Here is a 57,671-nt window from a genome sequence, read left to right on the forward strand (position 1 = left end):
ATGAAAGACTCTTACTTTGATTTAAATACTTTTTGGAAGGGAATCCAGGGCCGTTTCGCCGCTAATATGGGGGAAACTGCTTATGAAAACTGGATTAAGCCTGTTCGCGCCGTTAAAGTCGACTTGGCTAACAGAACCGTCGAACTGCAGGCACCAAACGATATCGTTATGCAGGCTTGGGATAATGGTAATTACACAGCAAAATTCATGGAGTATGCCTACGATGTTGCGCACGATTTTTTTAAGCCTGAACTAAAAGTCATAAAAGTCGTTGCCAATCCAGTTAATAATCAAAAATCAAATCAATCAAATAGCGATTTTGTCGCAACTGATTATCAGCTAAACCAAAATTTCACTTTCGACACTTGGGTCATCGGTGATGCCAACGAATTAGCTACCAGTGCAGCAATGGCCGTTTCCGAACAACCCGGTCGTCAATATAACCCCTTACTTATATATGGGTCTTCCGGTCTGGGAAAAACACATCTAATGGAGGCTATCGGAAATCGCTTGAAAGAACTGCAGCCCGATGCAATTGTCCGTTATATAACCACTGACGATTTTATGAATGATTGGGTTAATGCAATCAGCAAGAAAACAACTGCCGATTTTACCAGTACCTATGAAAACGTCGATCTTCTTTTAGTCGATGACATTCAGATGCTTCAGGGTAAAGATCGTTTCCAAGAAGAGTTTTTTAATATTTTCAACAAAATTACCAAATCCCAAAAACAAATCGTTATGACCTCCGATGTCCTGCCGAAAGATATTCCCGGACTGAATGCCCGACTTGTTTCCCGCTTTATGCAGGGTGTTGCTTACGATATCCAAAAACCGGATTTCCCGACAAGATTGGCAATTTTAAAAAATAAGTCGGAAGAAGTAGGTATCAGTATCGATAATCAAACATTAACTTTAATTGCCGAACAAATCGATACGAATGTCCGTGAACTGGAAGGTGCTTTCAATACACTAACCTTGATGGCACGCGCCGGCCGGCCGATCAACGTATCAAATGCCCAAAAGATTTTGGAACATTTAAACATTACGAGACAAAAAGTAATCACTCTACCCGACATCCAAAAGACAGTTGCCGATGATTACAATGTCAGCATTAATGATTTGATTGGAAAAAAGCGAAATTCGGATATTGTTTTGCCAAGACAAGTGGCTATGTATCTGATTAGAACCTTAACCGATACTTCTCTTCCTAAAATCGGTCAGGCTTTTGGCGGACGCGATCACACAACCGTCATGCATGGAACAGAAAAAATAGCCGATTTGATCGAGACTGATTATGCTTTAAAGCAAAGAATTGAAAATCTTTCAACAAAAATCAAAGAAAAGTCATAAAGACCAAACAAATTACGTATTATTAAGTTGTAGAGAAATATGGAGTTATACGTAAAGTTGTCCCAAGATTTTCCACCTCGCTATTAGCGAAAAATCGACTGATGAATTTGCTTATCCACAACTTCCACAGGCCTTATTATTATTACTAACCAAAAATATTATTTAGGACAAGCGATGAAATTTTCTGTTAAACGAAACGAACTAACAAATAAATTAAATATTGTAAGTAGGGCAATTTCTGGAAAGGTAATTATTCCAATCCTGACCGGTATTAAAATTTCTGTTTCCAATAACGAAATGACTTTGATCGGGTCTAATTCGGAAATATCAATCAAGACAGTTTTAACTGCAGATAAAGATAAAAAAAATTTGGTAATCGAAGAGCCCGGAGAAATTATTGCCAATGCTAATTTCTTTAGTAATATCATCAAACATCTTTCCAGCGACAAAGTAGAAATATCGACTGAGGGATCGCAAATTGCAATTGTTGGTGGAAGCTCTGATTTTACAGTTGCAGGACAATCAGCTGATAATTATCCGCAACTACCCAGACTCGATGATGCAAATACGATTAATATTCCATCTTCTGAATTAATCGATATTATTGGCGAGACAATTAGAGCTGTTTCGATTCAAGATTCAAGACCCTTATTAACAGGAATTCACTTTACAATCGGCGACAATCAAATAAAGGCTGTTTCCACTGATTCACACCGCTTATCTCAAAGAATCACCAAAATAGGAAATGACAGTCAGGCAGATGTCGTCGTTCCCAGCAAGGCTTTAATAGAATTACGTGCTTTGCTTGAAAATATTGATAATTTGAATTTACAGTTTGATCGTTCCCAGTTACTGGTTGATTTGGGAGAAACAACTTTTTACTCCCGTTTGCTGGAAGGACAGTATCCAGCAACGGATCGATTGATTCCGTCTGATTCGACAACTAGTTTCACGATTGATGCTGCTCAGCTTGCTCCTTCTTTGGACAGAGCCAGTTTGGTTGCCCACCAATCAGGCAATATTGTCGCTGAATTCTCGATCAGTCAGGATAAGTTAGTATTATCGACGGCTCAAAGCGAGGTTGGCAAAGTCCTGGAAGAATTGTCGATCGATAATTTTAAAGGCGAAGATTTAAAGATTAGTTTTAATCCCGATTTTGTTCGCGATGCATTGAGTTCAATCGGTGAAAGCAAATTGGATTTTTCATTTACAACAAATTTGCGTCCTTTCGTTATTAGACCCAATGGCGCCTCTGATAATAATAAGGTTCAATTAATTACACCGGTGCGCACGTTCTAAAATTATTGCGATTTAAGCAAAAATTATTAAATATAACAAAAGTTACCAAAACGCCAAAAAATTGCTTATATAGTAAAATTTGGCGTTTTTTGTTACAATGGGAAGAGTAATCTTGGGGGTGAATATTTGCAAAAAGTCCAAATCAACACCGAATTTATTACGCTTGGTCAACTTTTGAAGATTGAAGATATTGTCAGTTCCGGCGGCAGTGCAAAATTTTTTCTTAAAGAGAACGCAAACTCTTTTTTTGTAAATGGTGAATCGGAAAATCGTCGAGGACGGAAACTCTATCCAGGAGACTTAGTGAAGATTCTTAAAATCGGAGAGTACGAAATTGTTTCTCAATAGTCTCAAGCTCAAAGACTTTCGTAATTATAAAAGTTTACAAGTTGATTTTTCTAATTCGATTAATGTCCTAATTGGAGACAACGCGCAAGGGAAGACAAACTTATTAGAAGCGATTTATATTTTATCGATGGCACGTTCCCATCGTGATAATAATGATCGCGATTTGATTAATTGGTCATCTGATTTTTCGGATATTACCGGTGAAGTTCAAAGTAAGATGGGCAAATTTCCTTTAGAAGTCCGAATTACAAGAACCGGCAAAAAAGTTTTTGTTAATCATCTGACCGAAAATCGTTTATCAGATTATATTGGTAACCTACATACAGTTCTTTTCGCGCCGGAAGACCTTGATTTGGTTAAGGGGTCTCCGGGAGTCCGCCGAAAATTTATCGACAGCGAATTCGGCCAAATGTCGGCAAATTATTTGTTTAATCTTTTACAATATCGAAGCGTTCTTAAAAATCGCAATGCTTATTTAAAAAATATTAAATGGATTGGCAATAATCCGAAAATAGATGAAGATTATCTAAAAGTTTTAAATGATCAATTGATTGATTTTGGAAGTGAGATTATTTTTCAAAGATTTGTTTTGGTTAAAGAACTCGAAAAATACTCTTATCAAATTCATAAGGCAATTTCCAGGAACGAAAAACTGACGATTAAATATGCAAGTTTTTCTGGAATTGACGACCAGTCGACGAAAGAAGAAATTTCTAAAATTTTTAATAATCAACTGCTCAAAAATAAGACACGCGAATTATTTTTAAAATCGACAAGTGTTGGACCACATCATGATGATTTGAAATTTTCTATTAATGGAAAAGAGGTTGGTTCCTTCGCTTCTCAAGGACAGCAAAGGACGACTGCGCTGTCAGTCAGATTGGCAGAGATTGAAATGATGAAATACGAGACCGGTGAATATCCGATCTTATTGCTGGATGATGTTCTCTCTGAGTTAGATGGCGATCGCCAAACACAGTTATTGAATTTTATTCAGGATAAAGTACAAACGTTTTTAACAACTACGAGTCTTTCTGACGTGGAAAGAGATTTAATAAAAGACCCGAAAATTTATCAAGTGAAAGGCGGAACGCTCGTTAATGGTTGATTTAAAAAAAAATAATCAAGTAGCTCCTAGTGACAACAACTCTTATGGTGGGTCTTCCATCCAAATTTTGGAGGGACTTGAAGCGGTTCGCAAACGACCGGGAATGTATATTGGTTCAACTGCAAGTTCCGGTTTGCATCATTTGGTTTGGGAAATTATCGATAATGGAATCGATGAAGCACTGGCTGGTTTTGCCCATCATGTTACTTTGACGATTGAAAAAGATAATTCGATTACGATTACCGATGATGGCCGTGGTGTTCCGGTCGAAATTCAGCCTAAAACCGGGCGTCCGGCTATGGAAGCTGTTTTTACGATTCTGCATGCCGGTGGTAAATTCGATTCGAAAAGTTATAAAGTTTCCGGTGGGCTTCATGGTGTTGGCGCTTCGGTTGTTAATGCTTTGTCAAAGGAAATGGACGTCAGAGTCTATCGGGACAACAAAATCTATTACATGGATTTTGAACGCGGCCACATTAAGACAGAAATGAAATTGCTCGATGAACCAATGCGCCTTAAACGCGGCACAATTGTTCACTTTGCTCCGGACCCGGATATTTTCCGGGAAACAATCGTGTTCGATTATCGAACCCTTGCAAGCCGAATTCGCGAATTGGCTTTTTTGAATAAAGGGCTGCGTCTTTCTATAACCGATAAAAGAGTTGATCCTGTAAAAAATGAATCATTTATGTATGAGGGTGGAATTGCCGAGTACGTCAAATTTTTAAATAAAAACAAGCAACCGCTTTTTCCTGAACCAGTTTATGTCGAAGGGGAAGAAAACGGTATTCAAGTTGAGGTCGCTTTGCAGTATACCGATGCCGTCGCCGAAACCCTGATGAGTTTTGCTAATAATATCCATACTCATGAAGGTGGTACGCACGAGACCGGTTTTAAAATGGCTTTGACAAGAATTATTAATGATTATGCCAAGAAAAAAGGTATTTTGAAAGATTCCGATGATCCGCTGAGTGGTGAGGATGTCCGAGAAGGAATTACGGCAATTGTTTCAATCAAACATCCCGATCCGCAATTTGAAGGGCAGACAAAAACCAAGTTGGGCAATACAGATGCCCAGCAGGTTGTAAATCATCAGTTCTCAACGATTTTTAATCGTTTTATGATGGAGAACCCGGAAACTGCCAGAGCGATCGCTAACAAAGGATTAATCGCTTCTAAAGCACGTGCCGCTGCCAAGAAAGCACGTGATTTGACGCGTAAAAAGTCCGGACTGGAAATTAGTGCTTTAGCTGGAAAATTAGCAGATAATACTTCCCGCGACCCAGAGATTTCCGAATTGTTTATCGTCGAGGGGGATTCAGCCGGCGGTTCCGCCAAGCAAGGCCGTTCTCGTTTGACACAGGCTATTTTACCGATTCGTGGAAAAATTTTGAATGTTGAAAAAGCTACTTTGGATAAGGTCCTGGCTAACGAAGAAATCAGGTCTTTATTTACGGCGATGGGAACCGGTTTTGGCGAAGAATTCGATATTAGCAAGGCTCATTATCACAAGGTAATTATTATGACTGATGCCGATGTCGATGGAGCGCATATCAGAACCCTGCTTTTAACTTTGTTCTTTAGATATATGCGTCCTTTGATTGACGCCGGCTATATTTATATTGCTCAACCACCTTTGTATGGAGTCGCGATCGGAAATTCGGATCAGCGTGTGTACCTTGATTCCGATGAGGAACTTGATCAATATACTGCTACACTGCCGGCAAGTCCTAAACCACGGATTCAGCGATACAAGGGTCTTGGTGAAATGGATGCCGTTCAGCTTTGGGATACAACTATGGATCCAAAACATCGTCGTCTCTTGCGTGTCGATCCGGAATATCAACCGGAAGTCGATACAACTTTCGACATGCTGATGGGTGACCGGGTTGAACCAAGACGTGAATTTATCGAAGATAATGCTCAATTTGTTGAAGATTTGGATGTGTGAGGTAATTTATGGCTGATGAAGAAAACAACAATTTCACACCGGATTCCCGAATCAAGGATACTGATTTAAATAAAACAATGCGGACAAGCTTTTTGTCCTATGCGATGTCGGTTATCGTTGCCCGAGCTCTACCGGATGTCCGCGATGGTTTGAAACCTGTCCACCGTCGGATTTTATTTGGTATGAACGAATTAGGTGTTACGCCCGACAAACCGCATAAAAAGTCAGCTCGTATCGTCGGTGATGTCATGGGTAAATTTCATCCCCACGGGGATTCGGCAATCTATGAGTCCTTGGTTCGAATGGCCCAGCCTTTTAGCTATCGCTATCCATTAGTTGATGGACATGGAAACTTTGGTTCGGTCGATGGCGATCCAGCCGCGGCAATGCGTTATACCGAAGCCCGTTTATCAAAAATAGCCTTGGAAATGCTTCGCGATATCAACAAGGGAACCGTTGATTTTCAACCGAGTTATGATGGCGATAATCGCGAACCAGTTGTTTTGCCTTCACGTTTTCCAAATCTTTTAGTTAACGGTGCACAGGGCATCGCCGTTGGAATGGCTACAAATATTCCAACTCATAATCTCCGTGAGGTAATTGCGGCAATCCATGTTTTGATGGCGAATCCGGATGCGACCGTTGCTGATTTAATGGAAGCTCTGCCTGGACCTGATTTTCCCACTGGAGCGATTGTTATGGGGAAGTCGGGAATTCGCCGGGCCTACGAAACTGGTCGTGGTTCAGTGACTGTCCGTTCCAAAGTCGATATTGAGACATCTTCGTCCGGTCATGAACGAATTTCCGTTTCCGAACTTCCTTATATGGTTAACAAAGCCAAATTAATTGAGCGGATTCGTGAATTGGTTCTTGAAAAGAAGCTTGAAGGTATCACGGCGATTCGTGATGAATCCGATCAAAATGGTTTGCGGATTGCAATTGATGTTGGTCGTGATGCCAACGCCAACGTGGTTTTAAATAATTTATATAAACAAACACTGCTTCAAACGAGTTTCTCCTTTAATATGATCGCTATTAATCATGGCAAGCCGGAGACGATGAGCTTAAAGCAAATTCTTGTAGCCTATTTGGAACACCAACGCGAAATTATTCGCCGACGGACAGAATTTGATTTAAAGAAAGCTCAAGATCGTGCTCATATTCTTGAAGGCCTGCGAATTGCTCTGGATCACATTGATGCAATTATTGAACTGATTCGTTCCAGTAATACCGCTGAAATTGCTAAAAATGAATTGATTAATCGTTATCAATTATCCGATAAGCAGGCTCAGGCAATTTTGGATATGCGTTTGGTTCGGCTAACCGGTTTGGAACGCGGAAAAATCGAAACCGAATATACCGATTTATTAAAATCGATTGAAGACTTCAAAGATATTTTGGCTAAACCCGAACGGATCGACCAAATTATTTATCAGGAACTTTTGGACATTGCAAATAAATTTGGCGATGAGCGTCGGACGGAATTACAGGTTGGCGATGTTTCTTCAATTGAAGACGAAGATCTTATTGATGAAGAAGAAGTTCTTATTTCTCTTACTCATAAGGGATATATAAAACGTCTTTCGACTAGCGAGTTTCATACACAGAATCGTGGTGGCCGTGGTGTTAAGGGAATGAATACCCATGATGATGATTTTGTCGAGCAACTTGTTTCTACAAGTACTCATGACACTTTGCTGTTCTTCTCCGACCAAGGAAAAGTCTACAAAATGAAGGGATATGAGGTACCGGAATATGGTCGGCAAGCCAAAGGAATCCCGGTTATTAACCTCCTTGGGCTTGATGCCGGCGAACGCGTTCAGGCCGTTATAAATGTTCGCGGTGATGCGGCAACTTCCAAAGATTCCCTTTTCTTTACAACGAAGTTGGGAACTGTCAAACGGACAGCTGTTTCCGAGTTTACAAATATTCGTCAATCAGGATTAAGAGCAATCAATCTTCGCGATGACGATTCCTTGATTAGTGTCTTATTAACTAATGGGAAACAGAACATTGTGATTGCATCACATTCCGGCTATGCCGTTTCTTTTGCCGAAAGCGATGTTCGAGCAATGGGCCGGACAGCATCCGGCGTCCGTGGAATGAATTTGCGTGATAAGGATTATGTTGTTGGAGCCGATTTGTTAATTCCTGGCGACAATGTTTTGATTATTACCGAAAAAGGTTATGGTAAGCAGACTGCCGTTGAAGAATATCCGATTCGTGGTCGTGGAGGAAAAGGTTACAAGACTTCCAATATTTCATCGAAAAACGGTCCTCTGGCCGGACTAGCGGTTGTTTCTGGAGACGAAGATATTATGATTACAACTGATTCCGGAGTTATGATTCGTTTTGCTGCTGCTGATGTTTCGATTACGGGCCGGGCAACGCTTGGTGTTCATGTAATTAAAATTGAAGAGGGTTCAAAAGTAGCTACTTTAGCCAAAGTCGAAAAAGAAGAAGACGAAGAAATTCCGGCAACTGATCAAGAAGAAAAAGTTTCTCTGCCAACAAATCAGAGTGATGATCAGATTGCAGAAAAAATTAAAAAACTGGCTGATAACCAATTAAAGAATTCAGATGATTCTGATTCAAAAACCAGTGAGTAATAAGAATATTTAAAAGGCTTGATTCTCAAGCCTTTTTATTTTGCTGTTTGTTATGTATGATTAACGTTAGTCAATTTAAATCGATTTTCCATATTAATTGGTCATGGTTTGAATTAATTTGTTGAGAAATTTAATTAGGAACTTTTATTTTTTGGGAGGAATTTTTATGATGTATTCAAAATTGATTACAGCAGTTTTTGTTGTTTTTTATGCTGTTTTGGTCTGGGCGGTTTTCTCGATGCACAATATGCTGGCAATGCAGATGATGGCTATCGGAATGTTTGCCGAAGCGGTAATTTCTTTGATTTTTCTTTATCGAAAAGATAAAAAGTAAGTCTATTACGAATCATTTGATAATAAAAAAGAGCGCTTAAGTGCTCTTTTTTAATACCACCAAGTATCGTAAATTGTTACCGGTAAATGCCGTTTGTGTTTCGTAGTAAGGTAAAGTTTTTCGATTTGTTTGGCAGCTTCTTCGGAAACTTCCCGTCCCTCAAGATATTTGTCTATGTCCTTATATTTAACGCCCAAGGCAACTTCATCAGGCAATTGTGGACGTTTATCTTCCAAATCAGCTGAAGGGACTTTATTGTAGAGTGATTCCGGAGCGTTCAAAGCTTTTAACATTTGCTGGCCTTGACTTTTATCTAGTCGCCAGAGCGGATCCAAATCGGTTCCTCCATCGCCGTATTTTGTAAAGAAACCGGCAAAGGCTTCGGCTGCGTGATCCGTTCCAAGAACAACGCCGTCATGTTCACGGGCAACCGCATACTGAGCAATCATTCGCATTTTTGGTTTGATTGAACCACGGCTCATATCATCGACTGCCAGTCCGGAAACCCTCAATGTTTTTGTTAAAGCATCAGTTGCTTCCTTTATATTGGTTGTTATTGTCTGGTCTGGTGCAACAAATTTCAAAGCTGTCTGGGCATCTTCTTCGTCTGCTTGCTCGCCGTAAGGCTGGCGGACAGCAATAAATTCATATTGATCATTTCCGGTTTCCTGTCGGAGCTGATTAATGGCAATTCTAGCCAACTTACCGGTCAGAGTAGAATCCTGACCACCTGAAATAGCCAAAACATAACTTTTGTATTGTGGGTTTGCAATTAGATAATTTTTCAAAAAAGCAATTGTTCGATCAATCTCGTCTTTGGCGTTAATGACCGGTTGAACATGTAAATCAGCAATTATTTTAGCTTGTAAAAGTCGCATTTGTCCTCCAATAATCCATTTAATTTTACCTCTAACTGATTTTTGCTAACGATTTTAATCTTGAAAAAATACTTTTTAAAGATTTTTTATAATGCTGCGTATGTTTTGCTTTAATCACTTTTAAGATCAAAAGAATCCCAGTTGGTGTAATCAGATTGGTTGCATGTTTTGAATACTAGTGATTTGCTTGATAGTGAAGACCTGTTAAATAACATTAGGGAGGCCTAATTATGGAATTAATCAAAAATTATTTTTTTGATGAAGGTGCATACGATTATCACGATGGAGCATACAAACACTTAATTCGTCCGAAAACAAAAACGCATAAGCTTACCATCCCCAAAGTTTTGAAAGCCGACAAAATAGAGGGCAATACGACTTATTACACGATTCACGCCCAAGAAGGGGAAACGAATATTCTGGATGGTAAAGCCACCCATACGTGGGGTTACAATGGTTCGCTGCTTGGACCCTTGATTCGTTACCAGTCTGGCAGACATTATCATTTAACCTTGGTTAATGATTTACCGGAGGTTACCACCTGGCATTGGCATGGACTTAATATTCCCGGTCCGATTGAAGACGGTGGTCCGCATGCCCCGGTCTTGCCGGGAAAGTCCCGAGAAATAGAATTTGATGTTAACCAGCCGACAATGACGGCTTGGCTGCATCCACATCCCTGCCCGCATACTGCCGAACAGGTTTGGAAGGGACTAGCAGCTCCGGTTGCTGTCGTTAATCCCCTGGATGATTTACCTCAGCTTCCACATACTTGGGGAGTCGATGATATTCCGCTTATTTTTCAGGACCGGACTTTTCACGATAGCCAATGGGATTATCAGGCTGATTATGACATGGACGGAACATTGGGAGATACAGCACTTGTTAACGGGACAGTCAATGCCGAATTTACTGTTACCCGTCCATGCTTGCGTTTACGAGTTTTAAACGGCGCCAATCGGCGGGAACTGCGGTTGAATTCCGATCAAAACATTGTTATGACGCAGATTGCTTCTGATGGAGGCTTTTTGCCGCATGCCGTTGAAATGACGAAAATCATGTTAACGAATGCCGAAAGAGCAGAAATATTATTGGATTTTTCCGATTATAAAAAAGGCGATCGGATTGTTTTGAAAGCCGATGATGTACCGATCCTGACTTTAAAAGTAGGCGAATTTACTGAAGACAATCGACGTCAGCTACCCAAGACCCTAAAGCAAATTGAACGCGATTTCACCGGCAGTCCCAGCCACCAAGTAATTATGGAGGGGATGGACGATTCAGTTAGAATCAACGGAAAACTTTACGATATGACGCGAATTGACGATCGTCAAGAGATTGGTAAAAACGAAATTTGGGATGTTTCCAATACGAATGATTCTATGCCGGGGATGGGAATGATTCATCCTTTTCATATGCATGGAACGGAATTCTTGGTCCTATCGAGAAATGGTAAAAAACCTTATCCAAACGAATTTGGTTTCAAAGATACAGTTGCTGTCAATCCCGGAGAACATGTCAAATTATTGGTTAAATTCAATGTTCCAGGAATTTTTATGTACCACTGTCATATTCTCGAACACGAAGATACCGGGATGATGGCTCAGATCGAGGCTGTCGATCCAAATAATCCGCAACACTGGAATTTAAAGGATCTTTGCGATAAAAACATGCCTGATTCGAATATGCAAATGTAATCCTAAATGTTATTTTGTTTTCTTGATTTTGACTTTGTTTCCCTGTATCATGATTATTCGTGATGAAATATCACTTTCCTTACCGCTTAGGCGGTCAGAGACCAAAAGGAGGTAAAAAATGGCTAATTATGAATTGACTTATATTGTTCGTCCGGACTTGGATAAAGATGCCAAAGCAGCTTTGGTAACACGTTTTGATTCTATTTTGAGCGACAACGGTGCCAAGATTGATAAATCCGAAGATTGGGATACTCGTAGATTTGCTTATGAAATCAACAATTATCGACAAGGAACTTATCATATCGTTACTTTTTCTTCTGAAGATGAAAAAGCAGTTAATGAGTTTGATCGTTTAGCGAAGATTTCAGGAGATATTTTACGGCATATGATTGTCGCCGTTGATCTTGAAAAGCTTGCTGATGCTCATGCTAAACAAGCCGCTGCTACTCAACGCGCAGCAGAACGCCGTGCACAACGCGAGGCTGAACGCAATGCCGCACAAGCACAATCTTCTGCTTCTAATCAAGCTAGAACTGCCGCGACTACATCTGGAAAATAAGGAGTTTTATGATCAATCGAGTTGTATTAGTTGGTAGATTAACCCGCGACGTTGAGTTGCGTTATACAGGAAATGGTGATGCAGTTGGATCATTTACAATCGCTGTCGAACGAAATTTCACGAATCGCGCTGGTGAGCGCGAGGCTGATTTTATCAGTTGCGTGATTTGGCGTAAACCTGCCGAAAACTTTGCCAATTTTACAGGTAAAGGAGCAATGGTTGGCGTCGAAGGCCGAATTCAGACCAGAACTTACGATAATAATCAGGGACAGAAGGTTTATGTGACCGAGGTTGTTGTTGATAATTTCCAATTATTGGAGACACGTGCTCAATCTGAAGCGCGTCGTTCGCAAAATGGCAGTGCTGGTAACACGGGGAATACCGCTCCGCAAAGTCAGAGTAATTTCAATATTCCTAATCAACAGTCAAATCCATTTGATTCGCAATTCAACAATAATGCGAGTTCCGCTTCAACTAATAGTCAAACGAGTTCTTCCAGCAGTCCTTTTAATACAGACACCGGGAATGATTCGCTTGATATCTCGGATGATGATCTTCCGTTTTAAAATTTAAGAAAGGATATCAAATATGGCCGAAGAACATTCAAATCAAAGAAGTCAGACCTTTAATGGCGAACGTACTAATCGTCCAAGCCGCAAACCTCGTGGCGACGGTGAAAGACGTGGACGTCGTCAAGGTGGACGTCGTCGTGTTGATTACTTAGCTGTTAATCATATCGATTATGTCGACTATAAGGACACTGAATTGCTTCAACGTTTCATCGCCGACAATGGCAAAATTTTACCGCGTCGGATTACTGGCACAAGCTCTAAAAATCAACGTAAAATTGCTACGGCAATCAAGCGTGCGCGTATTATGGCTTTGCTTCCATTCGTTGCAAACAACTGATTTTTACGCTACATCTTTTTTAGTACTTCTTAATTGAAGTACTTTTTGTTTTTCTTAAAAAAGGTATAAGAAGAGCTGATCGTGATAAAATTAAATCCTTAGATGAAGAAATATCATACTTTACCATCGTTTATTAAAAATTATCGCGTCATTTACTTGATCGCGGTTTTTAGCATACTAGCAATTTTCGGTTTTGTTTTTTCTTTGCATTTTGGTCCAATCGTTGCAGTTGCGTGGGTTATTGTTGTCGCTCTAGCATCGATTTTAATTTACAGTTTGATTAATTCCTTGGGTGTCGACTTTCAAACCTATATGACCAAGTTGAATGGTCGGGTTTCAATCTCTCAAGCCAGTGCGCTTGATCAGATGCCGATTGGCGTGATGCTTTTGAGTTCTCATGGAGAGATCGAATGGGTTAACGAGAATTTGTTGAATATAATTGGCGATCGAACAGTTCTTGGCAAAAAATTAAAAGATGTTGATGCTGATTTATACGAGCTGGTTCAATCAAATAAAGACAGCGGAGAAACGGAAATCGATTGGCGCGACGGTAAGTTTTCTCTTCAAATTCAACAAAATGGTCAAGTGATTTATTTATTGGATCTGACCGATGTTTCCAGATACGAATTACTTTATGAAAAAGGTCGTCTCTTTTATGGCTTAATCAGCGTTGATAATTATGAAGAAATTATTCAGGATGCTACCGATTCCGAATCGAGTCGTTTAATTGCATTCATTTCTGGACGCTTGGACAACTGGGCAAAAAAGTATCATTTATTTTTGCGGCGAATGTCGGCTGATCGCTATCTTTTCTTTGGCCGTCTGCCTGAATTAAAATCATTGGAAGATGATCGTTTTTCAATTTTGGATACTGTCCGTGAAGAATCTTTGAAACAAAATATGCCCCTGTCCCTATCGGTTGGAATTGCCTTTGGTGTTTCCGACTTAAATGATTTAGCCGAACTTGCTCATCGAAATCTTGATCTGGCTCTTGGACGCGGCGGCGATCAAGTTGTCATTCGCGATAATGATAATCCGGCGATCTACTTCGGAGGTACATCTAATCCAATGGCTAAAAGAACCCGTGTCCGTGCCCGGATGATCGACCAGGCTTTATCTGATTTGTTTAATAATGCCGATTCAGTCTTTATTTCCGGTCATAAAAATGCCGACATGGATTCGCTTGGAGCTGCTTTGGGCATTTGGCGTATGAGTCGACTTCATGATTTGACGGCTTATATTATTATCGATGATCAAAATCTGCAACGGGATGTAAAGTTGGTTATCGGAAAAATAAATGACGAAGTTGATGCAGCCAACGAAAAACTAAAGAATCAGGCCACTGATGGGAAAACACCGAAGTTAATCGAACAGCCTTTTATCACTGAAAAAAAAGCTTTGTCTCTGGCAACCGACCAAAGTCTCTTGGTTTTGGTAGACCATTCCCGTCCAAGCATTTCGGCCGCCGGTCAGTTGCTCGAAAAACTGAAATCGTCATTGATTGTAATTGATCACCATCGAATTGCTGACGAGAGTTTTTCTGAAAAGCCGATTCTTTTTTATGTCGAACAGTACGCTTCTTCTACTTGTGAACTTGTAACCGAATTACTTGGTTATGAAGATCGTCGTAAATCGCCATTAACCAAAGTTGAAGCAACAGCCTTGCTGGGTGGAATTCAATTGGATACAAAAGGGTTTACTTCTCACAGCGGGTCCAGAACCTTTGATGCGGCTAGTTTTTTGCGGGCAGCTGGAGCCGATGCGCAATTGCTCAGTAGTTTTGGCAAGGAATCCAAGGACGATTTATTGGTTAAATCCCATCTATTTGAATTAATGCAGTTGGACAGTAACATCGCAACGGTCGTTGGTGAAAATGATGTTTTTTATAATCCTGTTTTGGCTGCTCAGGTAGCTGATGAATTATTGAAAATTCAGGGTGTTTCGGCAAGTTTTGTTGTTAGCAGGCATCCTGATGAAAAAGTTGGTATATCAGCTCGGTCGGATGGATCGATAAATGTACAATTGATTATGGAAAAAATCGGTGGCGGCGGATCATTGTCGAACGCAGCCGTCCAAATGGAATCCGATGATATTCAAGAAGTTAAAAAAGTTCTTCAACAAGCTGTTTTGCAAATAACAGACAACAAAGAAAAAGAATAGGAGTATTCATTGTATGAAAGTCATTTTTCTACAAGACGTAAAAAATCAAGGCAAGCGTGGCCAAATTAAAGAAGTTCCCGATGGTTATGCAAATAATTTCCTGATTAAAAACAAAAAGGCAGTTTACGCATCTCCTGAAAATATTTCAAAACTAAATGGGCAGCAAAATCTTGAAGCAAAAAAAGCTGCTGAAATTCTAGAAGAGGCTAAACAACTGAAAAATAAACTTGCTTCTACGAAAACAATTGTCCAGTTTTCTGAGCACGTTGGACCGGATGGACGTTTAAACGGCTCGGTTACAGCCAAAGAAATCGCCGATCAGTTGGCAAAACAATTTAATCTAACAGTTGATAAGCGCAAACTTCAGTTGCCACAGCCAATTAAAACGATTGGGCTCCATGAAGTTCCTGCGAAATTACATACACAGGTTTCAGCCATGATTAAGGTAAATGTTTCCGAATTAAATTGAGCAAAATGGAAGATTCAATTATTAACAATCATATTCCTCAAGAAGTTCAAACAGAAAAAGCATTACTTTCTGCTTTTTTTTATACGAGCGGTTTAAGCGAACAGCAGGACGTTCTCGATCGAATGCTTGGAATTATTACGGCAGATGATTTTTATGATGTCAAAAATAAAAAATTCTTTCAGGCAATCAATGAACTTTTAAACGATGACAAAATCGTTGAACCTTTAACTGTCTCTGACCAAATGAAAGCCGATAAAAGCCTTGATTCGGTTGGTGGTGAAGGATATATTTCGGAAGTTCTGTCATCGGATGGAACGATTGCTAATGTGGAGAATTATGCAAAGGCTGTTCATGAAAAAGCAACCCAGCGCCGCTTGATCGACTTGTTCAATCAGGGAAATGGTTTGGCTCATGATCCCGCCTCGCAATCGCAGGATTTAATTGCCGATATTCGTAGCAAACTTGATTCAATTGAAGATCAATCGGAAAACACCGATTTTATTGAATTAAAAAAATCTCTGAGCAACACAATTGATAATTTAAATACTGCGGCCAGAAGTAATTCAATTTTACGTGAGGGAGCTTTGCCGAGTGATTATCCATATTTGGATAAATTAACCAAGGGATGGCAACAAAATAACCTGGTTATTTTGGCCGCTCGTCCTGCTGTTGGTAAAACTGCTTTTGCTCTGAATTTAGCAATTAATGCAGCGAAATCAAAAGAAATCGGTAAAAAAACCGTTGTTATTTTTAACATGGAAATGGATGATCAATCTCTGTCGACACGTATCCTGGCAGCTAATGCAAGAGTTCCAATGGACAAGTTGATGACAGGTCGAAACCTGACTCAATCCTCCAATGGACAAGTTGATCCAAATGCCGATTGGACGCGAATTATGTTGGCAAATGAGAGACTGAGTAGATTGAATATTCACCTTGATACAACACCTGGAATTAGAATCAACGAGATTCGGGCCAAACTTCGTAACCTGCAGTCGCAGTTACAGCGTGAAGATCCTGATGGCGGAATTGGTTTGGTTATCATTGATTATCTTCAATTGATCGAATCAGATGTAACGGAATCACGGCAGCAGGCTGTTGCTGCGATTTCTCGTTCCTTGAAAAAGTTGGCTGGTGAACTAAACGTCCCAATTATCGCCCTGTCGCAATTATCTCGTGGAGTTGAAGGCAGAACTACCAAACGGCCTATGCTGTCTGATTTACGTGATTCTGGAGCGATTGAGCAGGATGCCGATATTGTTATGTTCCTGTATCGTGATGATTATTATGATCAGGACGGACATTCCGAAGACGACGATGATTTCGATGAATCGGCAATTCCGGATCGGGGACCGGTTGAATTAATTATTGCCAAAAACCGTCAAGGAGCTAATAGTACTGTTAAATTAATGTTTGACAGAAGTATTCAATTTTACGGTAACTTAGATCCTCGGCAAGCATAGCCTTATTTTTTGCGAAGCATAAAAACACCGATTTTTCGGTGTTTTTTACTGTCGATTATTGAATAGATTTTCGAGAAAAGCATTACATTAACTATAATTGTTCAGTATTCTGTAGAGTCTTTATTATTGTTTTAAAATTAAAACATGACTACTTCAGTAAAATTTTTGAGTGATTTGAAAACACTTGGGAACAAGATTGTCAGTTTTTCAGATAATGAAACGAGAGTTTTGATATTTCTTGGTTTTTCATTAGATTCTAACAAAAATAAGACGAGCGATAAATCAATGGGTGAAAAGCTTCTTTCAAAAATTTCTGAACTAGTTAAAGAAAATCCAGAAACAATCTACAAGAAACAGGCGATTTTTATTTCCAATCTGCCGACCGATTGTGCTGAGGCTTTGGAATCTTTTAAGGCGGAAGTGGACATGCCGATCTATGTATCATTTCAATCGGGAGATTTATATAGTTCTTCGAATGAAACTGGAGAGAGAACCAATATTTCTAATTTAAGAAGAGTTGATTATGAAAAAGAAATCAAAATTGGTTCTTTTACAGTTAATTTTTTTCATTCTGATCAAAAGATAATTAATTCCAGTGTAATTAAAATTTCCGACAGCAATGGACATGTTTTTGTTTATTTCGGTGCTTTAGGTTATAGCGAATCTTCCCCGGAAAAAATTGATCATTGGATACAAAAACTAGCAAATCGCCGAGCTGATCTTTTGTTGCTCGAAGGAGCGGATTTTTCTTTTGACAACCCTAAAGAAAAAAAGTTGTCACAAAAGGAAAAAGATTTGATTGATAATTTTGCTGATAAACTTGGATCGAATCATTTGGTCGCAATTAATCCTGATCTTCAGCATATTTTAGTTTTGTCGGCTTTGGAAAAAGCCGCCAGAAATTTTGGTCGACCGATTGTTTGGGAAAAAAATTATTCAAATGCTTTAAAAAAATTCTTTTCCGACAGCAAACCGCTGACTTTGGGAAGGGATATTGATTTGCCGGAAATTATTGCTTATCCGGAAGACTATGTGCTACAGAACAGTTACGACAATCTTGATAACTTAAAAGATTTTTATAAACCGATTTATTTGCAAATTGATGGACAGCCGCTCGATGATCATGATTCAAGCTATAAAATCCGACGAAATAAATTGAATGATTTATCAGCCGAGTTTCTTGATCTTGGAATTTTTGGGCAGACAGGTAGAACGAAGCTTATTAAAATCGTCAAACAGATTAATGCGAAGCTCACAATTCCTTTTGATTCGCCTAATTTTGAAGATGAAGTGGCTTTATTGAAGGCCGAAGGATTAACTGCTAAATTGCCTGAAAAGAATCAGGATATTGAATTTCAATAAAACAAGGGATTCTTTAATGAATCTTTTTCAAAATGTATTTTGCAACTTTGATATCGTATCTTGTAATAAAGGATGTTGTCTGAATTGAAGAGTTCATCAGAGCATCACCGTTGATGTGCTTTAGTCCGATTACGTGACCTAATTCGTGTTCAAAAACCGGAACGATCAAACCTTGATTGTTACTTTTACTTAAAAAACCAGCATTCATATAGATTGCTCCACCGGTTGTGACGCCTAAAATATGTTCTCCATAATCTGCATCTTTTGAAAGTTTATTTATTTGTTCGTTCGATAGATCGGCAATTATGATTGTCGGATGTTGATTTTGAGTGATTATAAAAAGCTTTCTGTGAAGATCGCTGTTCCAGGAATTAATCGCTTCTTCAGCTTGTTCTTTAAATTCCGTTTGGGATAGATTGACGGTCACCTTCTTATTTTTCGGAATTTGCGATTTCATGACCGAATCCTTAATTGGCGGTCGATATAAATCAACAATAGAGGTAAAACTGCTCGCGATTAATAAGAGGACCACAAAAAGAGAAATAATTGGAAACAGCAATTTTTTGAGATTATTTTTTAGCATCAACCAAAAAATTCATGCAATATATCGGCAATTTGAGCAGCAGCCCACAAAACAAATAAAAAGTCTACCGATAAACTAACCCAGCTGAAATATTTGCTGAGTGGCAGATAGGAATAAGCCGGTAAATTATGATTACGTCTATACTGAATGATTCGTGGATTAGAAAAGATATTGATAATTATTGCAAAGAAAAATAAGTTACTAATGGTTTGCGTAAAAGAGTTTTGAAAGTTGTTTGGCAGCATAATTATGATTAGAGCGATCCATTGAAAGGATCCGGAACTTATCCATTGAATAAAACCGCGAAGAAAACTTGAATAAATAATTTTCTCGTACCATTTTCCACTAGTAACAACAGCTAATGAACGTTCGTAACTTTCATCCTTTAATCTAAAACGCGTTTTAAAATCATATACCTTGTCCGGATGGCTGAATGACCAAACATCTGCTAGATAAAGATAAAGGAAGAAAAATGCAATCACTATAAGACTGATAGAGATCCACAGCAGCAAGTTGGCAATTAGCTGTAATGACGGGAAGAGAGTTGGCAGGAAAAACAAAAAGATCACGAAAATGAGAATTGGCATGTATAAGCGTCTTTGAATCACGTTTTTAAAAATATTAAGTAATCTGGAAAAGCGCTGATTCACATCTGTCTGGTCATTGAGAGACTCGAATATCTTTCGATCTTCGATACCTTCGTTTGACTGGGGTAAACGAAGACCTTGATTAAGTATCCAGGACGATAGATTACGGTAGGACTCTTTAATTTTTTTTATTTTCTTGAACATTCATCTGTCATTGTATAATAACGGCATTAATTAAAAAGATCATAAACATTTTATTTTTTTAATTTGATTGAAAGAAGTTTTAATTATGCGTATAGTTTTACAAAAAGTCAGTTCAGCCCAGGTATCGGTAGGCGAAAAAATACTTGGGGAAATTGGAGTTGGATTCGTCCTTTTGGTAGGAATAGAGAACACCGACGGGAAAGAAGAGGTTGATTATTTGGCTCGGAAAATTTCTCATTTACGTGTTTTTGCCGATCAAAACGATAAGATGAATCTCTCAATTACTGATGTAAAAGGTTCTATTTTATCAATTTCGCAATTTACCTTGTATGCCGATACAAAGAAAGGTAACCGGCCAAGCTTTATCAATGCTGGGGATCCCGAACATGCAAAAACAGTTTATCAGGCATTTAATCAAGCTTTAATGAACCATAATTTAAAAGTTGCCACCGGTGAATTTGGAGCACATATGGAAGTTAAACTAGAAAACGATGGGCCGGTGACAATCATTTTCGATACTGATCATAAGTGATTTTGTTGATCTAGATTATTATTTTTCTTCCATAAGTGATAAATTCTTCCCACTTTTGGGATCAAAGTAAAACAATTTGTTGTTTGGAATTGAAATCTGAAAATTTTTATCAGTATTTCTCGAGAAGTTTTTTTCGGTTTGAATAATAATTGTTTGACCAAACATATCAAGCGACAGCAAGCTGTGTCCGCCAAGATATTCGATAAAATTCAATTTTCCTTGTAGATTTAAGTTGTTTGATATTTTTTTGTTTTTTGTTTCTTTCTCTACTTGGATATTTTTGATACTTTCTGGTCGAAAGCCAATTAAAATTGATCCCTGATAATTTTTTAATTTATCGGGTAAAATATGACTTAAATCCAAATCACTTTGATTGATAGAAAACTTTCCGGAATCTAATTTCCCCTTTAATATATTCATGCTGGGTGATCCAATAAATTGAGCGACAAATAAATTAACCGGTGCATTGTACAACTCAAAAGGTGTGCCAACTTGCTGAATGCCGCCGTCATTTAAAAGCAAAATTCGATCGGCCATCGTCATCGCTTCGGCCTGATCGTGTGTTACGTAAATTGTTGTTGTTTTTAGTTGATGATGCAGCTTGATGATCAAGCTCCGCATATCGACTCGTAATTTAGCATCAAGATTGGATAATGGTTCGTCCATTAAAAAGAAATCGGGATCGCGGACCATCGCTCTTCCCAAAGCAACGCGTTGCCTTTGCCCACCGGAAAGCTCAGCCGGTTTTCTATTTAATAAGTCATTAAGTCCCAAGGCGTTAGCGGCTTTTTTAATTTTTGTTTCAATCTCTTTCTTTGTTTTTTTCTTCATCTTGAGGTTAAAAGCCATATTTCCGTAGACATTCATGTGCGGATAGAGAGCGTAGTCTTGAAAAACCATTGCCATCTTGCGTTGCTGGGGTGGCAATTTGTTAATTACTTTATTATCAACAGAAATTGTTCCGCCACTAATAGGTTCCAAACCGGCAAGCATTCTTAAAAAAGTTGATTTACCGCATCCTGAAGGGCCGATAATTGCCCAAAACTCGCCATTAGCAATCGTAAAGTTTAAATCGCTCAAAGTTTCTTTAACAGCCTTTGGGTATTTTTTGGTTAGATGACTAACAACTATATTTGGCATAATCTCACTCTCTTCCTTTAGTTTGAAACTATTTACCAAGTTTCTAAGTTATAATGAATAAAATAAATGTAATCGCTTTCTTGGATAGTGTCAACCTAAAGGAGGTGAGTCTCAATGCGAGTTAGGAAGCTATTTATCTTATTTGCTGCTTTAGCCTGTGTTATTATTTTTGCTATTTATAAATTGAGGCAATCTTCGAGTAGTTCGCAAAGTGTGACAACGATTAATTTTTTCAACCAAAAGCCGGAAGTAGCTGCTGGTTATCAAAAATTAGCAAAACTTTATGAAAAGGAGCATCCAAACGTTAAAGTAAAAATTACCACGGTTGGGAATGGCAGTGGTGCTTCTTCTTTGCAGGCCAAATTTGTTTCTGGGGATGCTCCCGATGTTGTGATGCTGGGCGGATTACCAGATGTTGATCGTTATCGCAAACATTTGATTTCTTTAAATTCGATGTCGATTCAAAAAAAGATCGTTCCGTCATTAAAAACGGGAGCCGAAATTGGTTCGACTTTGTATGGTATTCCAGTTGATATTGAAGGATATGGTTGGTCCTATAATAAGCAGATATTTAAAAAAGCCGGTATCGACCCGAACAGCATTCATAATTATGCGACTTTTAAAAAGGCTGTTGAAAAACTGAATTCAGAAAAGAAAAAACTTGGTTTGACAGCTGTTTTTGGTTTTAACGGCGGTGATACAACGACTATTGCTTCTTATGCAGCTCAGTTTTTATCTCAACATTTTAAAAATAACCTGACCAAAGCTTATTACAGTGAACATTTGAACTGGAAATACAGTAAGCAAATGCGAGCATATACTAATTTGATTAAAAAGTATAATGTTCAGCCGATTCTTTCGGTCAAATACGACCCTTCGGTCCAGGATTTATTCTTTAATGAAAAGGTCGCAATGATTCCTCAAGGCAACTGGATTATCCCAACTTTAGACGAAGCAGATAGCAGTTTTGTAAAGGATAAATTAGGAATGTTGCCTTTCTATGTCGGCAATAATAAACAAATTATGACTGGATCGTCCTGGTATATCGGTATTACCGACCAACATCCGGCTAAAGAGAAGGCAGCAAAAAAATTCGTGACCTGGCTGTATACCTCTCCAGAAAGTCAAAATATTACTGTTAACGAAATGCGCTTGGTCCCAGCAACAATTAATTATCCGTTAAGCAAGCTGCCTGACCCAATCTCGAAACTTGTTTATGTTGATGGAACTTCCAAAAACGCCTTTGTTCCGGTCCATAAGGAGTTTCCAAACGGTTTTACCCAGGAAGCCATAGGACCGAATATGCAGCGCTATTTCGCCAATCGAATAACTTGGAAGGAGTTTCAAAAACTTACCAGTAGGCAATATTATCAGTTAAGGCAAGTCCAGGGAGGCAAATAAATGTTCACCAGAAAATACAATTATTGGTTATTTATCGCACCGACATTAATTCTATTAGCTGTTATTATTGTTATTCCTTTTATTATTGGAATTTTCTACTCCTTTACCAATTCGAATGGCCTAACTGCATCTTGGATTGGTTTGAAAAACTATCAACTTTTACTTTCTGATGATAATTTTTTGGAAAGTTGCTGGTTAACGATTCTCTTTTCTTTACTTTCGGTGGTTGGAATTAATGTAATTGGACTTGGTTTTGCTTTATTGGTAACAAGAAGTGACAATTATTTTAATCGTTTATTGAGAACGATTTTCTTTGTTCCAAATTTGATCGGTGGGATTCTTTTGGGTTTTATTTGGCAGTTTATTTTTATTCAAATCTTTCAAGCTTTTGGCGAAAGTCTTGACTGGTCTTGGCTGAAGGGTTGGCTCAGCACCCCGGCAACTGGTCTTTGGGGATTGGTAATTTTATTCTGGTGGCAGATGAGTGGATATATTATGTTGATTTATATATCCTTTTTAAACAATATTCCAAAAAATACAATCGAATCAGCCGAACTGGACGGTGCCAATAATCAACAAATTTTTTGGCACATTAAATTGCCTCAGTTGGCACCCGCTTTTACGATTAGCCTATTCCTGACACTGGCTAACTCTTTTAAAATTTATGAACAAAATCTGGCTTTAACTAATGGAGGACCTTACCGGTCCACCGAACTTATTTCAATGAATATTTATAATACGGCCTTTGTTAATTACCAGCAGGGTTATGCCCAGGCTGAAGGAATTGTTTTGTTTATCTTCGTGATGCTTGTTTCTTTTGCGCAACTATATTTCTCAAGAAAGCGTGAATCATAATGAAAATCAGACCTACAAAATTTTTAATTACTCTTTTCGCTCTTATAGCAGGAGTTGTATGGATTTATCCCTTTGTTATTATCGTTCTTAATTCTGTCAAAACAAAAAATGGTATTTTTGCGAACCCGATTGGTTTTAATAGTTTTACGACTAAAAATTACTACCAGGCTTTTCAACAACTCGACTTCATACATAGTTTTTGGAATTCTTTGATTATTACCGTTGGCAGTGTTTTTCTAATTACAATTTTCTCTTCAATGGCAGCCTATGCTTTAGCTCGGACGAACAGTCGATTGAATTCATCGATTTATTATTTATGTGCTGGAACAATGCTGATTCCCTTTCAATCGATTATGATTCCTTTGGTTTCAATTTTTGGTAAGATTGATTTCCTCGATCGTACAAGTCTGATATTAATGAATACAGGATTGGCCTTGAGTTTATCGGTGGTTTTGTTTTATGGGGCTTTCCTCGGCGTACCGAGGAGTATTGACGAAGCGGCTATTTTGGATGGGGCAAGTACAATTAAAGCCTTCTTCATGATTATCCTTCCTAATGTAAAATCAATGACCGGGACGGTAATCATCCTGAATGCGATGAAAATTTGGAACGATTATCTGTTGCCATCTCTCGTGATTAACAAAGATGGAATGTATACTTTGCCGCTGAAGATGTATTACTTCTTTGGAGAAACAAATAGTCAATGGCAATTGGCTTTAGCCGGTTTGGTTTTGGCTATTATCCCGGTCATAATTTTGTTTGTATTGTTGCAAAAACAAATTATGCAAAGTGCAATCGAAGGTGCTGTTAAATAGTGTCTTCTATAAAAAAATTGCCGGTTAAATATTTCTTTGGCAATTTTTTTCTTTTTATTATTGAGTTTTAATGAAGCGGATCCCAAACAGGTAATTCCTCTGCTGGTTGTTTTAATATTTCTTGGAGTTCTTTGCTTAAGTATTTTTTGTGGACAACAACTTCATAGACAAAATTTTCGAACCAATCTTGGCTCATAACAAAATACCCGTCTTTTCCTATTTTGTCACCCCAACTATTTTCAACCTTCCATTTTGTCGGCTGCTTATCGATTAAATCGACGCCGGTTAAAGTCATTGCATGAGACACTTGGCCTTCTCCGGTTAATAAACGCTCCGCTTTTGTCATTTTGGTATTTATCGAAAAGAGTTCTTCTGTCCGATACAAAATGCTGTCAAGAAAGCCGGCTTGGCGATCGAGCTGCTGTAAAACATCATTACCAAACCAAACCGTTTCGCCATCTTTTAATTGTTGGATTGAAAGATCGGCTAACAATTTCATGTCGACATTTAAAAATTCAATTGTTCTTCCTTTGATAATATTGTTTTCGCATGGCAAACTATAAAGTTTGTTTAACGGTTTATCCGGCGAGTTGGTGACAACTACATAATTGTCAAAATTTTTATTAAAATATTTCTTATAAAATTCTTTAGCCGTCAACTTTGCTTCACGGTGATATTTTTTGTTATCATCACGATATTCTAAATCGAATTTTTTTGGTGGTTCACCAAAAGAGTAAGCCGCGATTCGATAAACTTCGGCCAACATCTCATTTTCACTTGCTTCGATTTTTTCTTTTGTTGCTCCATTGGCAACCAATTTCCGTATTGCTAAAGCATCTTTGCGAAGTTTTTTATCCATTACTTCCGCAAATTCGTCAGTTTTGTTTGTATTATAGCTTTCCGGCATCGTACTGGCCGGCATTAGGCCATACTTTTCGATTAAGCCGGCTGCCATTGCCCATTGACCTCCGTCCTGGCCGGGAGTATCGAGGAAAAATTCGACTTCACGATCATTAATTGGTTTTTGAGCGGTTCTTTCGATATTTTGATAGAAAATGTTTGCTCTCTCGATTTTGTCCCAAAAAAATAAATAGTTTTGTGAGAGCTGGAAATCTTTAACATGATATTTTTTTGCAAATGTGTGTCGCAAGGTATTTAACATTGAAAATTCCCAACAACGTCCACTATGTTTTTGATTGGTGACTTTTCCAGTATCCAGTTCAATCGAAAAAGTGCGATTTAAACGAGTGGCAGCCGTATTATCGTAACTTGCAGCGTGAATACCATTTTTTGTGACCGTTCTCGTTAGAATTGATGCTTCTTTATTTTGCTTGAACTGATCTCTTAAAGATGATATTTTTTCTTTCGTTAATGCAGATGCCATAACCATTCCTCCAAAGTTAATTAACTTCTAATTTAAGGTTATGTTTTGTTGCTTGTCAACTTTGTTTTTGATTAAGATATGCGATAGGCTAGTTGGTTGTTTGAAACAACGAGTTTAAATTATGGCTGTGTATTAATTAACGATATATTTCGGTTTTTCACCATTTAACACTGATACCACATTTTTGGCGACGACTTCAGCCATTGCATTACGGGCTTCGATGGTTGCATTGCCGATATGGGGAGTCAGAATAACATTTTTCATCTGTTTAAATTGATCATCAACTTTTGGTTCATGTTCATAAACATCTAAAGCAGCTCCAGCAAGCTGCTTTTCTTTTAGGGACTGTAGCAATGCATTTTCGTCAATTAACGGTCCACGAGCAGCGTTAATTAGGAAAGAAGTTTTTTTCATAGTTGCAAATTCTTTAGCACCCAACAAGTGATGGGTATTTTTCGTTAGTGGCAAATGCAAGCTAATTACATCGCTTTGTTTAATTAATTCGTCTTTTTCCAAGAAAACAGCATGAAGTTCTTTTTCCTCATCTTCTTTTAAGTGATGCCTTTGTGTGTAAACAATTTTCATATCAAAGTCCTGCATACGTTTGGCCAAAGCCTTGCCAATCTGACCCATGCCGATGATCCCTAATGTTTTTTTAGATAGTTCATGGCCTAAAAAGAATAAGGGACTCCAGCCATTGAATCCTTGATCGTGCATTAAATTATCTCCTTCAACCAAACGATGCGATAGGGAAATAATTAGTCCTGCTGTGACCTCGGCTACTGAAGTAGTCGAGACAAAAGGAGTGTTTGTAACAGATATTTCTTTTGCTCGAGCACTATTTATGTCGATGTTATTGAATCCGGCTCCAAAGTTCGCAATTAATTTTAATTTTGGAGCTGCATTTATTACGTCTTCATCAACATCTGTTGATAGAGAGGTAATTAAAAAATCTTTATCTTTGACTTTATCAAGTAATTCCTTCTTTGTAATTAATTTATCACCCGTAAAAATTTCGACATTTAGGCCGGCTTGTTGAAGTATACTATTTGCAACTTGAGGAAGCTCCGCTGTGATGAGAACATTTTTCATAAGATTAATCCTCTTTAGTTGGATTTATAAAAATTGAATTATAAATCCGATAATTGATATTTCAGATGCGTTTTAAATTGGAAACGGTTTTTTCATCTTTGACGTTTCCGGTATTTAATGTTGTTGCCGGTTCGAATAACAAAACCTCCGCTACTCCATTTGCGACCGGCATATGTTCAACGCCTTTAGGAACAATAAAGAATTCGCCTTCTTTTAGTTCATATTGTTTTTCCTGATTGTTTTCCTTGAGATGGATTGTAACTGACCCTTTAATAATCAAGAAAAATTCATCTTCGTTATTGTGATGATACCAGACAAATTGATCGTGAAACTTTGCTAATTTGATTTGGTATTTTCCTAGATCGCCAACGATTTTGGGTGACCAATAATCGTTGAATTGTTTGAATTTATCTTCTAGATTAACTTTTTCCATAATCAAACCTTCTTAAATATATTTTTTTGTTGCCTGTCTAATATAATAGACAGTATGAAAGTTTCTTTCAATGAAATCCATTATCTTAAATGATTATCGTTTAAATAGTAAATATATTGTACGGAGGGAATATTTTGCAGGTTAATCATCTTGGAAAAACCTTATTAAACTATCGTCAACAAAATAAATTAACAATTCGAGAATTGGCCGTTTAGTCGGGAATAAGTGCCTCTTTGATTAGACAAATTGAACGCGGACGGGCAAATCCATCATTATCCGTTCTAACGATTATTGCCAATACCTTAAATGTACCTTTATATACACTTTTTATTAACGATGTCGATACTGACAGTTTGATATCACGAAAAAAAGATCGCAAGATAATTTATCGGCAGGATAGTGCCCATACCGTTCAGGATATTTTGACGCCTGATTTTATGAGGACTCATATCAAACTCTTGATGATGGATCTAAAACCTCATTCTGTGACTACCAAGTCTTATTATGTTCATGAAGATAAAGAGGAATTGGCAGTCGTTATGTCCGGCACCACGCAAGTCGAAATGAACGCTAAGGAATATTCTTTGCAAGAAGGCGATGTTGTGCGAATTCCTCCATATGTCAAACATCGATTCTTAAACCGATCGAATTTGATCGCGCATGTTTTGTTTGTTTTGACTCCAAAAATATAGTTTATTGAGTAAGCTGTTTTTTACTTAATAATAAAAAATGATTAGTTCAAAATTTTAGTTAGGAGAAATCTTTAAAAATGGATAACGAGAAATATCGAATCGAAAAAGATACTTTGGGAGAAGTTAAAATTCCTGCAAGTGCCCTGTGGGGACCTCAAACTGAACGAAGTCGACAAAATTTTAAAATCGGGCAAAGAATGCCTTTTGAAATAATTGAGTCTCTATTACAGATTAAAAAAGCAGCTGCAGTGGTTAACGAAAAAAATGGTGAAATTAGTAAAGAAAAATCTAATTTAATTGTTGAAGTAATTGATCAACTTTTGGTGGGAAAATATCAAGATGATTTTCCATTAGTTGTTTATCAAACAGGTAGTGGAACGCAAACGAATATGAATGTGAACGAAGTGATAGTTCACTTGGCGGCTGAAATTAATCCTAAGGTTTTGTTACAAGCAAATGATGATGTTAATCACTCGCAGAGTTCCAATGATACTTTTCCCACCGCGATGGCAATTGCTGCTTATGATGCTGTAAAAAAATTGTTATCTGTTTTGGAACATTTGGAAAATTCATTGAACGATAAAGCACTTGAGTTTAAAAATATTGTAAAAATTGGTCGTACCCATCTTCAAGATGCCACCCCAATTACTTTTGGACAGGAAATTAGTGGTTGGTCCAGCCAGATAAAACACAATTTTGATTATTTGCAAAATAATAAAAAGACTTTACTTGAATTGCCAATCGGAGGAACAGCGGTCGGTACCGGTTTGAATACCGTCAAAGATTTTGATCGACAAATGGTCGAACAACTATCGGTCCAAAAAGGAATAAGTTATCTTGTTGCTCCGAATAAGTTTCAAGGTCTGGCCGCACATAGCGCTATTAATTTCATTCATGGTATTTTTAAGACTCTTGCAGCTGACTTAGTTAAGATTGGCAACGATATTCGTTTTCTCGCCAGTGGTCCCAGATCAGGATATGGTGAGATCAATATTCCTGCTAACGAACCTGGCTCTTCAATCATGCCCGGTAAAATAAATCCAACTCAAATCGAAGCACTAACAATGGTAGCTGCCCGTGTAATGGGAAATGATACAACAATTGATTTTTCATCCAGTCAAGGAAATTTTGAAATGAATGTTTATAAGCCAATTATAATTCAGAGCTTTCTTGAAAGTGCAAAGTTATTGACTGAAGCAATTGGTTCTGTTGATAAGAATCTAATTCAAGGAATTACCGTTAATCAAAAAAGAATGAAAGATCTAGTCGATAATTCGTTGATGACTGTTACGGCTTTAAGCCCACATATCGGCTATGAAAAAAGTGCCAAAATTGCCCAAAAAGCATTGCGTGAAAACACCAAATTAATTGATGCCGCTTTAGCTAGTGGGTATGTAACTGAAAAAGAGTTTAGAGAGTGGGTCGATCCTTTTAAAATGACTTCACATAAATGATTTTGGCCAGTAATTTGAAGTTTAATGATTTAAAATATCCAAATTCAGTTCACTATAAATCCTTTATTTAAATAGTTCATAATTTTCGATTCATATAAAACTTAATCATGATCTTTATAGGATTCCAATACTATTTCTTCGCTATTAACATCTTTTGCATTGTAAGCAATAATTTTCTTTTCGGAAAATAAATAAATCATGTCGGCAATCTTTTCCGATAATGCCATATCGTGACTGGTTACGATAACTGTTTTGCCTAATTTTTTGTAATTTAAAATTTGTTTACGCAAAAAATCGACATGGTAAACATCAAGTCCTAAACTCGGTTCATCCAATAAAATTATTTCTGGAGCAATAATATCAAGAATTGCAAGATCGAGTCTTTTCTTCATGCCAGTCGAAAAAGTCACAGAAAAATCTGTCTCTTCAAACAGATTATAAGATTGTAAAATATCTTTTATCTTGCGATCAGAAAGTTTTAATTTAAACAGTTCGCTATAATAAAGCAGATTTTCTTTGGCTGTTAAATACTCTACTGATATATTTTCAACGGGTAAAGAGAAAATTTTTTTGCGAAGAGACTTGGAGTACGGAATACTGGCATCTTTGTTATCAATCTGAATGCTGCCGTGATTTATTTTGTTCAAGCCGGCCAATATATCCATCAACGTAGTTTTACCAGAACCGTTTTTCCCGACGAAAAAAGAAATTTTATTAGAAGGAATCTGTAAATTCACCTTATCGAGGACAAGCTTGTCCTTGTATTTTTTTGTTAAATTATTAATTTTAATCATTTTAATAGTGCTCCTGAAAATATTAAGGACGCAGAGGTTATGATTCCTAAACAAGCTGTTAAATACAGTTTGCATTTTTTAATTAAAGGTATACAAGCAATAAAGATTTTTCCCAAGAGCATGATTGCCAACAATAGGGTGTAATTATTAAGGCTTATCATAGGAAGTGCCTTGCCTAAAAAAATGGTTGTTATTGCCAGTACTGCAAATGTAATTAAAGTGACAAAAGCTAAATTATAGGCAAAATCGTTTATGATTTTAAAATCAACCTTGGTTTCTCTTCTAATTGAGGATTCTAAATTCGCAATTAGCCTCGTGGTTGTAATTACAATCCAGATATTGACAATCAGAGTCAAAACTTTAAAAGCAAACTGTAATATGACGTTGTTGTATGTAGCAAAAACGCTATTGAAAAATGTTTTTGTTATCTCTTCTTTGCTGCTCATTTCCTGAATTAGTTGTCCAAAAGGATTTGGAAAGTTAACATAGACTATTGAATATAGAATCAGAACCGCGATAGCAAAGATCCAAAAAGTTTTTTTGTTGACTATCATTTAAATTCCCTTCATTTTATTGATAAATTTGATTCTATGTAGGCAGACACAATGCTTAGCATTAAACAAACAAAAAATGTTTTTATTGCTAGTTTTAACAATTCATTGTCAAAAATAATTTTTTTATTTGTAATTTTTTGAATCAATAAATAAGAACCGAATGCGCTGGCAAGAAGAATCTCTGGAATTTCAAATACTCCATGCAACAGGACCTTATGGATCAACATTCCAAAGCCGTATTGTTCTAGTAATGCTCTAATTTTAATTCCGAAAATCAAGAAATTATATGCTAAAAGTATATTTGAAACCACACCTATCGTTAAGATTGATATCATTAAAATTACCATTATAAGCATATTGTGCATAAAAATTTCTTTTATCGATAAAACCTGAATTTTCAAGTTAATTTTTATGCCGGTGATGTTCAAACCTACCAAGGTGAAAATAGATACGATTGCAGTGGATAACATTATTGAAAGAACGAACGGTTTTGTAACAATTTTATCTAATAAAAAATCGATATTCGCCATAAAAATTTCTCCTAAGTAAAATAAACAATAATATATTTATAAAAAGTGTAAAGATAATATAAATTGACATAATCACAACAACTGTATTTATTGAAACTTTCAGAATTGTGTTCATAAGAATGGTCATTTCTTCAATCGTGACTTGAATAAACAATACGGATATTGTTACAGGAAAAGCCATTGAATTTTCAAACCTCTCTTGGCCTTTATATCGAATGCTGATATTTGAAAAAATCTGTACTGTTAACGCCAATGAGATTCCGTTTATGAATAAAAGAAAGGCACAGTAGGCAGCAATTTTTAAATCAATCAACGATAGAGAAAGCATTGTTACGACAGATATGAGAATATTTGCAATCGAGAGCAAAATTGATACAAAGGCTTTCCTCAGCAAATATTTTCTTAAGTCGTAGCCAGTTTGTATAATTCCCTTAATTATTTTTCGATCTGACGATAAGTTTAAAAAAATGAAATTTGCAAATAAAATTGCTTGTGATAACGTCAAAATTATGAAAGTACTCTGTAAATTTAACGATTCCATAGATATGATTGACAATAAAAGCAAAAGTTTAATCATTAACCAGGCAAGAGGAAAAATCAACAAATTAGATACGAAATGAAATTCTCCCGAGTTAATCATTTCTCTTAAAAATTTTTTATAAAAAATATTTGAAGGGTTAACCCCTTTTTTTAAAAAAACTTCATCATTTTTAGTGTTGTATCTTATGGATACTATTACCAAAGTTTTATATAAAAGTAAATACAATAAAATACCTGCAACACTGTAAATCAAAAGTTCTAGATTACTTATTTTGAATAATTTCCAATTAAATATTCTATTGATATTGATAGAAATTTTTACTCTAAAAATATTTAAGAAATAAAAAATTATAATTGTTTCGGAAATAATTTCTCCAATATTCTTTATTAGTTTTATCCATTTAGTGTAGAAAACAAAACTTAAAACTTGAGAGCTTTTATTCGTAATTAAAAACAGCACCCATGCAGCAATTATAGATAAAATTATTCTCATATTTATTTTTGTTAGCAACAAAGGAAAACTAATAATTGTTAGCAAAGTTATAAATGATATGAAAGTGAAAACCTCGTATTTAACACTTTTTATAAATATTATTTGTTGGTATTTAATTGGAATACCCTTAAAACGGCAGGAAATGTTTTTAAGAAATTTTGTTAAGTCCTTATCGGAAGAACCAAATCCAATTAAACCAAAAAACAATAATATCAAACATATAGAGTCGTAATGATTTTCGATAAAACTATTGGCAAAAATAGAAATAGCATAACCAAGTAACAAATAAGTAAAAAGAACAATGGAAATCATTTTCGCAATTTTTTGTCATAGAATTTTTCTCGAATGAACGCCAATAACTCAAAATAAATAATTTTTTTCATTGAACAAAATAAGGCAGAATAATTCTGCCATAATTTAAACCTTTCTGAATTTTACCAAGCAGTACAGGCTCTTTTTCCGGCCCTTAATTTCTGCAAGATATAAACCCCGCCAAGCCCTACAATTGCTGAAACAATCAATGTAGTTCCTCCTGTAATTCCTGCTAGAGCAATTAAACGTCCAACGCTTAAGTTGGTACCACATCTAATTAACGCTGTATAAATTGCTGCGGCCGTTCCAGTTGAAATTCCAAATGTTCCAGTCAATAAAAAAAGACAAAAATTAATTTTTTTCATAATATCATCTTCAAATGATTAATAAGATTCATTTTCTAAATAAATGATTTAATTATTATAATCGAGAAATATATCATCATTAACGAATTTGCTAAATTAGCTATTTTTAACAGGTGTAACCGCTTAATATTTCCTATATTCATTTTTTAAAAAATTATTTCCAATTTTGGATAAAATTGGCTGAATCTAGGGCAATAAGAAAAGCTTTCGATTTTTGTCGGAAGCTTTTCAGAATTATTTATTTTCCTTTTAATTATTTGTATCTTTTATCAATTAAGAGCGCTACGATCCCCATCATTACGCCGGCAATCACAAGCAGGACACTGACGAATTTCGAATAAGGGACCTTAAATATATTTATTAAAGACAATATTAATAAAATCAAGATCAACAAAATTGAGATTGTTTGGACAAAGATAATTTTTTTCATGAATGCCTGTAACTACTCTTAATTTTAATGGAAATAAAAAACAGCAACAGTTCTTTAACTGTTTTATTTAATTATTTTCAGTGAAAGCCTTAATGATTTCGATAACTTGATCCGGGCCAGGCGATCCTCAAAATTCCTTAAAAGTATCATCGATCTGTTTGTATTCGCTGTCGCTTAATCTTACGTCAAGCGCCTTGGCGTTGCTTTCTACTTGAGAAGCTTTTTTCGCACCAGGAATAACAACGCTGATTTCTGGATTAGCAATGTACCAAGCAAGAATCGTTTGAGCAACTGTTGCGTCGTGGGAATCGGCGATTGATTTAATCGACGAGACCTTATCCACTATTTTGGCAAAGCGATCGCCCTTGAAGTCGGGGTTATCATGACGGATATCATCTTCAGGGAAGGTTACTGTCTTAGAATATTTTCCGGTTAAAAGGCCGGAGGCCAATGGGAAGAAGGGAACAAAGGAAATTTTGTGGTCATGCAGATAAGGGAATACATCTTTTTCTGCATCCCGATGCAGCAGGCTGTATTCGTTTTCAACGACATCAACATAGTTATCTTGGTTAGCTTCTTTTATTTGAGCTAACGAGAAGTTTGAAACACCGATTGCACGAATTTTTCCTGCTTTTTTAAGCTCGTTCAAAGTTGCTACAGCCTCGTTTTTTGGTGTTTTTTCATCTGGAAAATGAATGTAAAAAATATCAATATAATCGGTTTTTAAGCGCATCAAACTGTCGTCAACAGCCTTTTTTAAAAAGTCCGGGCTGTTATTAATGGTGACATCGCCAGTCGATGTGTCTTGAGCTGCCTTGCTGGCAATCACGATTTGATCGCGTTTATAATCTTTGATTGCTTGACCGATTAATTCTTCCGAGTGGCCCATGCCATAAGCAAAAGCCGTGTCAAGTAGTTTTATTCCATTATCAAGGCCTGTTTTGACAATTTCGACCCCGGTATTATCTTGTAAATTTGGAAATAAATTTGTTCCACCAACCGCATTGGTTCCAAGACCAAGTGGGGTTGAAACTACATCTGATTTTCCAATAACGACATTTTGCTTATCCATTTTTAGCTCCTTACTTTTTGTAATAACAATTACATTGTATTTCGAATCTAAGCAGAATACAAATTAAAAAAATTTACTTAATATTTTGTTTTTTGGATTAGTGGCGAAACAAATTAAATTTTTTTATTTGTTGCTGTTTTTGTTATTACTGGATTTTAATTTTTTCGATAATCTCTTTTTTGCCTTTTCGATTATTTCAACCGAGGCTGTTTTTATCTTTTTATTCTTCTTTTTCTTCATTTTTATTTCTCTTATCAATGTAAATTATACGAACTAATGTTCTAAACGATTGGAATAATTTATCAATTGGTAAAAATCGGTATATAAAACTTCACAAAAAATGTTTCTATGATAAAAAAGCAATTACTTTTTTAAGCCTATTGAGCAATATCTTTTATTTAAATAGAAATATAATTTAAAACGAAGCGATTTGATTATTAATGTTTTAGCTGCTTTTATTTTATAATTAAACTTGTGTTCTTAATTGAGCACAAGAATAAAATTAACTAATAACCGTCACTTCGCGCTACTTATTGGCGGTTTTTGTTTTGCTCGAAAGTTAAACAAAGCAATGATGGCTGTCTTCATATAAAAAATAATCTCAATTTATCCTTCACGGACTAAGGCAATACAAATGGATCTTTCAAAATTAACGACTGAAGCACGTAATAAAAGAACAATGAATTTAGACAGGATGACGATTCATGAATTCGCTACTATTATGAACCAGGAGGATCAAAGCGTTCCTTTGAGTGTTGCTAATTCATTGGCAACAATTGAAAATGCTATCGACAGTATTACCAAACATTTTAAACAAGGCGGACGTTTATTTTATATAGGAGCCGGAACCAGTGGACGTTTAGGCGTTTTGGATGCTGTTGAGTGCGTACCGACTTTTGGAATTGAAGCTGAGATGGTACAGGGATTAATTGCCGGTGGCCCTTCTGCAATGACGCTTGCTGTAGAGGGCGCTGAAGATGATGATAAACTCGCTTCTTCCGATCTTAAAAAACGTGCATTAACAGCCGCCGATGTGGTTGTCGGAATTGCTGCGAGTGGTCGCACTCCATATGTTATTGGCGGTTTAGATTATGCCGACAGTCTTGGAGCCGCAACCATCAGCCTGGCCTGTAATCAAAATTCCGAAATATCCAAACACGCGCAAATTGCTATCGAGGTCCCTGTTGGTCCGGAAATTTTAACTGGTTCAACCCGTCTAAAAGCAGGGACTGCTCAGAAACTGGTTTTAAACATGCTTTCAACCGGAGCCATGGTCGGCATCGGCAAAGTATATAAGAATCTTATGGTCGATGTGCGCCCCACTAATGAGAAGTTGCTGATTCGGAGTAAACGAATTATTTGTCAGGCAACTAATTGCGATGAAGCCACGGCTGCTGAAGTTTTTGAAAAAGCAGATCGAAATGTTAAATTAGCGATTGTTATGATTTTGACAAATCTTCCCAAAAAAGAGGCAAATGAGCAACTTAGAAAAGCTGATGGCTTTATTTCTAAAACAATTCCGGAATAAAAAAATTACGGAGATATCTTTTACCTTAATAAGCTTGAATGAAAAGACTGGCAGCTAATATAATTGCTCCCAAAGCTACAGCTGCTTTAATAATTTTTTCAGGAAACATTCTGACTATTTTTGGACCGATATATCCCCCTAAAAACAGGCCAGCACCCAAAGGAATTACCAGCAACCAATAAATGTGCGACCTAAAAGCGTATATTATCGTGGCAACTAAGTTAGAAAAACCTAGGGAAACATTTTTTAAAGCGTTATAAACAGGGAATCCTGATTTACTGGTAATTGAAAAAATTGCCAGCATAATGACTCCGGCGGCGGCTCCAAAATAACCACCATAAGCTCCAACCAGGAAAACAGCGATTACATAAGCTATTTTTTTCAAAATAACAGAATTTTTTCCATTTACTTTTTTTAATGTTTGATTCTCGATTTCTTTTCTTTCTTTATTGGCCGGAAACAACAATAATAAACCGGCAAATAAAATAAAGAAAGGCACAATATGAGTAAAAGACGATGCAGGCTCGATTAACAATATAAATGATCCGAAGATACTTCCGATTATCGTCAGCGGTAATATTTTTAAAAGTTCTTTTTTATGGTTTTTTAACTCCTTTTGGGAAGATGTACTGGAACCTAAACCAGTCAGGACTAAGGCGGCTGTATTAGTTACATTGGCAAAAACTGGCGGAACTCCAATTGCTAATAAGGCTGGATAAGATACCAGCGAGGCTAAGCCGGTTACCGAACTTAAAATTCCCGCCAGGATTCCAGCTGGAAACAGAATCAACCATGAATTTAAATTTTCTAACAAATTAACACTCTACTCTCCAAGATTTTTGAAAATGATAAAAAAGATTTAGGGGCTTGATTTTTTAATTCATAATTTAATCGAAGCTCGACAAAGATTTAAGTGGAAAATTTCGGTACCCTCAAAAAGAAGGACCTCAGTTAATTTTATTATAGATCAATAAAGTTAGTGTTTGGAATTGGAGTTTGGCAAGAATGATTTTGATATTATCCGAACAATAAAGCAGCCGAATAAAAAATGAGCTCGGACTGTTTTTTTAGTAGCGGAACTCATTAATCATCAAACAAAAATTACATGACCAGAATTTATAGCAAATTCAAGATCAGTAAATTTTGTTTATATTCTGTATCTGCTTCATTTAAATAGATAAGCTTTCGCCTCATACGGTCTTAACTCGTTTACTTTATCATCTTCATAATTATCTATAAGCAAACTTGAAGCGTTCGATTGACCGTAATCGCGACTTACGATTTTATCGGTAAAATTGCTTATAAGTAACAAAGTTTTTCCTTCGTAATGACGACGATATGCGTATACTTGATCGTCATCGGGGTCTATTTCCTCGAAGCTTCCATATTTGATTATTTCATTATTGTGACGAAGCTTAATTAATTTTTGATAATAATAGAATACGGAATTTTTGTCAGCCAATGAATCCTCAACGTTAATTGATTTGTAATTAGGGTTAAGGGCAAACCATGGTTTTGCACTTGAGAATCCGGCATTGTTTTTATCGTTCCATTGCATTGGCGTACGGGCATTATCACGTGAAATATTTGCCAGATATTTTAGCATTGTTGGCCCATCGACAATTTTTTCTTGTTCGACCAACTCATGATAAAAATTAATAGATTCGATATCCTCGTATTGATTTAATTTTGTGAAGTGAGCATTTGTCATTCCAAGCTCCTCACCCTGATATACATAAGGAGTGCCCTGCATCAAGTGAAGAGTTGTAGCCAGCATTTTGGCCGATAGAACACGATACTTAGGATCGTCATTTCCAAAACGGGATACTGCCCGAGGTTGATCGTGATTGTTCCAGTAAAGGCTGTTCCATCCTTTGCCGTCAAGACCAGTTTGCCATCTGTTCAACGAGGCTTTTAATTCAGTCAGTTTAACAGGCTGGTCATTCCACTTTCCCAATCTAACATCCGGATTGGGACTTAAACCGACATGCTCAAACTGAAATACCATATTCAGTTCATGGCTGTTAAGGCCCGTGTATTTAATAGCGTCTTCAGTAGTTGATCCAGGCATTTCACCAACCGTTATAGTGTCATATTTGGACAATACTTCGCTGTTCATTTGACTCAAAAACTCATTTAGGCGATGCCCATCCGCTACGAAATCCATCGTCTTTCCTGCGGTGGCAGGTTCCGGAACATCAGGCAGACCCTTTGGTTTTGAAATAAGATTAATAACGTCCATTCTAAAACCATCAACCCCTTTATCGAGCCAAAAACGTTCTATATCAAAGACTGCTTGGCGAACATCCGGATTCTCCCAATTGAGATCCGGTTGACCGGTTGCAAACAAATGCAAATAATATTGTTTGCGTTCCGGAACATAAGTCCATGCTGAACCACCAAATGCGGCCAACCAATTATTAGGTTCGTGACCATCTACCGGATCTCTCCAAATATAAAAATCGGAAAACGGATTGTCTTTGGTTTTTTTACTTTCCTGGAACCAATGATGTTGATCGGAAGTATGGTTAACGACTAGATCCATCATAATTTTAAGGTTTAATTGGTGAGCTTTGTTAAGTAAATCATCAAAATCATTCATCGATCCGTACTCCGGGTTGATAGCTCGATAATTGGCAATATCATATCCGTTGTCTTTGTTGGGTGACTCATAAATCGGGTTTAACCAAATGACATCGGCACCTAGTTTTTTGATATAGTCAAGTCGTTTTGTAATCCCCGGCAGGTCGCCAATTCCATCGTTATCGCTATCCTGGAAACTCATTGGGTATACTTGATAAACTACTGTATCTTTAAACCATTGTTTTTTTGACATTTTAAATACCTTTCTAGAAATTAATATTACTTATTTTAAAATCTTGAATGAACAAATCTTACGCTGATAGCGCCTAAGACGAGAGAAGTCCCACCTACTAGGAACATTGCCGGCATTGATTGACCCATTAACGGAAAAAGCCAGAAGCTGGCAACTGAAGCACAAATTTGAGGCAAACAGATACTACAATTAAACAGGCCTAAATATGAACCTTCATGTTGACCGTTCAGTACTTCAGTCAATAAAGAGAAGGGTTGGGTATTGATAACAAGGTAAGAAATTCCAATTAAGCAAAAAGGAATAATCATTAACCACTTATTGTGAATAAAATAAATCATAAAGTATCCGACGGCGCCGGCTAAGAGCCCAAATGAATACCAGAATTTTCGAGATGTTGGTTTGGTTCTGGCTTGGACTACAATTCCCCAAATCACGGCAGCGATAGACATTATACAAGTCAAAACTCCGTACCAGTTTCCGGCTGCTTGATACCCGGCAGAAGAAGCATTACTGGTGTGCCAAACATTAAGCGAAATAGCACCAGTCGCATATGTCCAGAGATACAGGATCGCAAACCAGGAAAAAAACTCGACAACCGAGGTTTCCCAAAAAGCTCTCGGAGCATCTTTTAATAATTTAACAAGACTTGGAGATTTCTTTTGAGCTTGTAAGTCGATTTCATGATACTGGGCATATGTTTTTGGATCATATTCGTGAACTTTTATAATTGTGAGTAAAGATGTGACCAGTAAAATTATGGCAGCGGAATAAAAAGCAATTTTGACTGTTAAGGGAACTTCACCCTTAGGCGCAGTATTGGAAATTCCAACCAACGTTAAAACAAAAGGAATTACAGCAGCCAAAACGCCACCTAAATTTGAAAATGATTGTTGCCAAGACCAGGCCAGATCTTTTTGATCTTCATTCACCATATCGCCAATAATCATTTTGAATGGCTGCATACAAATATTGGAAGTTAAATCCATAAATAATGTTGCTACAGCACCAAAACATAGTGCAGCTACGGATGCATATCCAAATCCAAATGATCCAGCGTTGGGCAACAAAATTAGAACAATTGCTGCGGCCGGAGCACCAATTAATAGATAAGGCATTCTTCGGCCAAATCGGTTCCAGGTTCTATCAGAATATTTTCCAATTAGAGGTTGAATCACCATGCCTGCAAGGGGCGGCAGAATAAAGAAAAAGCCTAAATTATTCGGATTGGCGCCAATTGTTTGAAATATTCTTCCTAATTGGGAAGATTGCAGAGAAAACGCCATGTTAATACCGAAGAAACCAAAGGTCATGGCAAAAATTGTTGATAATCGAAGTTTTGGAAGATGGTGTTTCTCTTCTTTGTCTGTATTTTTTATTAACGGTTTCTCTTTTTTATTTACTAAAGGGATGTCCGCAGAAATTTTTGAATCAGAAGCATGGCTCAAATTCATAAATTATTCTCCTTAAACTAAAATAATTTCTTTAAGTTTTTAAGTAAACGTTTACAAAAAAGAATATTAGCACATACAGTAAACGTTTACAATGGCTTTTTAACAAGATAGTAAACGTTTACTGTAAAAATAAAAAATACTCATAATGTTAGACTTTATTTATAAAGATATTCAAATGGGAGAGCTTAATGTCTGTGACAATTAAAGATGTCGCCAAAGCTGCCGGGGTCTCAACTGCAACGGTTTCACGAGTACTTTCTGGAAAAGATTTTTTTTATTCTGAAAAAACCGAAAAAAAAGTTAAAAAAGCTATTAGAGATTTAGGGTATAGAAAAAATACGGCTGCTGTTGAGTTAGTTACGATGAAAAGTAAAGTAATTGCCGTTATCCTTCCAGACACAAAAACAACTTTTTCAAATAGTATTATTGAAGGAATTCAAAATGAAGCCTTTAAAATTGATTTAAGCGTAATTATTTTATATATCGGAAATAATGATCGGGAGAAACAAAAAAGAGCCCTAACAACGGTGATTGAGAGATCAGTGAATGGTATCTTGTTGTTATCTTCTCAATTGGAAAAGGAAAATCAAGAATTATTAAACAGTTCTAATATTCCGTATGTATATGTTTCAATAGCAGTTCAAAGCGAGAATATTAGATTTATTGCTTCTGACGATTTTCAAATCGGCTATCAAGCGGCCAATTTTTTGATTAATAAAGGGCACAAAAAAATTGGTTTGGCGGCTTTGGAACCAAATACGTTTATTGGCCGCCAGCGAATAAACGGCTATCTTCGGGCTTTAAATGAACATTCTCTTCCTTCTAATGAAAATTGGATATTTTCCGGTAATTATTCATATGACGATGGTGTTCAGGCAATGAAATATTATGGTTCCGATACTGAATTAACAGCAATTATCGGAGCAAGCGATTTAGTTGCAATCGGGATTATTAATCAAGCGAAAAAGATCGGTTTCAAGGTACCGCAGCAGCTTTCTGTCATGAGCATTGATGGGACCGATGCTGTGAATATTGTTGACCCCAATTTAACGAGTGTTACTCAGTCTTTTTATACAATGGGAGTTGAGAGCATGAAGATGTTGTTGAACCCCGAATTAAAATCCAAATATACAGAAACAAAAATTGAAGAACGTCAAAGTACAGGGAATATTTGATCTTTAAGAAAGCTATTATTTATTTATCTTTTTCAGTCCTAAGAAGTGTTTAAGGCAAAAACTGGTGACGAAAGTTGAGACTCTAAAAATCGCTCCTGTAAATTAATACAGAAGCGACTTGCCGTATTCCTATCCTGATTTGTTTCTTCGCTTTCGTCAATAAACAAGTGGGCGGTCTGCGGTTAGCAGTGACTCTCTGGACGTTCCCGGAAAAACGCATGTTAGAAAAATCGTTTAAAAATGGATTAGTTGGGTAATATTCTAATCGATAAAATATGGTTATCGCTAATTTTAAATTCCATTGGTCCGGTGCCATTAAAACCGTTTCCGTTTACCTTTATTTGAACCATCCAATTATTAACAGCTGTTTCATGACTATCTAATATCTGGAAGCGGGATTTTTTACCAATATTTTCATTTTTGTTCCATTCTGAAATTGAATCACGACCTTTAAAAATACGTCCCCAATCATTTAAAATCGCTTCTTCGGCGAACAAATTGATAAAATCTTTTGAGTTTTCGGAATTAGTATATTCAACAAATTGATTAATTACTTGTGGCAAATCAGTATTATTCATTATAAAACCTCACTTTAATCCATCAGGAAAATACATTGGAATCATCATAGTTGCCATTTCTCTTTCGTTTTTATCAGGATCGGTTTGGCCCATCTTTCTCATCTCTTTTGCCATACCTGCATTAATGCGGATTGAATTTTCTTCAATTCCTTGAATGGCTTCATTTATTAAGTCAGATAGTTTTATATTAAGTGGTGTATTTTGTGAATTAACATCTTTTTCGAGATTTGTTTCAGCTACCAGCGGAGGTACTAATTCCACTATATGAATATGGTCTTCGCCGGCAAAGTGTAATTGTTCCCTCAAAGCGTCAGTAAACATATGTACGCCTGCTTTAGTAGCTGAATATATTGGATGTGCTGCCGAACTAAGATTGGCTAATCCGGAACTTATATTAACGATCATCGATTCTGCTTGTTTACGTAAAATCGGCAGAAATATTTTGTCAATATTTATTGTTCCAATCAAGTTTGTTTGGATCTCAGCTTGAAGTTTTTGAGAAGTTGTTTTTTCATCAAGCAAATTATAATGTCTCATAATACCAGCTGAATTAATAACAATATCGATGTTTTTAAATTCTGAAATTGTCTGCTTGTAAAATCGCTCTACGCTCTCCTGGTCGCTCACATCTACTTGGTAACCACTGATATTCTTATTATCTTTAACTACTTCAGTGATTTTTTCTTTTGAACGACTGCCAATAATTATCTGATTGTCGATAGCCGCCAATTTCTTGGCAAAAGCTAATCCAATCCCCGAAGTTCCGCCCGTCACAACAATTTTTTTATTTTTTAATTCCATTGTAAAGTGCTCCTTATTAGGTTACAATTTCTAATAAATGTAACTAAAAAGGAGTATAAACAAGTAGGTTACAAAAGTCAAATTATGTAACTTAAAGACAAAATGAATAAATTATCTAAAAAAAACATCCTGGATGAAGCAACACAATTAATAAAGCAAAAGGGCATCGATTCGGTTTCTTTGACCGATATTGCCAGAGTACTTGGTACAAGCCATGCAGCTTTATACAAATATTTTCCAAACAAAAATGCTCTTTTAAGTGCATTAGCTCAGGAATGGCTTGATGCGTTGTTAATCAAATTATTTCCTTTCAACAAAAGCCCTTATAACACTAAAGCAGACATTGTTCATGATTGGTTGTGGACTCTGTTTACTCAAAAAATATTGGCCTATCAGAAGGATCCAGAAATGTTTAAGCTATATACGGAGTACATTGATTCCAATCCTAAATTATTACAAGAACATATGAATGCATTAATAAATAGTTTATTGGCAGCAACAGGATGGGAAAATAGAGATAAAGCTCTTGCCGTTATTGAAGCCTTTATTCTCTTTTCAGCTCCTAAACTGGCTTTCTTATGGAACGAGCAATCCGAACAACAGTTTGAAAATATATGGGCATTAGTTGCTGAAAGTTTAAATGATTAAGACCTTATCGATAATATCTTGAACCTTTATAGAATTAATTTGTTTCAAAGCACGAGTTTGATTAGGCATATGCCTCAGTTTTCCAAAATAGCTATTTACTTTACTATTAAACAAAGTCATTTTATTTCGGTTCCATTATCAAAAAATCATTGGCATGAACGCTATTACGATAATAACTAATAAAATAATCCAGATTGCCAATCCGATCGGACTTTGCGGATTTATCGTCAAGCCAATCCCAAAACTTTTAGGAATCAGAATCGGTGCTTGTTTACTAATTGGCCCTGGATAGGCCAGATGATAATGCCACAAAGAAGCAATCATAATATACATAATCAGGATAGACATCAGGCCGCTCATAAGATGACCATTCAAAATGTTTCTATCACCAAAAAAGTTCAATAAGACCGGAACCAGGATTAAGATTACGATTACAGCGGCCAAAGAGATATCGAGCACTCTTAATTTCTTTTGTTTTCTAAGATCCTGCGAATCTTCCTGAACTTTTTTCATAACCTTTTTGTCTCCTTTAATCAATACATCTAAAGACAGGTCGTATATTTTGCTTAGTTCAACCAAGGTATCCAGATCCGGATAATTTTTACCTTTTTCCCAGTTCGATAAGGCTTGGCGGCTGACATACAAAAGTTCGGCTACTTGATCTTGAGTCATGCCCAATTCTCTTCTTTTACTGGAGATAATTTCACTGAATACCATAAACCCTTCTTTCAGCATCATTCTATCCAGTCAAACAGATGATTGCCAGCAAGGATTTATTGCGTTAAAAAACATCCAACTAGATACTCCTTTTTTGTATATTCGATTCAATTAATTACAAAAAAATGCGCAAAAATCCAGTTTATTCTTTTGATCCATTTTAATTAAAGCGTCCCCAAGTTGGAATATCACACAACCACTATCAAACAGCTAATTCTGGGATTTGATTTTTGATTTTCTCAATGATTAGCGCACAGTTGACCGAATCGCTGATTGGCATATTATTGCTTTCGGTCTTATTTTTGCCATAACACTGAATCACATGAGCGATTTCGCCATGAAAATCATCTTGTTCATAAGCTATATGATAATTTTTTGTCCCACTGGATGTCTTTACGATAAAGGATTCGGCTCGATGAAAATTTTTGATTTCTATTTGACCTTTTTCTCCTTTGATCGTAGCTTCGGTTTGTTTGTTCCGGTCAAAGGCACACTCAATGGTCGCCGAAAGGTTTGGGAACAGAAGCTTTGCCTTGGTATATGATTCAACACCGCTGATATCCATTTTGTTCTCCAGCACTTCGACCTTAGGCAGCGTTTTGGCAAAGTCTTCGGTCAGGGCAACATTATAAATTCCAATATCTAACAAACAGCCGCCTTGAATTGGCTGGAAATGATAAGTTGCTGTTTTTTTAGATATTTCCCGACAAAAGGAGCTGTCGATACTGATTATTTTGCCGATTTCATCTGCTCGGCGTTGAGCGTGGCAGGTTTTTCGCAGAGCACAGCTTTTCCTTTTTTAAGGGCCTTCGATATCCATAAATAGTGAAAACCATGAGGTACAGCGATATAAACAATATCGATATCTTTATTGGACAAGAGCTCATCATAATCATCGTAGATTAATTGGCAGGGATGCTTTCTTTGGAAGGCAGCTGCTTTTTCAATTCCACGACAAGCAACGGCATATAAATTAGCATCCTTAAAATGGCTCAAACTGTCTGCGAAGCGGTTGGCAATATTGCCAGCGCCGATAATTCCGAAATTTATCATAAATTGCCTCTTTGGTCGCTTTTATTTTTTGACAATTGATCTCCTTCCGAGATGGCTCTTTTTGCTCAGAATGGATCGAGTTCTTATAGTGACCTACCTGCCTCTAATTATATTTCTAATCCATTATCGATAGTGCAGCATAGAATGTCGAAATATATAAAGAACGATTATCGTAAAGTTGCTTTTTGAATATTTGAATTGAGGAAAAACTAAGAAAATATATCATTGAATGAAAACTAGGAATTATTTATGAAATTTTATATCATATTAAATTTATGGGTTGACAGTTTTCCGATTCGTTCGAGAATTAGTGTCAAAACCAGAGCAATTAGAACGTAAAGCGACCCAATAGGTGCGATTTTATTTAAACTGAAGTATTCAGTTACAATTCCACCGGTAGCCGATCCTAAAGCAATCCCGAAATTAGCAAAAATGGAATTAAGCGATGAGGCTAATATCAAAGATTGCGGGTAATCGGCTTCAGCAACCGTTAGAAAAAAGATTTGGATTGGTGAATTTAGCAGATACATACTAACTCCTAAAAGCATAACAACAATCATTCCAATAAAGGGAACGACTGCTAGAAAAGGAAACAGTACTAGTAACAGGAATTGACCTATGTATATTTCCGGCATTTTTTTCAGACCGGAACTACTTGAAATTTTTCCGCTTAGTTGATTACTAATTAATGCCATGAGGCCATACAAAAATAATGTTAATGTTAAAAAATTTTCTTTAACAAGTAAGATATGAGAAAGAATCGGTTGCAGGTAAGTATAGAAAACATAAATTCCCGCTAAATTGAACATTGGTAAAAACATGCCAATCTGAATTCTCCTGTCACCAAAAATTCGTAGTTGTTCTTTGAAGTTTTTGCTGGCCTGTTGATGAATATTTTTAGGAAGAAGCAGAATCGAAAAGAATAGAATAATAATGCTGACTAAGATAATTGCATAAAAAGAATATCGCCAACCATAATTTTTACTGATCCAGGTTCCAAAAGGGACTCCGAAAACCGAAGCGATGCTAAAACCGGAAAAGACCCACGAAACTAGCCAACCTCTCTTTTTAATTGGTGCAATAAAGTTGGCAAAAGCCAAAGCAACAGCGATACAGGCCCCGGAACTGGTTGCCGTTATAAGTCGAGAGACGGCCAGAATTATGTAGCTATTGGCAACGGCTGTCAGCAAGTTTCCGACGATAAAAATCGATAACAAAATCAAAAGAGCCTTATAAAGACTTTTTTTACCAATTGCCAGTGTGATTAAAGGCGTGCTAATGGCGTAGACTAAAGCGAAGCCTGTGACTAGATAACCCACCTGACTAATTCCAATTTGAAATTGCTTGGCCAAATTGTCCAGAATACCGACAATAATGTATTCGCTGCAGCCAAGAACAAAAGCAATGGCAATTAAAACCATACTTTGCAATTTAAAAAGTCTCATCCCGCTCTTATCTTAACGCAGCTTTATCATGGCACTCTCAAAAAATACTTAAAATATGTTTTAGGTTACTTTAGAAGTAACGTAAAACAGAAAAGGGGATATTTTAATCCTATAGACAATGATTTGAAATTAACGATAGAAGTTTGATAATTATTCTATATCGAGGAATGCCAAAGGCTTCAGTCGCAATTCTATAATGATAAAAATCAAAAGCAAAATTAACTTGTTAAAACTATTAAATAAATTAATTTCGAAATATCGAATAGAGGAGAATATTCAAAATTTATGAAAAAAATTAGAATTCAATGTGCATTATTAACAGCTCTTTCTTTTCTGATGGGATTAAGCCAATTTATCATAGTAGGAATTCTAAATAACTTATCTAACAGTTTCCATACATCAATCGATCACGTTGGTGTTTTAGTTACTTTATTTGCTATTGTATATGCTATTATGACACCAATAATTAATTTATCTGTTGGTCATGCTCCTTTATATAAGGTTCTAATTATTCTCTTTTCAATTTTTGCCATTGGAAATATGTTAACAGCCGTGGCCAATAATTTTAATATCTTGTTGCTAAGTAGGTTACTCACTGCTCTAGCTTCTGGGCCTTCGATGTCTATAGCGATTACCCTAGCCGCCGCTATTACACCGCCTCAAAAAAGATCTTGGATAGTCTCGTGGGTCTTTTCCGGTTTTAGTATCGCTTCAGTTTTTGGTGTTCCGATTGGAACTTGGATTAGCGATAATTTGAATTGGCGTTTCTTATTTTGGATTATATTTATTTTATCAATCATTTTGATAGCAATACTATATCGTTTATTACCACATAATTTAAGGCAAAAAAAAGGACATGGTTTTCTCAGGCAGTTAGCAATCTTTAAAAATACGCACATTATTTTAGGAATTTTAATTCCTATTTTTAATTTTTCGGCTGTTTATATTGTATATACATATTTAAAACCCTTACTCATTAATAAATTAGGTTTTTCGACAAATAACGTAATTACTATTTTATTTCTTTATGGTTTATGCGGATTAATTAGTAATCAGATTAGCGGTCACATAAACAATAGAAAATGGACAAAAACGTTAGTTAGTTTTTTATCTGTCCAAGCAGGTAGCCTATTTATACTATTCCTAACTAGTAATTTTAAATGGCTTTCTCTGATTGCAATATTATTTATGGCTCTTACTATGTCAGTGCAAAATTCTCCCGTTGAATTGTATTACATGGAAATTGCAGAACAAAAATATCCACAATCACTTGTTTTAGCTTCATCTTTTGATTCTATTTTTTCTAATGTTGGTGTGGCTATCGGTTCTGCAGCTGGTGGATACACAGTTAATACTCTTGGCTTGGGATATCTTGGTCTAATAGGCGGAATTTTTAGTGTTTTGGCTATCAGCGTTCTTCTAATTCTAAATAAGGTTTATTTTCAATGATTTATCTGTAGTTTCTAATAATGATACAGAATTTTGAAGCTCCTCATAAGTAATTTATAATTTAAGTGTGGTTCTAGATTGCAAGCGCTATTATAATCGAAGGAGGACAAAGATATGAGTACTATTAACAAAGTAGCAATAGTTACCGGCTCAGCCGGTGGATTAGGGAAAGCGATTGCCTTACGTTTGGCTCACAATGGTTTTAGCGTAATGATCCATGATATTAATAAAGACGCTTTGACAAAAACTCTCCAAGAATTCAAGGATAAAGGATATGATAGTGACGCTTTTGTTGGCGATGTTTCAAAGAAATCAGATCAAGAAAAACTAGTTCAAACAACTGTTGAAAAGTTTGGAAGGCTGGATGTTTTTGTTAATAATGCAGGAATTGAGGCAGTTACTCCATTCATTGACATAGAGGAAGACGAACTAAAAAAATGCTTTGATATTAATGTTTTTGGAACTGTCTTTGGAACTCAAGCAGCCGCAAAGCAATTCATTAAACAACATAGCAAAGGAAAAATAATCAATGCTTGTAGTATTGCTGGCCAGGAATCTTATACAATGCTTGGAACATATTCAGCGACCAAACATGCTGTACGCGCCTTCACGCAAGTGGCGGCTAAAGAACTGGCTAAGCATCAAATAACTGTCAATGCTTATTGTCCTGGTGTTGCCAAAACAAAAATGTGGGATCGAATTGATGAAGAAATGGTTAAGTCGGATCCTTCATTAAAACCGGGTGATGCCTTTAAAAAATACAGTTCAGAAATTGCTCTGGGACGTTATGAAAAGCCAGATGATGTTGCCAATTTGGTTGACTTTTTGGCATCAAGCAAATCTGATTATATTACCGGTCAAGCAATCCTAGTCGATGGTGGACTCGTTTATCGTTAATTGATAAATTTAAATTATATATTTTATGTATTCATTTTTATAGTTTGCCTATATATAATAATTGAAATATTGTGAGTGAACTTCTCTCCAAATTAAAAACCATCTCTTAATTTAGATGGTTTTTACTTTTTAAATGTTTCTGCTTGGGCAGTTCTGTTAGCACAGGATTTTTTTTATCTCACTTTAAGCAAGTTTTATCAAAACTGATTAACAATTAAAACTCAGGTAGTTAACGAGTTGTGTAGCCACCATTAGCAAAAATGGTTTGACCATTAATCCACCAACCATCAGTCGTCAAAAACTTAATGATTGGAGCAATGTCTTCAATCTTCGTCAATTGGTTGCCCATAGCCTGTGACTTGTGAAAGGCAGTTGATTCTTTGGTTTCCTGACCATAGAAGAATGAAGTATCCATTGGGCCTGGAGCAATTGCATTAACGGAGATTTGTTGTTTCATTAATTCTTTAGAAGCTGCTCTGGTGTAATGCTCAACGGGAGCCTTGTTACCAGCATAAGTTGAATAAAAGCCGGTATAGGCAGCTAATAATGACGTAGCAATGGTAATAATATGTCCATTAGGATTCATATGCTTGGCGGCCTGTTTGATAAAGAAATAAGCTACTTTATTATTAATTGTATCCATAGCATCAAACTCTGCTTCACTGGTTTCGACAATAGGTTTCTTCAAGACCTTTCCTACCGTATTAATGGCGATATCGACTTTACCAAATTCTTTTTCTGCAAAATCAAAAAGTTTGGCAACTTCTTCTTCATTAGATAAATCACTTTGATAAAGAGCTACTTTAGCACCTTGATCTTCCAGTTCATCCTTCAATTTATTGGCTGTATCTGAATCCTTTGCTTGATGATAGTGCAATACCAAGTTCACTGATTCTAGGGCAAATGTTTTGGCTGTTAAGGCACCAAGATTTTTAATGCCTCCAGCAATAACAATCACTTTATTTTTTAAATCATGGTATTTAGTCATTTGCTTTTGTCTCCTTTCAAAAGATGAATATAGCCTATACCTTCGAGCTGACTGTAATGCAAGCGTAAATTGTTTCCTTTTTATTTGACTTCGAGTTAACTGTAAGCTATATGCTAAAGTAATCCTGAAAGAAAATAGTTTATAACGTCTCAACATTCAAGGGACTATGTTATCTTTAAGGGCATCACACTACTTATAAAAAAGTAATCATCGTATAACTTAAATAAGACAAGTTCGTATATTCAGACAATAATGATCATTTAACCATTAGAAAGTAGGCTAAAGAGATGAAAACAATGCAAACCCCTACAAACTTTACTATTGGCCAAGTAGCACAAATAAAAACTATTAGTACCTATACATTAAGATACTATGATGACCAGGGACTTTTACCCAAAGTTTTTCGTGATAAAAACGGTAATCGTATATTTACTAATGAAGAACTAAAGTGGCTAGACATGATTAAATGTTTAAAAAATACAGGCATGTCTTTAGAAAAAATTAAAACATTTGTTGATGATACCTATCAGGGATCAAGAACCTTGCAGGCGAGAATTCTACTATTAAATACACAAGCCAAAAAAATCAAAGACAATATTGAAGAACAGCAAACCTATCTCAATAAAATTAATCAAAAAATCAAGACCCTAAAAAATTAGAATCCAACCAATTCGTGAAAAACCTGAAACCTTCAAATTTGTCCAAAGCATCCAATCTCATAGGCTGGATGTTTGAATCTCTCCTTTTATATAGATGATTTGTGTTGGTATTTTATTATAGTAGCGTATTATTTTGAACTCAAAAAAATCTTCTCAATAAATCTGAAAAGATTTTTTACTTGTAATTAGCATAATTATCCGCATTGAGTATGAGTTGAACCAATGCCAGAAACACTTTATTTATGAATTAACGATTTTCTTATGCTCGTTAATTGTCTAGGTGATGGTTGTAACGCTCAATAACCTCTTGTGAGGCCTGGATAAGTTGATCACGTTGAGGCATTGGATTGTGAAAAACCAAATCAAAATGAGGATCTCGAGCCTTAATTTTATTAACGCCATACGCTATACTATCGGATGGCACGTCCTTAGTAATAATCGCACCAGCACCAATGACACTATTAGCACCAATAATGATTGGTCCAAGAATTTTGGCCCCATCTGCAACGATTACATTTGGCCCTAAGACTGGGCTCCCTAAATTTTCCCACTGATTGGTTAGCCGGTTAAATTTTTGATTAGAACCAATTGTCACGTTTTGGGAAATAACCACTCCGCTGCAGATTTTTGCGGCAATAATGATACTGCCGCGTCCATGATGGGCGAATTGAACACTTGGGTCAATTTCAATACAATTAACTTCGCAGCTGTATTGATGTTCTAGTTCAATTGCAGCACGGTCTTTGGCTTCTTGGTCAGTGGAAAAGCAATTTTGTTGTATTAGTTCATTAAATGTTGTCATATGATTAAATCCTTTCGATAATTAATTTAAGTTCACCAGGACACGACCACGGCTGTGATGATCCTTGGCATAATGCTGAGCTTTTTTAGTTTCAGCAAAGGAAAATATTCGGCCAATAGGTAACCAAAGCTTGTGGCTGGCGACAGTTTTTATTAAATGGCAATAAATCTGATGGTTAAAGTCCTCATGAACAAAGGTGAACGGAACGTTCAAATTGCTGGTTTGTAGAGCAATTGATGCAATGCTGGCCCTTGGTACTGCAGCTATTAGTTGTTGTAATAGTGGTTCGGACCCTGCAATATCAATAATTAGTGTACGCCCATGGAATAATTGAAGGTGCTCTATTGAGTAAACAGGATAACCTGGTAGTGATTGGTTAAAGTACGCTTGACTATCAGGGCTGACTATTGGTGTTAACCCAGGATATGTCGAGCCTAGTAATTGACAAAGGATAAGACCAATGACTGAATTTGCGCCTGTAATGACCAGATGATCGCTAGGGTTTTGTTTAATAAATTCAGTTAATGCCAAGGCTACACCGGGTCCGGCTGTCAATGTGGCGGCTTCTGCATTGCTAACATTTATGGGCAAGGGGAATAGCCAGTCCGAATTCGTATTGAGAATAAATTCTTGGTAAGACCCTTTTGGGTGCATGACTAGCACCCGTTGGTGAAGTAGTTTTTGATCCCGATTATGACCAACTTCTATCACAGTTCCAACACCACCAATGCCAATAACGCGTGGCAATTGAAGGGCTTGTTCTGCAGTAGCGTTCGGATCAGTTTCTTTGTGCCAATCACTAGGAACTACGGGCAAAGTTTCCATGGCAATTAAAACACCATTGTCAGTTAATGCCGGTCGTGGTTCGTTGCGGATAATTAAGCCGTCAATGCCTGTGAAATTAGTTTGAACAATCGATTGCATATGTATTTCCTTTAAATAATGTTGTAATGGAAACAATCATAGCATATATTGTTTCTTTGTCAACAAAAACAGTAATAAAATAACCATCAACTAAATGACAGTTATTTTTTTATGGTTATTTTTTGATCTAAAAATGCATTGTACTGGTGTAAGAATGCTAGGGTAGTAGCTACTGCGTCTGGGCTGTCTCTAAAAATGGGTTCATCGCGTTGCATAAAATAGTTAGTAAACTTTTTGTGTATCTCAAAAACCTCTTGACCCTGAGCGGTTAACTTGAAATAAACTTCTTTTTGATTATCGGGTTTTTGATAACGAACAATCAAGCCTCGACTGATCAATCGTTTAGTAATTTTACTGACAGCCCCTCGCGTAACGTAGAGTGCACTGGCAATTGCAGTCACATTTGTTTCTGAGTGTTCACCGATAAATTCGATAGTATGGACTTCGGCGGGCTTGTAACCTTTCAATGCAATCTTTAACTGATCACGGCTTAAAAAAGATAATTTATCTATTAATTGACTGAGCTCAGCCATAAATTGAACTTGGACGTCCATTGCGATTCTCCCATCAAATAGATTAATCGTAGCAAAATATTGTTTCCCTTTCAACAATATTTTATATTTCATTAAATAAGATTTATAGCGAGATCCAAGGCCTATCTGAAAGCAGCAGGTTTTTTATAAGTTACTACTTCAAACCTGAACTATTAAGAAATATTATTTTATCCCACAAAACTTGAACAATAGAAAATGCTATTAGACAGATATTTGATCAAAAAACTCTCCGCTACTTCCACTACCAAAATAAAACATATACAATTTCCTTACTAAAAAAGTACCCCTAAATATAAATACATCTTGAGAATGATCAAAAGTCTGTAAAAAAGATGAAACCATATTTAAAAGTCTCCTAATCAGAAAATAAAAAGTTCTATGATAGGTCTTTACTTCTTTACATTTATGATACGTAAATTTGTTAAAGATGGATATATCATTGGTTTTCGCTTTCTCTTCTATTCCAAAACCTTATTCTGCAGATTTTTTTGTATTCTTGAATTATTTTTTTAGCCCTGTTTCTTGTTTTTATGCTTGGACTTTTAAGTCTTCTGTAGGCACTTGATAGATCATTTTTTTCCATTTCCATCTCCTTTATTACTTTAAAAGTAATTATTACTATTTAATTATTAAAACATTGTTCTTCGGAAATTTCAATAATCCTGTTTCTTCAATACGGATTAATTAGCTAAGTTGTAGGAGAAGCGATTTTAAACGGTATCTGGTTAGAGGTAATGACAGATAAAAAAATCCATAAAGACCTTGAAAAAAATGAAGGCTAAGGATTTGTCACGAAAGTAATAAATTATAAGATCGTTAAGGTATATCTATCAGACTTATCTGGCAGAGCTATAAACATTCTTTACAAACCTTTAACAATAGACTTATAATTATCTAAATTTTCCTTTGGAAGGAGAATAGATTAGATAAAGCCAAGGAGTTATGTTTGTTATCGGTTAAGAATGAAAAACTATCAGTGTTTAATACAGTTTGGTCATTAGTACTAGCCGTTTTAAATATTTTTATTTATAGTCAAGACAAAAAGGGCATATTTATGGTCCTATTTTTAGTTTTTGTTTTTGTTTTTTTGTTTAAGCAAGCCTATTATTTTATCAGATTAGCATACATAGTTATCCGCTATGCGCCCAATAAAGCACCTGATCCTCCGGATGACTACAAAGAGACTCTGCAACTTGATTTGGGATGGTTCAGTCCTGTTTCGATTATTTTATTGTTGATTGCTTATTTGATCAGTTTCAATTGGTGTGCTTTATTGATTTTATTGGTAACAATTGCTTTGAATATCTATATTTTCTACTCTTCTATTAAAGAATGAAGTTTTTAATTTCTAATATCTAAAGATTACTCATGGTTTTTAAAACCAGGTCTTGGTTATGTAATACCAGTTTTCTTTATAGTCAGTTTGTTAGGTACTTTAGTTTTGACACTATCAGGCTACTCTAAAGTCTTTCATTGGTATTATCAAGTAATTGCCTTTATTGCTTTTTTATATGCATGGTTTATTTTCTTTAAGGGTGATGAAAAGAGTTCTTAAGTCTAAACAATAGCGATAATGAAGATGAATAGGAGATTAACTTATGTTGAGAGTAAACAACAACTGCTCACAAACCTACACCCTAAGATACAAGGCAAAATCGAAAGACTCCCAAGGGCAAGTATGTATCTTATTATTACAGCTATAAGATAATCGGTAGCGGAGAAGTTGAATACGAAATCCACTATAATTTTTACAGGAACTCAAATTATACCAACCTGCAACTTAGCCTAGTTGAGGGTCCTATCTATGCAGATTTGAATTGAGGTAATTTAAAATGGCAAATAAGAGTAAAAGAACTTGGCAGTTTTTTTCTAGCCATTGTACTACCAGTCATGGATATTATTTTTACGACACTCATTGTGCTTTATGCCTTGCAAAGCCCATTTTCAAATCTAGCGAAAACTCAAATAATCATTATTATCTTGATTATTTCAATCACTTCACTTGTTTGGGGGACCTATCACGATCTAAAAAAAGCAGGCTTTATTGAAAAGAATAAATAAAAACTTAGCTTTGATAGTTAGCCGATAGGAAGCACTATTTATGACAACACTAATTATTTGTCTCATTATTCTGGCAATGGAGATCTTGCCAATTGGTTCTTGGCTGGCATCACAAGGTTTAAGGTATGTTTTGCCCATTCTATTTAGCTTGGTACTGTTAGCTACATTCGTCTTGTCCCCTGTTTGGTCTGAACCAAGTCTTTCGTTGGTATGATTATATAATTGCCTTTATTGCTTTTGTATATGGATGGGCACTGTACTTCAAACGTAGTCGGAGAACAAACGAATAATAAGAAAGTTATCTACAGTTAAGAGATTATAGGTAAGGAACTCTAATTATACAAATCTGCAACTTAGCCTAGTTGAGGGTTCTATCTATGCAGATTTGAATTGAGGTGATTAAGATGACAAATAAAAGAACTTGGCGGTTTTTGTATGACGCCATTCTATATCCAATATTAAACATTGTGGCTGCTATCATTTTAATTATGACCACTCGGATAACGCAGTTCACGGCTGCTGAGAAATCTATTATCATTACTGTAATCATCGTTGTTTTAACAATTGAGACAATCTTTATGGTTTACCGTTTTCTAAAAAAAGATGGTTTTATTGTCAATAAAGCGTCTGGGTCAAATTGACCGTTATTTTAAATTATTGATATCGTTTTGGATAATATGAAAAGCCTGATTTGGGTATTTTCCCGATTATTTCAGAGGACAGATATTTTTTCAATGTTGATTGAGGACCATTTTTGAAAAAAATAAATCATATTCTGATGGAGATTGAATATATATGCTAATAATTCCTACAAAAATAAGCCTGTTGATTATATTTACATAGCTAATTAGAAAAAACTAAACAAAATATTGAGTATGAAAAGTCAATTAATATTGAAAATTTTATTCATTGACGTTATGTTTCATCACAAGTTAGGATGAATCTTTTCCAAAAGCAAAAATCTTTGTTGAATTTGATAATGTGCTATCTACCTTTTTCCATACAATAAAAAAGATAAACCAGAAACTATCGAGGCAAATCATATTATTGATCAATAATGATCAGGATTAAAAGAAATCCGATCTACTTTATTAGTTCTCATAAATAAGAGAAACAATCTCTAATTGTGATTAAGAAGTCATAAAGGAGATTTTTAATAGTTGGCACAGAGCCTATTTTTATTCAAGTTATTTATCATTTACTTTTACCGATATTTCCCAGAAATATCAGCCGACTGTCGAAATACTGCTCTTGAAAGTTTGTCGCATCCTTAATCTGTGCCGCCGAAAAATGTTGGGTCGATCCAACCCATTTATCCTCAACGCCATTTGCTCGGTGAATCACTGCCTGAACGTTTCCAGTCCAGGATGACAGCGGTACTTTTGGCCCAGCACATAGGCATCCTGCTTCTCAACATTACCGCCCACAATCTGTGTCACTTTGCCACAGTTCACAGGATAGATAAGTTGGGCACGTTCCTGGTACGCTTTTCCCAACGGTTGGTCAATCGCCACGGTCATTGTCTGGCCAAGAACGCTGAATGGCCGCGACGCCATCAAACTAACCAGCTTTCTTGCTTGAATGTTCACCCGTATCACGTCCGCAAACCTTAATGCTGAGAAGAATGGTGCACCGTGTCCCGGCCAAATCATTTCCACCACGCTACTCATAGCCGTTCCATGTGTGCCGACCGCAACCACCCCATCCTGTGGCAATGATTGCATAAACGCTTGGTATCGCGCCTGAACCTGCACGATTGATTCGCCCCCCCGCCTGTGCGTATGTTAAATCAGTCCATTGCTTACGGACGTATCCAGGAAAATCTACAACCCAATCCGGCATCTGTCGTTCGAGTAAGCGATCGTCATGAATGATTTCTTTTCCAATTACCGTTGCGAGAGGCTGAACCGTTTCTGTTGCGCGCGCCGCGGGACTCGCGTAAACAGCCGTGTACGGAATATAAATCAGATTCGTCGCAATCGCATGTGACTGCCGTTGTCCTCGAGTCGTGAGTGGTCGCAATCGATCATCATGAATATGTGTGTCTGGTTCGCCGTGTCTGATGAAATCAATAATAGTCATTTATTTTTCCTCCTAAATTTAAAGGCACGCTTAAAATTGTGTCAGGAACGTAAGGCTTTGATAAAATCCACGTAGACTGCATATTATCAGTGGCCTCATTATCCCATACACATCAAGAAATATTATCCTAAAAATTAATCCCCACAAAATACTTAGACCACGACAGATTCTCGCCAACTCCACGCTACACTACTCAAACGGCCCCCTGGAAAGTATCAACTGAAAGATTTAAACAATTACCGATACTTAGTTCCTTTGTCTT

General features: G+C 36.4%; 59 protein-coding genes. 29 read left to right on the forward strand and 30 right to left on the reverse strand.

Annotation, left to right across the window (positions count from 1 at the left end; translation table 11 throughout):
- From dnaA to J3U91_RS00035, 7 genes are all read left to right on the forward strand, one after another.
- Complete coding sequence (gene dnaA, locus J3U91_RS00005; RefSeq protein ID WP_002817930.1) at positions 1-1,353, forward strand: chromosomal replication initiator protein DnaA; 1,353 nt, start codon at positions 1-3, stop codon at positions 1,351-1,353.
- A 174-nt stretch (positions 1,354-1,527) separates the two neighbouring features.
- Positions 1,528-2,652, forward strand: a complete 1,125-nt coding sequence (gene dnaN / locus J3U91_RS00010) for a DNA polymerase III subunit beta (RefSeq protein ID WP_002817931.1) — start codon at positions 1,528-1,530, stop codon at positions 2,650-2,652.
- Positions 2,653-2,778: 126 nt separating this feature from the next.
- Positions 2,779-3,000 carry a S4 domain-containing protein YaaA gene (gene yaaA, locus J3U91_RS00015; RefSeq protein ID WP_002817801.1) on the forward strand — a complete coding sequence of 74 codons (222 nt, stop codon included), beginning with the start codon at positions 2,779-2,781 and terminating at the stop codon, positions 2,998-3,000.
- The gene (gene recF, locus J3U91_RS00020; RefSeq protein WP_002817932.1) at positions 2,987-4,108 is read left to right on the forward strand and encodes a DNA replication/repair protein RecF; all 1,122 of its coding nucleotides are present in this window, start codon (positions 2,987-2,989) and stop codon (positions 4,106-4,108) included. The genes yaaA and recF overlap by 14 nt, the downstream gene beginning before the upstream one ends.
- The gene (gyrB, locus tag J3U91_RS00025; protein ID WP_002817933.1) at positions 4,101-6,059 is read left to right on the forward strand and encodes a DNA topoisomerase (ATP-hydrolyzing) subunit B; all 1,959 of its coding nucleotides are present in this window, start codon (positions 4,101-4,103) and stop codon (positions 6,057-6,059) included. The genes recF and gyrB overlap by 8 nt, the downstream gene beginning before the upstream one ends.
- 8 nt (positions 6,060-6,067) lie before the next feature.
- Positions 6,068-8,668: a DNA gyrase subunit A gene (gene gyrA / locus J3U91_RS00030; protein ID WP_002817935.1), complete on the forward strand. Its 2,601-nt coding sequence runs from the start codon at positions 6,068-6,070 to the stop codon at positions 8,666-8,668.
- 166 nt (positions 8,669-8,834) lie between these two features.
- Positions 8,835-9,002 carry a hypothetical protein gene (locus J3U91_RS00035; RefSeq protein WP_002817936.1) on the forward strand — a complete coding sequence of 56 codons (168 nt, stop codon included), beginning with the start codon at positions 8,835-8,837 and terminating at the stop codon, positions 9,000-9,002.
- 50 nt (positions 9,003-9,052) lie between these two features.
- Here the strand turns inward: J3U91_RS00035 and nadE are convergent, their stop codons facing one another.
- A complete protein-coding gene (gene nadE, locus J3U91_RS00040) occupies positions 9,053-9,880 on the reverse strand; it encodes an ammonia-dependent NAD(+) synthetase (RefSeq protein ID WP_002817938.1) in 828 nt (275 codons plus the stop codon).
- A 230-nt stretch (positions 9,881-10,110) separates the two neighbouring features.
- Here nadE and J3U91_RS00045 point away from each other — a divergent pair, with 230 nt between their 5' ends.
- From J3U91_RS00045 to J3U91_RS00080, 8 genes are all read left to right on the forward strand, one after another.
- The gene (locus J3U91_RS00045; protein WP_002817939.1) at positions 10,111-11,577 is read left to right on the forward strand and encodes a multicopper oxidase family protein; all 1,467 of its coding nucleotides are present in this window, start codon (positions 10,111-10,113) and stop codon (positions 11,575-11,577) included.
- Positions 11,578-11,695: 118 nt separating this feature from the next.
- On the forward strand, positions 11,696-12,136 hold the full coding sequence (gene rpsF / locus J3U91_RS00050) for a 30S ribosomal protein S6 (RefSeq protein WP_002817809.1): 441 nt from the start codon (positions 11,696-11,698) through the stop codon (positions 12,134-12,136).
- Positions 12,137-12,144: 8 nt separating this feature from the next.
- Complete coding sequence (gene ssb / locus J3U91_RS00055; RefSeq protein WP_002817940.1) at positions 12,145-12,702, forward strand: single-stranded DNA-binding protein; 558 nt, start codon at positions 12,145-12,147, stop codon at positions 12,700-12,702.
- Between the two features lie 22 nt (positions 12,703-12,724).
- A complete protein-coding gene (rpsR, locus tag J3U91_RS00060) occupies positions 12,725-13,045 on the forward strand; it encodes a 30S ribosomal protein S18 (protein ID WP_002817941.1) in 321 nt (106 codons plus the stop codon).
- 102 nt (positions 13,046-13,147) lie between these two features.
- Complete coding sequence (locus J3U91_RS00065; protein WP_002817942.1) at positions 13,148-15,205, forward strand: DHH family phosphoesterase; 2,058 nt, start codon at positions 13,148-13,150, stop codon at positions 15,203-15,205.
- Between the two features lie 13 nt (positions 15,206-15,218).
- The gene (gene rplI, locus J3U91_RS00070) at positions 15,219-15,674 is read left to right on the forward strand and encodes a 50S ribosomal protein L9 (RefSeq protein WP_002817489.1); all 456 of its coding nucleotides are present in this window, start codon (positions 15,219-15,221) and stop codon (positions 15,672-15,674) included.
- Between the two features lie 5 nt (positions 15,675-15,679).
- The gene (gene dnaB / locus J3U91_RS00075; protein WP_002817943.1) at positions 15,680-17,137 is read left to right on the forward strand and encodes a replicative DNA helicase; all 1,458 of its coding nucleotides are present in this window, start codon (positions 15,680-15,682) and stop codon (positions 17,135-17,137) included.
- Between the two features lie 144 nt (positions 17,138-17,281).
- Positions 17,282-18,499 carry an MBL fold metallo-hydrolase gene (locus J3U91_RS00080; RefSeq protein ID WP_002817491.1) on the forward strand — a complete coding sequence of 406 codons (1,218 nt, stop codon included), beginning with the start codon at positions 17,282-17,284 and terminating at the stop codon, positions 18,497-18,499.
- Between the two features lie 13 nt (positions 18,500-18,512).
- Here J3U91_RS00080 and J3U91_RS00085 read toward each other — a convergent pair whose 3' ends face one another.
- Positions 18,513-19,082, reverse strand: coding sequence for a zinc metalloprotease (locus J3U91_RS00085; RefSeq protein ID WP_002817944.1), 570 nt, complete (start codon positions 19,080-19,082; stop codon positions 18,513-18,515).
- Positions 19,082-19,873 (reverse strand): membrane protein, encoded by a 792-nt coding sequence (locus tag J3U91_RS00090; RefSeq protein WP_002817945.1) that lies wholly within the window; start codon positions 19,871-19,873, stop codon positions 19,082-19,084. Before J3U91_RS00090 ends, J3U91_RS00085 begins: the two co-directional genes overlap by 1 nt.
- A gap of 85 nt (positions 19,874-19,958) precedes the next feature.
- Between J3U91_RS00090 and dtd the strand changes: the two genes are divergently transcribed.
- On the forward strand, positions 19,959-20,405 hold the full coding sequence (dtd, locus tag J3U91_RS00095) for a D-aminoacyl-tRNA deacylase (protein WP_002817946.1): 447 nt from the start codon (positions 19,959-19,961) through the stop codon (positions 20,403-20,405).
- A gap of 18 nt (positions 20,406-20,423) precedes the next feature.
- Here the strand turns inward: dtd and J3U91_RS00100 are convergent, their stop codons facing one another.
- Positions 20,424-21,545, reverse strand: coding sequence for an ABC transporter ATP-binding protein (locus tag J3U91_RS00100; protein WP_002817947.1), 1,122 nt, complete (start codon positions 21,543-21,545; stop codon positions 20,424-20,426).
- A gap of 114 nt (positions 21,546-21,659) precedes the next feature.
- Between J3U91_RS00100 and J3U91_RS00105 the strand changes: the two genes are divergently transcribed.
- The 3 genes from J3U91_RS00105 to J3U91_RS00115 are packed head-to-tail and all read left to right on the forward strand — an operon-like array spanning position 21,660 to position 24,616.
- Positions 21,660-22,946, forward strand: coding sequence for an ABC transporter substrate-binding protein (locus J3U91_RS00105; protein ID WP_002817948.1), 1,287 nt, complete (start codon positions 21,660-21,662; stop codon positions 22,944-22,946).
- On the forward strand, positions 22,947-23,801 hold the full coding sequence (locus J3U91_RS00110) for a carbohydrate ABC transporter permease (RefSeq protein WP_002817497.1): 855 nt from the start codon (positions 22,947-22,949) through the stop codon (positions 23,799-23,801). It abuts the gene before it with no gap.
- On the forward strand, positions 23,801-24,616 hold the full coding sequence (locus tag J3U91_RS00115) for a carbohydrate ABC transporter permease (RefSeq protein ID WP_002817498.1): 816 nt from the start codon (positions 23,801-23,803) through the stop codon (positions 24,614-24,616). Before J3U91_RS00110 ends, J3U91_RS00115 begins: the two co-directional genes overlap by 1 nt.
- Positions 24,617-24,683: 67 nt before the next feature.
- On the opposite strand, the gene J3U91_RS00120 is transcribed toward J3U91_RS00115, so the two are convergent.
- From J3U91_RS00120 to J3U91_RS00130, 3 genes are all read right to left on the reverse strand, one after another.
- On the reverse strand, positions 24,684-26,000 hold the full coding sequence (locus J3U91_RS00120; protein WP_002817949.1) for a C1 family peptidase: 1,317 nt from the start codon (positions 25,998-26,000) through the stop codon (positions 24,684-24,686).
- 132 nt (positions 26,001-26,132) lie between these two features.
- Positions 26,133-27,092 carry a 2-hydroxyacid dehydrogenase family protein gene (locus J3U91_RS00125; RefSeq protein ID WP_002817950.1) on the reverse strand — a complete coding sequence of 320 codons (960 nt, stop codon included), beginning with the start codon at positions 27,090-27,092 and terminating at the stop codon, positions 26,133-26,135.
- Positions 27,093-27,153: 61 nt separating this feature from the next.
- Positions 27,154-27,525, reverse strand: a complete 372-nt coding sequence (locus J3U91_RS00130) for a cupin domain-containing protein (RefSeq protein WP_002817951.1) — start codon at positions 27,523-27,525, stop codon at positions 27,154-27,156.
- Between the two features lie 233 nt (positions 27,526-27,758).
- Between J3U91_RS00130 and J3U91_RS00135 the strand changes: the two genes are divergently transcribed.
- On the forward strand, positions 27,759-28,217 hold the full coding sequence (locus J3U91_RS00135) for a helix-turn-helix domain-containing protein (RefSeq protein WP_002817952.1): 459 nt from the start codon (positions 27,759-27,761) through the stop codon (positions 28,215-28,217).
- 77 nt (positions 28,218-28,294) lie between these two features.
- Positions 28,295-29,671 carry a class II fumarate hydratase gene (locus tag J3U91_RS00140; RefSeq protein ID WP_002817953.1) on the forward strand — a complete coding sequence of 459 codons (1,377 nt, stop codon included), beginning with the start codon at positions 28,295-28,297 and terminating at the stop codon, positions 29,669-29,671.
- Positions 29,672-29,772: 101 nt separating this feature from the next.
- Here J3U91_RS00140 and J3U91_RS00145 read toward each other — a convergent pair whose 3' ends face one another.
- The 6 genes from J3U91_RS00145 to J3U91_RS00170 all read right to left on the reverse strand — a co-directional run bounded on the left by J3U91_RS00145 (position 29,773) and on the right by J3U91_RS00170 (position 34,761).
- Complete coding sequence (locus J3U91_RS00145; protein WP_002817954.1) at positions 29,773-30,465, reverse strand: ABC transporter ATP-binding protein; 693 nt, start codon at positions 30,463-30,465, stop codon at positions 29,773-29,775.
- A complete protein-coding gene (locus J3U91_RS00150; protein WP_002817955.1) occupies positions 30,462-31,019 on the reverse strand; it encodes a hypothetical protein in 558 nt (185 codons plus the stop codon). The genes J3U91_RS00145 and J3U91_RS00150 overlap by 4 nt, the downstream gene beginning before the upstream one ends.
- An 11-nt stretch (positions 31,020-31,030) precedes the next feature.
- Positions 31,031-31,549: a stage II sporulation protein M gene (locus tag J3U91_RS00155; protein ID WP_002817956.1), complete on the reverse strand. Its 519-nt coding sequence runs from the start codon at positions 31,547-31,549 to the stop codon at positions 31,031-31,033.
- Positions 31,521-32,894, reverse strand: a complete 1,374-nt coding sequence (locus J3U91_RS00160; RefSeq protein ID WP_002817957.1) for a hypothetical protein — start codon at positions 32,892-32,894, stop codon at positions 31,521-31,523. Before J3U91_RS00160 ends, J3U91_RS00155 begins: the two co-directional genes overlap by 29 nt.
- Positions 32,895-33,016: 122 nt before the next feature.
- Positions 33,017-33,259, reverse strand: coding sequence for a hypothetical protein (locus tag J3U91_RS00165; protein ID WP_002817958.1), 243 nt, complete (start codon positions 33,257-33,259; stop codon positions 33,017-33,019).
- A 557-nt stretch (positions 33,260-33,816) separates the two neighbouring features.
- Positions 33,817-34,761 (reverse strand): aldo/keto reductase, encoded by a 945-nt coding sequence (locus tag J3U91_RS00170; RefSeq protein ID WP_002817960.1) that lies wholly within the window; start codon positions 34,759-34,761, stop codon positions 33,817-33,819.
- Between the two features lie 634 nt (positions 34,762-35,395).
- Here J3U91_RS00170 and murQ point away from each other — a divergent pair.
- Entirely contained in the window at positions 35,396-36,289 is an 894-nt protein-coding gene (gene murQ, locus J3U91_RS00175; RefSeq protein ID WP_002820695.1) for an N-acetylmuramic acid 6-phosphate etherase, read from the forward strand.
- 25 nt (positions 36,290-36,314) lie between these two features.
- Here murQ and J3U91_RS00180 read toward each other — a convergent pair whose 3' ends face one another.
- From J3U91_RS00180 to J3U91_RS00190, 3 genes are all read right to left on the reverse strand, one after another.
- Entirely contained in the window at positions 36,315-37,103 is a 789-nt protein-coding gene (locus J3U91_RS00180) for a sulfite exporter TauE/SafE family protein (protein ID WP_002817964.1), read from the reverse strand.
- Positions 37,104-37,454: 351 nt separating this feature from the next.
- Complete coding sequence (locus J3U91_RS00185) at positions 37,455-39,125, reverse strand: glycoside hydrolase family 13 protein (protein WP_002817968.1); 1,671 nt, start codon at positions 39,123-39,125, stop codon at positions 37,455-37,457.
- Between the two features lie 35 nt (positions 39,126-39,160).
- Positions 39,161-40,576, reverse strand: a complete 1,416-nt coding sequence (locus J3U91_RS00190) for an SLC45 family MFS transporter (protein WP_002817969.1) — start codon at positions 40,574-40,576, stop codon at positions 39,161-39,163.
- A 188-nt stretch (positions 40,577-40,764) separates the two neighbouring features.
- On the opposite strand from J3U91_RS00190, the gene J3U91_RS00195 reads away from it, so the two are divergent.
- Positions 40,765-41,751, forward strand: a complete 987-nt coding sequence (locus J3U91_RS00195; RefSeq protein WP_002817971.1) for a LacI family DNA-binding transcriptional regulator — start codon at positions 40,765-40,767, stop codon at positions 41,749-41,751.
- Positions 41,752-41,996: 245 nt separating this feature from the next.
- On the opposite strand, the gene J3U91_RS00200 is transcribed toward J3U91_RS00195, so the two are convergent.
- The gene (locus J3U91_RS00200; RefSeq protein ID WP_002817972.1) at positions 41,997-42,329 is read right to left on the reverse strand and encodes a hypothetical protein; all 333 of its coding nucleotides are present in this window, start codon (positions 42,327-42,329) and stop codon (positions 41,997-41,999) included.
- Positions 42,330-42,338: 9 nt separating this feature from the next.
- Positions 42,339-43,130: an SDR family NAD(P)-dependent oxidoreductase gene (locus J3U91_RS00205; protein WP_002817974.1), complete on the reverse strand. Its 792-nt coding sequence runs from the start codon at positions 43,128-43,130 to the stop codon at positions 42,339-42,341.
- 102 nt (positions 43,131-43,232) lie between these two features.
- On the opposite strand from J3U91_RS00205, the gene J3U91_RS00210 reads away from it, so the two are divergent.
- Positions 43,233-43,778 carry a TetR/AcrR family transcriptional regulator gene (locus tag J3U91_RS00210; protein ID WP_002817975.1) on the forward strand — a complete coding sequence of 182 codons (546 nt, stop codon included), beginning with the start codon at positions 43,233-43,235 and terminating at the stop codon, positions 43,776-43,778.
- A 138-nt stretch (positions 43,779-43,916) separates the two neighbouring features.
- Here the strand turns inward: J3U91_RS00210 and J3U91_RS00215 are convergent, their stop codons facing one another.
- The 4 genes from J3U91_RS00215 to J3U91_RS00230 form a co-directional block, all read right to left on the reverse strand.
- Positions 43,917-44,513, reverse strand: a complete 597-nt coding sequence (locus tag J3U91_RS00215) for a helix-turn-helix domain-containing protein (protein WP_002817977.1) — start codon at positions 44,511-44,513, stop codon at positions 43,917-43,919.
- Positions 44,514-44,697: 184 nt separating this feature from the next.
- Positions 44,698-45,276, reverse strand: a complete 579-nt coding sequence (locus tag J3U91_RS00220; protein WP_407719242.1) for a Gfo/Idh/MocA family protein — start codon at positions 45,274-45,276, stop codon at positions 44,698-44,700.
- Entirely contained in the window at positions 45,225-45,548 is a 324-nt protein-coding gene (locus tag J3U91_RS00225) for a Gfo/Idh/MocA family protein (protein WP_002817979.1), read from the reverse strand. The genes J3U91_RS00220 and J3U91_RS00225 overlap by 52 nt, the downstream gene beginning before the upstream one ends.
- Positions 45,549-45,805: 257 nt before the next feature.
- Complete coding sequence (locus tag J3U91_RS00230; RefSeq protein WP_002821025.1) at positions 45,806-46,993, reverse strand: MFS transporter; 1,188 nt, start codon at positions 46,991-46,993, stop codon at positions 45,806-45,808.
- A 285-nt stretch (positions 46,994-47,278) separates the two neighbouring features.
- On the opposite strand from J3U91_RS00230, the gene J3U91_RS00235 reads away from it, so the two are divergent.
- Together J3U91_RS00235 and J3U91_RS00240 are read left to right on the forward strand one after the other, a co-directional pair.
- Positions 47,279-48,442 carry an MFS transporter gene (locus tag J3U91_RS00235; protein WP_002817981.1) on the forward strand — a complete coding sequence of 388 codons (1,164 nt, stop codon included), beginning with the start codon at positions 47,279-47,281 and terminating at the stop codon, positions 48,440-48,442.
- Between the two features lie 114 nt (positions 48,443-48,556).
- A complete protein-coding gene (locus J3U91_RS00240; RefSeq protein ID WP_002817982.1) occupies positions 48,557-49,339 on the forward strand; it encodes an acetoin reductase in 783 nt (260 codons plus the stop codon).
- Between the two features lie 229 nt (positions 49,340-49,568).
- On the opposite strand, the gene J3U91_RS00245 is transcribed toward J3U91_RS00240, so the two are convergent.
- Entirely contained in the window at positions 49,569-50,327 is a 759-nt protein-coding gene (locus J3U91_RS00245) for an SDR family oxidoreductase (RefSeq protein ID WP_002817983.1), read from the reverse strand.
- Positions 50,328-50,614: 287 nt separating this feature from the next.
- Between J3U91_RS00245 and J3U91_RS00250 the strand changes: the two genes are divergently transcribed.
- Complete coding sequence (locus tag J3U91_RS00250) at positions 50,615-50,986, forward strand: MerR family transcriptional regulator (protein WP_002817984.1); 372 nt, start codon at positions 50,615-50,617, stop codon at positions 50,984-50,986.
- 268 nt (positions 50,987-51,254) lie between these two features.
- Here the strand turns inward: J3U91_RS00250 and J3U91_RS00255 are convergent, their stop codons facing one another.
- From J3U91_RS00255 to J3U91_RS00270, 4 genes are all read right to left on the reverse strand, one after another.
- Positions 51,255-51,788: an LbetaH domain-containing protein gene (locus J3U91_RS00255; RefSeq protein WP_002817985.1), complete on the reverse strand. Its 534-nt coding sequence runs from the start codon at positions 51,786-51,788 to the stop codon at positions 51,255-51,257.
- 21 nt (positions 51,789-51,809) lie between these two features.
- Positions 51,810-52,712 carry a quinone oxidoreductase family protein gene (locus J3U91_RS00260; RefSeq protein WP_002817986.1) on the reverse strand — a complete coding sequence of 301 codons (903 nt, stop codon included), beginning with the start codon at positions 52,710-52,712 and terminating at the stop codon, positions 51,810-51,812.
- A gap of 101 nt (positions 52,713-52,813) precedes the next feature.
- A complete protein-coding gene (locus J3U91_RS00265; protein ID WP_002817987.1) occupies positions 52,814-53,266 on the reverse strand; it encodes a MarR family transcriptional regulator in 453 nt (150 codons plus the stop codon).
- A 436-nt stretch (positions 53,267-53,702) separates the two neighbouring features.
- Positions 53,703-53,849: a putative metal homeostasis protein gene (locus tag J3U91_RS00270; RefSeq protein WP_002817988.1), complete on the reverse strand. Its 147-nt coding sequence runs from the start codon at positions 53,847-53,849 to the stop codon at positions 53,703-53,705.
- Positions 53,850-54,320: 471 nt separating this feature from the next.
- Between J3U91_RS00270 and J3U91_RS00275 the strand changes: the two genes are divergently transcribed.
- On the forward strand, positions 54,321-54,602 hold the full coding sequence (locus J3U91_RS00275; protein WP_226489951.1) for a hypothetical protein: 282 nt from the start codon (positions 54,321-54,323) through the stop codon (positions 54,600-54,602).
- Positions 54,603-55,731: 1,129 nt separating this feature from the next.
- On the forward strand, positions 55,732-55,968 hold the full coding sequence (locus J3U91_RS00280; protein ID WP_011677351.1) for a hypothetical protein: 237 nt from the start codon (positions 55,732-55,734) through the stop codon (positions 55,966-55,968).
- Between the two features lie 553 nt (positions 55,969-56,521).
- Here J3U91_RS00280 and J3U91_RS00285 read toward each other — a convergent pair.
- The 3 genes from J3U91_RS00285 to J3U91_RS00295 are packed head-to-tail and all read right to left on the reverse strand — an operon-like array spanning position 56,522 to position 57,409.
- On the reverse strand, positions 56,522-56,671 hold the full coding sequence (locus J3U91_RS00285) for a hypothetical protein (RefSeq protein ID WP_002817993.1): 150 nt from the start codon (positions 56,669-56,671) through the stop codon (positions 56,522-56,524).
- A complete protein-coding gene (locus tag J3U91_RS00290; RefSeq protein WP_050487895.1) occupies positions 56,668-56,997 on the reverse strand; it encodes a hypothetical protein in 330 nt (109 codons plus the stop codon). The genes J3U91_RS00285 and J3U91_RS00290 overlap by 4 nt, the downstream gene beginning before the upstream one ends.
- Positions 56,990-57,409, reverse strand: coding sequence for a histidine phosphatase family protein (locus J3U91_RS00295; RefSeq protein ID WP_002817996.1), 420 nt, complete (start codon positions 57,407-57,409; stop codon positions 56,990-56,992). Before J3U91_RS00295 ends, J3U91_RS00290 begins: the two co-directional genes overlap by 8 nt.
- Positions 57,410-57,671 lie beyond the last annotated feature (262 nt).

This window comes from Oenococcus oeni (assembly GCF_020510245.1).
GTDB lineage: Bacteria > Bacillota > Bacilli > Lactobacillales > Lactobacillaceae > Oenococcus > Oenococcus oeni.

Excerpts from the sequence above, each read along its gene's own strand:
- J3U91_RS00275 (WP_226489951.1), top strand. The coding sequence starts at position 54,321 with ATGGTCCTATTTTTAGTTTTTGTTTTTGTTTTTTTGTTTAAGCAAGCC.
- dnaN (WP_002817931.1), top strand. The coding sequence starts at position 1,528 with ATGAAATTTTCTGTTAAACGAAACGAACTAACAAATAAATTAAATATT.
- ssb (WP_002817940.1), top strand. The coding sequence starts at position 12,145 with ATGATCAATCGAGTTGTATTAGTTGGTAGATTAACCCGCGACGTTGAG.
- J3U91_RS00260 (WP_002817986.1), bottom strand. The coding sequence starts at position 52,712 with ATGCAATCGATTGTTCAAACTAATTTCACAGGCATTGACGGCTTAATT.
- murQ (WP_002820695.1), top strand. The coding sequence starts at position 35,396 with ATGGATCTTTCAAAATTAACGACTGAAGCACGTAATAAAAGAACAATG.
- J3U91_RS00100 (WP_002817947.1), bottom strand. The coding sequence starts at position 21,545 with ATGCCAAATATAGTTGTTAGTCATCTAACCAAAAAATACCCAAAGGCT.
- J3U91_RS00210 (WP_002817975.1), top strand. The coding sequence starts at position 43,233 with ATGAATAAATTATCTAAAAAAAACATCCTGGATGAAGCAACACAATTA.
- J3U91_RS00235 (WP_002817981.1), top strand. The coding sequence starts at position 47,279 with ATGAAAAAAATTAGAATTCAATGTGCATTATTAACAGCTCTTTCTTTT.
- J3U91_RS00270 (WP_002817988.1), bottom strand. The coding sequence starts at position 53,849 with ATGGAAAAAAATGATCTATCAAGTGCCTACAGAAGACTTAAAAGTCCA.
- dtd (WP_002817946.1), top strand. The coding sequence starts at position 19,959 with ATGCGTATAGTTTTACAAAAAGTCAGTTCAGCCCAGGTATCGGTAGGC.
- J3U91_RS00185 (WP_002817968.1), bottom strand. The coding sequence starts at position 39,125 with ATGTCAAAAAAACAATGGTTTAAAGATACAGTAGTTTATCAAGTATAC.
- J3U91_RS00250 (WP_002817984.1), top strand. The coding sequence starts at position 50,615 with ATGAAAACAATGCAAACCCCTACAAACTTTACTATTGGCCAAGTAGCA.
- J3U91_RS00165 (WP_002817958.1), bottom strand. The coding sequence starts at position 33,259 with ATGAAAAAAATTAATTTTTGTCTTTTTTTATTGACTGGAACATTTGGA.
- dnaA (WP_002817930.1), top strand. The coding sequence starts at position 1 with ATGAAAGACTCTTACTTTGATTTAAATACTTTTTGGAAGGGAATCCAG.
- J3U91_RS00290 (WP_050487895.1), bottom strand. The coding sequence starts at position 56,997 with ATGAGTAGCGTGGTGGAAATGATTTGGCCGGGACACGGTGCACCATTC.
- J3U91_RS00295 (WP_002817996.1), bottom strand. The coding sequence starts at position 57,409 with ATGACTATTATTGATTTCATCAGACACGGCGAACCAGACACACATATT.
- J3U91_RS00130 (WP_002817951.1), bottom strand. The coding sequence starts at position 27,525 with ATGGAAAAAGTTAATCTAGAAGATAAATTCAAACAATTCAACGATTAT.
- J3U91_RS00255 (WP_002817985.1), bottom strand. The coding sequence starts at position 51,788 with ATGACAACATTTAATGAACTAATACAACAAAATTGCTTTTCCACTGAC.
- J3U91_RS00080 (WP_002817491.1), top strand. The coding sequence starts at position 17,282 with ATGACTACTTCAGTAAAATTTTTGAGTGATTTGAAAACACTTGGGAAC.
- J3U91_RS00280 (WP_011677351.1), top strand. The coding sequence starts at position 55,732 with ATGACAAATAAAAGAACTTGGCGGTTTTTGTATGACGCCATTCTATAT.
- rpsR (WP_002817941.1), top strand. The coding sequence starts at position 12,725 with ATGGCCGAAGAACATTCAAATCAAAGAAGTCAGACCTTTAATGGCGAA.
- J3U91_RS00170 (WP_002817960.1), bottom strand. The coding sequence starts at position 34,761 with ATGGATAAGCAAAATGTCGTTATTGGAAAATCAGATGTAGTTTCAACC.
- J3U91_RS00230 (WP_002821025.1), bottom strand. The coding sequence starts at position 46,993 with ATGAGACTTTTTAAATTGCAAAGTATGGTTTTAATTGCCATTGCTTTT.
- J3U91_RS00110 (WP_002817497.1), top strand. The coding sequence starts at position 22,947 with ATGTTCACCAGAAAATACAATTATTGGTTATTTATCGCACCGACATTA.
- J3U91_RS00190 (WP_002817969.1), bottom strand. The coding sequence starts at position 40,576 with ATGAATTTGAGCCATGCTTCTGATTCAAAAATTTCTGCGGACATCCCT.
- gyrB (WP_002817933.1), top strand. The coding sequence starts at position 4,101 with ATGGTTGATTTAAAAAAAAATAATCAAGTAGCTCCTAGTGACAACAAC.
- J3U91_RS00085 (WP_002817944.1), bottom strand. The coding sequence starts at position 19,082 with ATGCTAAAAAATAATCTCAAAAAATTGCTGTTTCCAATTATTTCTCTT.
- J3U91_RS00035 (WP_002817936.1), top strand. The coding sequence starts at position 8,835 with ATGATGTATTCAAAATTGATTACAGCAGTTTTTGTTGTTTTTTATGCT.
- J3U91_RS00140 (WP_002817953.1), top strand. The coding sequence starts at position 28,295 with ATGGATAACGAGAAATATCGAATCGAAAAAGATACTTTGGGAGAAGTT.
- J3U91_RS00200 (WP_002817972.1), bottom strand. The coding sequence starts at position 42,329 with ATGAATAATACTGATTTGCCACAAGTAATTAATCAATTTGTTGAATAT.
- J3U91_RS00240 (WP_002817982.1), top strand. The coding sequence starts at position 48,557 with ATGAGTACTATTAACAAAGTAGCAATAGTTACCGGCTCAGCCGGTGGA.
- J3U91_RS00065 (WP_002817942.1), top strand. The coding sequence starts at position 13,148 with ATGAAGAAATATCATACTTTACCATCGTTTATTAAAAATTATCGCGTC.
- nadE (WP_002817938.1), bottom strand. The coding sequence starts at position 9,880 with ATGCGACTTTTACAAGCTAAAATAATTGCTGATTTACATGTTCAACCG.
- J3U91_RS00205 (WP_002817974.1), bottom strand. The coding sequence starts at position 43,130 with ATGGAATTAAAAAATAAAAAAATTGTTGTGACGGGCGGAACTTCGGGG.
- J3U91_RS00195 (WP_002817971.1), top strand. The coding sequence starts at position 40,765 with ATGTCTGTGACAATTAAAGATGTCGCCAAAGCTGCCGGGGTCTCAACT.
- J3U91_RS00245 (WP_002817983.1), bottom strand. The coding sequence starts at position 50,327 with ATGACTAAATACCATGATTTAAAAAATAAAGTGATTGTTATTGCTGGA.
- J3U91_RS00105 (WP_002817948.1), top strand. The coding sequence starts at position 21,660 with ATGCGAGTTAGGAAGCTATTTATCTTATTTGCTGCTTTAGCCTGTGTT.
- J3U91_RS00155 (WP_002817956.1), bottom strand. The coding sequence starts at position 31,549 with ATGGCGAATATCGATTTTTTATTAGATAAAATTGTTACAAAACCGTTC.
- J3U91_RS00120 (WP_002817949.1), bottom strand. The coding sequence starts at position 26,000 with ATGGCATCTGCATTAACGAAAGAAAAAATATCATCTTTAAGAGATCAG.
- J3U91_RS00045 (WP_002817939.1), top strand. The coding sequence starts at position 10,111 with ATGGAATTAATCAAAAATTATTTTTTTGATGAAGGTGCATACGATTAT.
- J3U91_RS00125 (WP_002817950.1), bottom strand. The coding sequence starts at position 27,092 with ATGAAAAATGTTCTCATCACAGCGGAGCTTCCTCAAGTTGCAAATAGT.
- gyrA (WP_002817935.1), top strand. The coding sequence starts at position 6,068 with ATGGCTGATGAAGAAAACAACAATTTCACACCGGATTCCCGAATCAAG.
- J3U91_RS00090 (WP_002817945.1), bottom strand. The coding sequence starts at position 19,873 with ATGTTCAAGAAAATAAAAAAAATTAAAGAGTCCTACCGTAATCTATCG.
- dnaB (WP_002817943.1), top strand. The coding sequence starts at position 15,680 with ATGGAAGATTCAATTATTAACAATCATATTCCTCAAGAAGTTCAAACA.
- J3U91_RS00215 (WP_002817977.1), bottom strand. The coding sequence starts at position 44,513 with ATGCTGAAAGAAGGGTTTATGGTATTCAGTGAAATTATCTCCAGTAAA.
- J3U91_RS00145 (WP_002817954.1), bottom strand. The coding sequence starts at position 30,465 with ATGATTAAAATTAATAATTTAACAAAAAAATACAAGGACAAGCTTGTC.
- J3U91_RS00225 (WP_002817979.1), bottom strand. The coding sequence starts at position 45,548 with ATGATAAATTTCGGAATTATCGGCGCTGGCAATATTGCCAACCGCTTC.
- rpsF (WP_002817809.1), top strand. The coding sequence starts at position 11,696 with ATGGCTAATTATGAATTGACTTATATTGTTCGTCCGGACTTGGATAAA.
- J3U91_RS00160 (WP_002817957.1), bottom strand. The coding sequence starts at position 32,894 with ATGATTTCCATTGTTCTTTTTACTTATTTGTTACTTGGTTATGCTATT.
- rplI (WP_002817489.1), top strand. The coding sequence starts at position 15,219 with ATGAAAGTCATTTTTCTACAAGACGTAAAAAATCAAGGCAAGCGTGGC.
- J3U91_RS00115 (WP_002817498.1), top strand. The coding sequence starts at position 23,801 with ATGAAAATCAGACCTACAAAATTTTTAATTACTCTTTTCGCTCTTATA.
- J3U91_RS00265 (WP_002817987.1), bottom strand. The coding sequence starts at position 53,266 with ATGGACGTCCAAGTTCAATTTATGGCTGAGCTCAGTCAATTAATAGAT.
- J3U91_RS00150 (WP_002817955.1), bottom strand. The coding sequence starts at position 31,019 with ATGATAGTCAACAAAAAAACTTTTTGGATCTTTGCTATCGCGGTTCTG.